This is a genomic window from Thiolinea disciformis DSM 14473 (assembly GCF_000371925.1).
Classification (GTDB): Bacteria; Pseudomonadota; Gammaproteobacteria; order Thiotrichales; family Thiotrichaceae; genus Thiolinea; species Thiolinea disciformis.
Genome location: NZ_AQVE01000005.1, coordinates 115,343 through 173,013 on the forward strand (window position 1 = coordinate 115,343; position 57,671 = coordinate 173,013).

Genomic DNA, 57,671 nt, shown 5'->3' on the forward strand with positions numbered 1-57,671 from the left:
AATAAAGTACAGATTATGCGTATGCAAGTACCGCATGATACTGATCTGAATCATTATTTTGAAATAATGAATAATCGCGGCGAGCAGCTAGAAAAACATGAAGTACTCAAATCGAACTTGCTAGAAATCCTCAACAAAATAACCGATCTAACAGAACGACAACAAAGCCAACAATGCTTACATCAGGTATGGGAAGCTTGTGCTAATATGGAAAAGTATGTGCAATATGGCTTTTCGGTAGAACAGAGGGATAATATATTTGGCTATAATAATTGGAGCCAACTACAAGTAAAAAACTTTACCGAGCTAGCTAAAGCCTTTAAAGAAGCACCGTCAAAAACGAGTGTAACTCTCAATGAGATTATTGCAGGTAAAAACAGCTTAAGATCTGACTTAAATCACCCAGATGATAATTCAGCTGAACGGTTTAACTCAATTATTAATTTTCCCAATTTCTTACTACAAGTACTACGCGTTCAGCTAAAGCAAGATATTGCACTCGATGATAAAAACTTACTAAATGCTTTCAAAGAGCACTTAATGAATAGATCTAATGCGATTGAGCAAGTAAAAACTTTTATTTTCAATCTATTAAAAAGTAAATTTTTATTTGACCAATTCATCCTAAAACGAGAGTTTTTAGCTAGCCAAGAACAATGGAGCTTAAAGCGTTTAAAAAAAGGCAATAATACGCTTAGTTATGTAAATTCTTTCGATGATGAGACAAAAAATCAACGAACTTTAATGCTGTTAGCTGCATTTCACGCCTCCACCCCTACTCTTGCTTATAAAAATTGGCTGAATGCTGCTCTATATTACTTGCTTAATGCTGAAACTATTAACGCAGACCACTACTTGCAACATTTAGAATCTACCGCGAAAAGCTTTATACTTGATCGTTTTCTAGCAATTAATAAAAGCAATTACTTTACCATCATTTATACCAATCAATGCAAACCACAAGGTACATTCAACCAAATCCCTGATGAGCAGTTAAGATATAGCTTATCATTTGGCAATATTGAAAATAATTTAATATTTAACTATTTAGATTATTTATTGTGGTGTGAATCAAGTAACACAAGCGACGCAAAAATTAGAAATTATCACTTCACATTTCGCAGCTCAGTCGAGCACTATTACCCACAACATCCATTAGCTGGCTCCAAGATTTTAGCGAGTGCTGATTTAAACTCATTCGGCAATCTATGCTTGATTAGTCATGAAAAGAATTCACGACTCAGCAACTTTATGCCAACCGCCAAAAAAGAATATTATCAAACAAATAGTATTGACAGCATCAAACAGCATTTGATGATGCAAGCACCCACTTGGGATGAGGAAAGTATTGAGCAACATTATCAAAAAATGCTTAGCGTATTGCAGGCAGGCCTAGCACCTTAGATTGTGAGCGCTGCAGTCAACGCTTGGCTAATGGTAAATACTTAAAAAGTACAAGAGCATCGATCTTTTAGGCATGGGTATAGCTTTGAAAAATACCTAGAATGTTTGCATTGTCTTTTAGGAGGAGAACAAAGCTTATGCACCATAGCCTAACTGTTTGGCATCTCAGCTTCAGCGCTTGGAGGATCTAGCATGAGTAAAACCTTAGTGATCGACTGCCACGGACATTACACCACCGCGCCCGATGAACTTGGTGAGTATCGTGAACAGCAAAAAAAAGATGTAAAAACCGATCCACTATTTGAACATGTTAAAGGTGTGATCAATATCAGTGACGACCAGATTCGCGATAGCCTCGAAGGTGCACAACTCAAATTACAGCGCGAGCGCGGTACAGATGTCGCCATCTTCTCGCCGCGTGCCAGTTGGATGGGGCATCACATTGGCAATCAATCCACCAGTAAGTACTGGACTGAGCATTGTAATGATTTGATTTATCGCATTACCCAACTTTATCCACAAAACTTTATGGGTGCTGCACAACTCCCACAATCGCCCAAAGCGGATATGCAAGCGAGTGCTAAAGAATTAGAACGTTGTGTGACAGAGCTAGGCTTTGTTGGTTGCAATCTAAGCCCAGATCCGTCAGGTGGGCATTGGACTGCACCCCGTTTAGATGATCGGTATTGGTATCCGATTTACGAAAAAATGTGTGAGCTGGATGTGCCTGCCATGATTCATGTGAGTGCCTCTTGCCATCACTGTTTTGATACCACAGGTTCGCATTACTTAGGTGCTGACACCACGGCCTTCCAGCATTACATGATGGCGAAAACCCTGTTTAAAGACTTCCCCAATCTCAAATTGATTATTCCACATGGCGGTGGCGCGGTTCCTTATCACTGGGGACGTTTCCGTGGTCTAGCGGATATGCTGAAACTGCCGAACTTGAATGAGATTATTAAAGACCATATCTACTTCGACACCTGTGTTTATCATCAAGAAGGCATTGATCTACTGCTCGATGTTGTCCCCATAGACAATATTCTGTTTGCCTCTGAAATGATTGGTGCAGTACGTGGCATTGATCCGCAAACAGGCCATTATTTTGATGATACTAAGCGCTATATTGATGGTAGTCGTTTAAGTGCAGAAGACAAACGTAGAGTCTTTGAATTAAACACCCGCCGTGTGTTCCCACGTTTAGATGCACGCTTACAAGAGGTCGGTTTGCTATGACAACAAAGCCCTATCATGACATTCCAGGGACTATTATTTTCGACCCTGAAATGGCACAACTTGGTTATCACCTCAATCAATTTGCTAACTCACTCATGCAAGCCGCTAACCGCGAAAAATTTAAGGCGAATGAGCGTGCTTATTTAGATGAGTGGGCGATGAGTGAGGAGCAAAAGCAAGCGGTATTAGCGCGTGATTACAATCAGATGATGCAGCTCGGAGGTAATGTGTATTTTCTTGCCAAAATCTTTTCTACCGATGGCTTAAGCTTCCAACATGCCGCCGCTTCTATGACGGGTATGACACAAGAAGCCTATGCACAAATGATGCTGAATGGTGGACGTAGACCTGAAGGCAACCTCTATAAGGAGCAAAACAATGGCTAGAATCACCGCAGGCGTCGCCACTTCCCATGTTCCTGCCATTGGTGCAGCCATGGATTTAGGTAAGACCGAACAACCTTATTGGCAACCGCTGTTTAAGGGTTATGAATACGTCAGACAGTGGATTAAAGAGCAAAAGCCAGATGTGATTTTTTTAGTGTATAACGATCACGCTAATGCCTTTGATATGAACTTTATTCCCACCTTTGCTATTGGCTGTGCACCCGAATTTAAACCAGCGGATGAAGGTTGGGGCGCGCGCCCAGTGCCTATCGTCAAAGGCCATCCTGCACTGGCGGCACACATCACCCAAAGCCTTATTCAAGATAACTTTGACCTCACCGTTGTGCATAAAATGGATGTGGATCATGGCTTGACCGTGCCCCTGTCCTTAGTGTTTGGTCAAGTCGAAGCATGGCCTTGTTTGATTATTCCCTTTGCGGTGAATGTCGTGCTCTATCCACCACCCTCAGGGCAACGTTGTTACGACTTAGGCAAAGCTTTACGCAAAGCGATTGAAAGCTTCCCCGAAGACCTCAATGTACAAGTCTGGGGCACGGGCGGCATGAGCCATCAACTGCAAGGTCCACGCGCAGGTTTGATTAACCAAGCCTTCGATAATGACTTCCTCGACCGTTTAATTGACGATGCCGAAAACCTAGCGAAAGTGCCACATATCAACTACGTGCGTGAGGCGGGTTCTGAAGGAATTGAGCTGGTCATGTGGCTGATTATGCGCGGCGCACTAAATGACGAGATTGAACTAAAACATCGTTTTTACCATGTACCTGCCTCGAATACAGCTGTGGGGCATTTGGTGGTGGAGAATAAAAAAGCTTAACTTATGATATGTGATTTTGGTTAGGACAATACCTTTCAATGTCCTACCAAGATCGTTTTTGCATGACTAAGCACTTGATTGGAGGCGCAGACCTTAGCTAGTTCAGTTTCGAAGAAAAATTATTTTGTACAATTTTCTAAATGTCCATAGTTCCTCATTATTTTTATTAGCTAATTCATGTGCTCCTGATAATAGTCAATATAAGCTAAAAAAGTATCACTGAAATGTAGAGAAGCCAACTCTTTAGGTGGTGGAGCCTTGCTGGGATTTTCTAGAGGGATAGGGCTAATATAACTGATACCACGTTTTTCTAGCGCGAGTCGCCATTCTTTTTCAACATATTTTGATTTCATCGCTAACTCAGACCAAAACAAATAAAATATATCTTTCTCGGCTATATGTAATAATAACTGTTCCTCCCATTGCTCACCCGCTCTTAGTTTCAATACATCGATGTATATATCTATATCTGGAACAATAGATTTTATACCTTGTATTCGCTTAAAAACTTCAGCTCTATCCTCTGATGAGTAAGATGCAAACGCGCTTCTAGGGGAGAAATTACCTTTTATGGATATAGAGTTTTTACGATACCTGAATGACTTATTATCGAGATTCGAAAAATTAATAAGAAATTTTACATCCGCAATTAAAATCCCATAGCTAGTTACAGTTAAAGTACCAGCAAAAGGATCCACTGTATTCTCTATTTTAGAACTTACTAGAAATTCTAAATTAATAGGTTTATCACGCCAAATAATATTTTTTATATCATCATCATGAATATTGAAGTCAGGTAATTTTAATTTTATGCTAAGCTCAGTATTAGGCTCAATGGGATTACCAGTGCTATAGCCAATTCTTTTTAAGGAAAATAAATACTGCATTTTATAAAGAACTTCTTTTAAATCACTTTCCTTGTGTAGACAAACACTTATAGCAAAAGCTTTTTTTGGTTTGATATCTTGAGGGGCGAACATGGTAACATCTAAACTCTTTGATCTCTTGTAAAACCATAATGAAATATTTTTGAATTTTTCAAATAAATTTATTGAAAATAAGTTTGTGTCAATTGATGTTGAACGTGCACGCTCCTCCGCATATCTTGGACCTTCCACTATGCGCTTACAATGTACACTCTTCGGAAATACTGATGGTATACCAATAGGTTTCGGCTGCCTTGTCAACAGCCGAAACAAATCCTCATATTCCTCCATCAGCCGATAGACCGAAAACGCCTTCAAAGGCAAAGGCACATCATCAAAATCCCCAGCATCAGACAAGACAGGAATAAACTTGGTATTACAATAAAAAGCCTCATACAAGCTCCGTGAAATCACCAACCCCTCAATGGCCCTATGCCTACTGTCCTCTGTTTGGCCACGATAACGCTGTAAATAAGTCGGCGTGCACACCACCAACACAAAATCTGCCTGCTCAATTTCATTTTCCATCCAACGCTGCCAACCTTCTGGAGGCGAGCCATTAATACACTGATCTAACTGACAGTCTAAACCATCAGCCCGCATCTGCTGGGCAAGCTGCAATACAAAAGCACAATGGGCTTCAGAATCATGACTGTAGCTAATAAAAACACGGAGTGTTTGGGGGAGAGTAATCATTATTAACCCTTGCGATGAGTGGGTCATGACAGTATAGGAGAAGATAAACGGTAGATAAATAAAAACAAAAAGTAGTGTGCTTCAAAAACGTGCTCAAGCAACTCTATAAACCTACAGGGCATTTTTACGCTTTGACTATGACTTAAATTTAAGCAAGCCATACGAATAGTTACTGTGTCTTTCTACATAAAGTGAATATAAAGTCGAAGTTTGGCTCATAGCTTGGCGCCAACATCTACCATTGCTAAAACTGCTCTTTTATTTTACGCACAAAAGCCTCAACTCTTGCAGGTGACGCATTTTCACTTTTATAAAATGAGAGCATCTTAAATCGACAATCTTTGGTGCAAGCGCCTAATAAAGCAATTTTTAGTATTCGCTTGACTGGCTGCCAAAGAATAAGTTTATCTACCCACCATGCTGAACCTAAAGTCGTAATAACCTTAACATCCTTCAGATTGTCTAAACACGGGGTAATAGCACCTAAATCCGATGCATGATTATACGCATGTCCTGGAGCCCATACCCTATCAAACCAACCTTTTAAAATCGCAGGGAAACCAAACCACCAGGTGGGAAACACTAACACCAGTGACTCAGCCTCCTTCAATTGGTGGATTTCTTGCTCAAGTAAAGAACTATCAAAAGTAGAGGCATAGTAGCTTTGTCGTTCTTGAGTGGTAAGCACAGGGGAAAATTGCTTGTCATATAAGTCAAGCAGAGTGATTTGATAACCCTTAGACTCAAGATGCTCAATCGTTTTGCCCGTTAAATAGTGGCACAAGCTCTCTTTTAATGGATGCGATACCACTACTAAACATTTCTTCATGTAATTCTCCTTGGATCTTAATTTTTAGTTTAACAGGTGCTAAGGGGGAGTTGAAAACATGGGCACCGTGTAGCGACATCCCAGCAGACATCAGCTTGCAAGTGACGCTCTTATTAGACGCTACAAGGATTGCTTAATAAAGCTTGATATTTTTGCTTTATACTCTTCGGGTCTGTACGAGAGTAGATCCTCATGAGCCGCACCCTTAACCAACCAGAGTTGCTTGCTTTCATTGGCAGCGTGGAACAGACGTTCAGTTTCTTCAGCCTTGGTATGTTCGTCATTTGAACCACTTATAATAAATACAGGAACGTTTACTTTTTTTATAGCTTCGATGGGTTTTAGTTCTGAAAGTGACACATCGATTCTTAATGGTATTTGTAAGTATAAAAAAGGAGCGATGATTTTTCCCATCTTGCCCAGACGCATTTCGAGCCTGTTTTGAACCGCTTCCTCTATGGTTGGATAGACTGACTCCAAAATTAATGCATCAACATGAATGGGACCATTTCCAAGTAAGGCCGACGCGCCACCTAATGACTGGCCTATTGCTACTATTTTGCCACACTCTTTAACTTCCTTTAGGAAACTAACCCCGTTTGCAGCATCAACAGACTCACGAATTCCAAAGGTAATTTCTGAGCCTAGGGTTTCCCCGTGAGCCTGTAAATCTATAAGTAGAGATGATATTCCCATATCCTTCAGGAAAGAGGCTCTACCTATCATGCTCGCTCGATTAGACCTGACACCATGCAGAAGAAGTGCACAAATACTGTTGCTTTCTGATTTTAAAAAAGAACCATGCGTACTATTGAAAACTATTTTCTCAAACTCTACAGGCATTTTTACTAGTTGGTTTACCGGCTTTGAAAGGTAGCTACCTGCAGCCCAAAGTATTAGCCCGAAGAAGAAGACTAGAGCCACTAATAAAGTAAATTTACCTTTCATCTTGTACTTTTCTCACAAAAAACTACCCATTTCCCGCATTCCTAGGACTGCCCCTAGCTTCTAACTACACGATTAGTACAATCAGCGCATCAGAGAGGATGTAAGTCTAGGAGTTGCTATGAAGCTATTAATGATTGGTGAAGGTGCATTTGGCCATAAGCACTTGGATGCTTTAAAAAATATTCCTAATGTGGAGGTAGCCGCTATTGTAGGCGGTGTCGCCGAAAGTACTCAAGCGACTGCTGAGAAATACGGGATCCCATTTTGGACGCTGAATTTAGACGAAGCCCTCGCTCAGCCTGAGATTGAAGCAGCGATTATTACCTCACCGACTCCAATTCATGCTAAACAAGCTTTGCAAGTCATGAATGCAGGCAAGCATGTGATGATTGAAATCCCGATGGCAGACACCTTAGCTGATGCTGAAGCAATCGTGGCAAAACAACAAGAAACAGGTTTGGTGGCAATGGCTGGGCACACACGGCGCTTTAATCCAAGCCATCAATGGGTACACAAAAAGATTGTTGCGGGTGAGCTCAAGATTCAGCAAATGGATGTGCAAACCTATTTCTTCCGCCGCCAAAATCTTAATGCTTTAGGGCAGCCTCGCTCATGGACAGACCACTTACTCTGGCATCATGCTTGTCACACCGTCGATTTATTTGCTTATCAAGCAGGTGAACCGATTGTGCAAGTTCAAGCCATGCAAGGCCCTCAGCATCCAGAACTTGGCATTGCGATGGATATGAGTATTGGTCTTAAAACTCAATCGGGCGCAATTTGTACTTTATCGCTATCCTTCAATAACAACGGCCCTCTAGGCTCTTTCTTCCGTTATATCTGTGACAATGGTACTTATATTGCGCGTTACGATGATCTGGTGGATGGTTATGAAAAGCCCATTGATGTTAGCCAAGTCGATGTATCTATGAATGGAATTGAGCTACAAGATCGTGAATTTATTGCCGCCATACGCGAAAAGCGTGAACCGAATGCCAGTGTGCAACAAGCGTTAGCTGCGATGAAAGTATTAGATTTGTTAGAACAACAACTAGGCAAATAAAAGCCACCTACTAAGCCGTAGTTTAAGACTACGGCTTAGCAAAAGCGCATTGTTTAGGCTTCTACTTTAGCTAACGCATCCACTGGCTCAAATAATTGCGTAAACCCCATATCTTCCAAAATCGCATACGCTGCTGGTAAGACAACTAAGATCAATACGGTGGAAGAGGACATACCAAATACCATACTGGCTACAAGAGGGATCAATACTTGGGCTTGTAGACTGGTTTCCATTAAAAGCGGGGTCATACCTGCAATCGTGGTAACAGACGTTAAGAACACGGCACGAAAACGATCTCGCACGGCCTGTCCCGCTGCCTCGTGCAAACTCATCCCCTCAGCACTACGTTGTTTAACAAACTCGACCAACAAAATCGAATCATTCACCACTACACCCGACAGGGCAACAAACCCAATCATGCTCGGCAGGGTCATATTTAAGCCCATTATATAATGTCCCCAGATGACGCCAATCAAGGCTAGTGGAATATTTAATAGCACGACAATTGGTTCGCGATAATTTTGAAACTGTAAGCTGAGCAGAAAATAAATACCTGCAATACCCAGCACAAAACCCACTAACACCGAGCGGCTGGTTTCTTGACTGTTTTTTGTTTCCCCCTCTAAACCCACGAGGAGGCCGGGATATTTTTCTTGTAACTTCGGCAGCAGACGGGTTTGGGTATCTTTAATAATTTCGCCCGCATTGGCGATAGCTGAATCGACATCGGCACCCACTGTCACCGTGCGTTGGTGATTAATGCGCATAATGCGGGAAAACTCACGTTGTTCTTCTAGCTTTGCAATCGCCTTCAGCGGAATTGGCTTACCTTGCTTGGATAAAATCGTTAATTGCTCAAAGGCTAACAAGGCTTTCTCAGGCGGGCTATCCAATTTGACCGTAATCTCATAAGACTCTATGCCTTGGTAGACCTTACCCAAACTCACACCTTGATAAGCAGCGCGTAATTGGCTCGCTAGTGACTGCGCATCGACTCCTGAATTTAAGGCGCCGGGTAATAAAGTCACGCGAAACTGCGGCTTGCCCGGTCGCAAATCATCTAGCACATTGGAAACACCTTGATAACCTTGTAGCCACGTTTGCAACTCCCATGAGGCTTGCGACAACTGCTGCAAATCAGCACCTTGCAAACGCATCGAAATCGCCTGCCCCCCAGGCCCAAACACTGGCTCTTTAAATTGAATATTGACTGCATCCGCAATAATCGGCGTATTTTCACGCCAGCGTCGTGTTAACTCACGTAGTGAATTAGTACGCAATTCCGCATTCAATAAATCCAAGGCAATCGTAGCAAGGTGGGCGCCAGACTCATTTGCATCTTTATTGGTGTTATAGCTTACCTGAATCGTTTTGACTAAATCGCCCTGTGTTTCTTTAGGCAATTGGGTGAGGGTGGTTTGTAAACTCTCCAATAAAAGACCCACCACTTGTTCAGTACGCTCCAACTGCGTACCTTGCGGCAGCAAAATCCGTGCTTCCAAGCGATTACCTTCAATATCTGGAAAACCTTTAAATTTGACGATACCTGTCGTTAATAAACTGATGGAAACTATGAATAAAGCGATTGCTCCACCCACGACCAGATAACGCCAACGAATCGCAAGGTCAGCACACCAACCAACGGCTTGACGTAAACGCTCAAACCATGCTTCAAAAACAATACGCCAGCGCCACTTATGATCTTCCCGATGCTTTTCTAAGGAGTGTTTGAGATGGTGTGGTAATACCAGAAAGGCTTCGATCAAGCTTACGGTTAAGACGGAGAGAAGGACAACCGGCAACACCCCCAGAATTTGCCCAAAATCCCCTTTCATAAATAGCAAACTGCCAAATAAAAAAGCAGAAGTGAGATAGGATGAAAATACACCACTCGCCACCCGTTGCGTACCAATCAAAACGGCTTGTAAGGGTTGTTGCGTTTTGCGAAATTCGCTTTCAATACTTTCGGATAAAACAATCGCATCATCCATCAAAATCCCAATAGCCATCAATAAAGCCACCATGGAGATCATATTGATGGTAATACCAAACAAACTCATGACCACTAAGCCACCCAGAAACGAAATCGGCAAGCCCAAGGTCACCCAAAACGTATAACGCCAATTAAAGAATAGAAACAAGACTAAAGTCGCTAAGACAAAGCCCTGCCAAGCATTGGACAATAATAAATTCAGGCGATCCTCGACAATAGAGGCTGAATCTTGGGTAATGTACAAATGCGTCCCTAGCGGTAATTTTTGATTTTCTGCATCAATAAAGGCTTTAACGGCTTGATAAACTTTCAAGGTATCATCCGTTTTATTTTTACTGACTAATAAGGAAGCTGCTGGTCGACCGTTTAATTCAGTACGCGCTTCCCGCTTCTCAAAGCGCTCTTCAATCGTGGCAATATCGCCTAAGCGCACCTGTGCGCCACGGCTATTGCCAATAATCACTAAATCAGCTAATTCCTCAGGTGTACGGCGCAAATTCTCAAAACGAATTTGATAGCTACGTTCGTGCGTTTCAACAAGGCCAGCAGGGGTATCTAGCGCTTGAGCACGAATTAGATTCGCGACCTCTTGCACACTCAATTTATATTTCTGCAGAATCTCCGGTTTTAGTAGCACGCTATACTCATGCTCTGAAAAACCCAGCACCTCGACAATAGGAACACCCTTAAGCGCTAGTAGTTTAGTGCGATAATCCTCAGCCAAAGCCTTGAGTTCGGACTCCCGTAAATCACTACTAATGGCCACTACTAAAACTGAGTCGACCCGCCCTAATTCACGCACGGTGACATCTTCTACACCACTCGGAAAATCCGTAATGGTATCCACGACAGCTTGGATATCATCCTTAAATTGCTTGATGTCACCGGCTTCTTGCATTTCGGCCGTTAGCGTTCCAACCCCATCACGCGACTCACAGCGCTGTTCTTTTAAGAAACTAATACCATCCGTGGCATCCTCCAAACGGCGACAAATGCCCTCTTCCACTTCAGACGGGCTGGCTCCTGGAAAAGGCACTGAAACACTCACTAAACGTGCTTTTAATTGCGGAAAAGTTTCTTTATTTAAACTGGGTAACACTGCCAAACCTAATAGCACGATACTCATCATAAGAATATTGGCAGCGGTTGGGTGAGCGGCAAAATAGCGTAGTATTTTATCCATTACTGAACGCCCTCAGACTTCAGTGTCAGGGGCTTATCATTCGCGAGTGCCTGACTTACTGCACGCAAAGGCATATTTGGAATGACGGGAATCAGGTCATTTACAATTAATTGTTCACCGCCTTGTAAACCACTCGCAATGACAACGTGATCACCTTCTTGGTTTTGAATCGTGATAGAACGAATTTCCAAACGCTGTTCTGCATTCATTAAATAAACCCGTCCTTGGTGGACTGTCTTACGCGGAATCACAATAGCATCAGCTTGGATGGCGGATAAAATGACCTCTACATACATGCCTTTTAAGAGTGGTAATTCTTGCCCCGCTACTTTTTCATAAGGATGATCAACTACCACCACCACACCTATCGTGCGACTCACCAGATCGACAGCTTCCGCTAAACGATCGACGCGTGCTAGATATTCGGTTTGCTGATCAACGCCGAGGATTCTAACCTTAGCCTTGAGGTTCAAGGTTTGCATGAGTATAGCCATATTGGCGGCACTATAATCAAGGTGTCGCCCATTAAAACTCGCTAACAAAGACTTCAAATGTTGGACTGGCAGTTCAGCTCGAATCTCGACCCCTTGATTATTATCCGCCTCAAATAAGCTTGTTCCTACGGCAACCACACTGCCAACTTCAACATGCACCGCGCTCAAACGACCACTAAACGGCATCGTTATTTTGGTACGTCCCAAATTAGTTTTTTGTCCTTTGACTTGCTGCTCAACACGTTTTACTTGCGCATTAATATTCGCTCGTCGACTCTCGAAGGTTTTGAGCTGCCCTTGTAACTCCGTAACTTGTTGTTGCTGTTGCAAAATAGCTTGTTGCTGCTGGAGCACGCTTTGATCTTGCTTGGCTTCCGATTGATCTTGTTGGCTCAGTTGTTGCTCCATTTGCACAATAGCTTGTTGTTGGTTTACCACCTGCTGTTCCAGTTGCAAAACTTGTTGCTGTTGGCTTTCTGCCTGACTTAAGGCAATCAAACGTTGCTGCGCTAATTTTTGTAAACGGGCTTGCTCCTTTTTCGCTAAGGCCAGATTTTGTTGGGTAATTTGGAGATTTTGCCGTGCTAAGTTCAGATTTTTTTGGATGTAGTCAGTATTCTTGCGCACAGGTTCATCTTGGCGGCGCACATTGCCTAGATTCGCTTGTGCAACCTTGAGATTTTCTTCCGCCACCACCAAAGCTTGGCGTACATTACGTTCTTCTTGATTGAGTTGGGATAATTGCGAATTAGCGGCGGCTAAATCAGCTTGGCTTTGGGTGAGTGAGGTTTGATAATCTTCCGGATCAACCTCAACCACTACTTCCCCTTCGGCAATACTGCCACCCACTTTCAGCTTAGGATGGACAAAACTCACCTTACCGTTTACTTGGCTTTTAGCTTGCAAAGTACTCGCTGGCTCCACATTACCATAAGCAACCACACTAGCCTCAAACGCTTGTTTAGTGACAGTGATCAACTCTACGGGTCGTGCTGTCATTTCGTTCGCTTGGTGTACTAATGGTTGCTTGGTCTTTTTCAAAAACACCATCACCCCCACACCTAGCGCAATCATGAGCGCAAACATCAGAAAATTTTTGAAGAATTTTTTCACTATCGGGCTACCTTTGGGGTGGATTGATGGTGGGAAAGCGCGTCAAGACCCGCAAACATAAAGATCTTAATATGTTCGACCAACACAGCAGTCGGTTGTTGCAAAATAGGTTTAAGCGGGGTATCTAACTCATGACTGACCACCAGTAGCACCATACAAGGCGCCATCACACTCAGCACGCAACGCTGTAGCGCGGGTGAATCCAGTGCCAAGCCACTCACTTCTGCTACTAAGCGATGAATCACCCCAAATTTAGGCAAAGCATAGGTTTGTACAGCAGTCACAGCATAAGCCGATGGTGTCATCAACTCCCGTGCCCACAGTCGTGTATGCCAACTACGGTTTTCTAACAAATCATAAATTAAACTCTCTACAAACTGCGCTAACTTGTCCCTTGCTGGCAAAGCGCTATCTGCCAAAGCATTTAGATAATCAAGGCTTAATAAACGCTGATGCACCTCCTGCAAAACAGCCATGTATAAGCCTTGGTAGCTGCCAAAATGATAATTTACTGCCGCTGTATTGGTCTTTGCTTGTAAGCACACTTGTTTACTGGTGGTATTAGCAAAGCCGCGCTCCGCAAATAATTGCCCCGCCACTTCTAAAATATGCGTGCGCGTCACATCACCATCACGCCGATGACCACGTACTTCGCGTTCACTATCTGATTTAACCATTCGCAATGGCTGCACCTCGCTCATTAATTAAGTGTCACACTAATGAATTGAAATTCAAATTTCAATTAGACTAAGGAGCTATAACCAATCACTACTAGCCAAGCGAGACCGACGCTTTTATACTGTACACCTTGTCTTATTTAAGGCTTTTTCTTTCCCATGTTTAACTTTGCCACTCATTCAGTAAAGAAGTCTAAACGCCGCAGCCTCTGCGGTTCAGGGTAGTTTACGCATTTAACTTTAGACTGACGTATACCAAACCTAGCCGCACAACCTGCGGCTAGGTTTTTTTTTGCCTAGTGAAAAAGGAAATTGCAATGTTTAGTGGATCGTATGTGGCGTTAATTACACCATTTCGTCAGGGTGCATTAGATGAAGCTGCTCTACGCAATATGGTCAATTGGCATATTGAGCAAGGCACGCATGGCTTAGTACCTATGGGTACGACTGGCGAATCACCAACGGTCAGTCAGGCCGAGCATGAGCAAGTGATTAGCATTGTTTTGGAGGAAGCGGCGGGGCGAATTCCAGTGATTGCTGGAGCTGGCTCCAATAATCCTATTGAGTCAGTGCATTACGCACAAATCGCCCAAGATTTAGGGGCTAATGCGATTTTATGTGTGGCCGGTTATTACAATCGTCCTTCACAAGAAGGTTTATACCAGCACTTCAAATATCTACACGACCACTGCAATCTTCCAATTATTATCTACAATATTCCACCGCGCGCTGTCGTGGATATTAAAGCGGATACCATGGCACGCTTAGCCCAATTGCCACGTGTCGTTGGTGTAAAAGATGCGACTGGGGATTTAACTCGCATTAGCCAAGAGCGACAACTGATCAAAAAACCATTTAGCTATTTATCCGGTGATGATATTACTGCCATCGCTTATAACGCTTCTGGCGGTAATGGTTGTATTTCTGTGACTGCGAATATCGCGCCGAAGCTCTGTGCACAATTTCAAACGGCTTGTTTAGCAGGTCATTATGGTGAAGCTTTAGCTATTCATGAAAAACTCGTACCCTTACATCAAGCCCTCTTTCGCGAGCCAAACCCTTCAGGTCCAAAATATGCGGCATCCTTATTAGGCTTATGCAGTGAGGAGGTGCGTGCCCTTAACAACACCTGTGAAAGCCGAAATTCGCCACTGTCTGGAGCGCTTAGACTTACTGTAAGAAAACCTAGTCAATCCAAATAGTAGTGAAGCTTGCTTAAGGGATTGCATCTGCATTCCCTATTGTTAAGTTGGAATTGGTCGATTTTTCTAATAAAAAACGCTTGACAGCACGCACGGGCACAGGTGCTAAGTGCAAGTAATGCACCTGTTAACACATGGCTACTTGCAATGAGACTCACGATAAACAATAAAGACGACGAGATAAGGTTTTATAGCAAAACCTATGCGCCTGATAAGCAACTGTTAATATAAAGGCACTGGGTTAAAACTTGAATGCTCACTACTTTCAAATCCCCTATACTCCCGTGCCATGAATGAACTGCTCTTAATCCTCATCGCTTTTTGTACCTCCAGCCTCACAGCTGTATTTGGCTTGGGAGGTGGAATGATTCTGATTGCGTGTATGCCATTCTTCCTACCCGCAGCCGCCATTATTCCGATTCACGCGGCTACGCAATTAGTTTCGAATGGTAGTCGTGCTTTATTCGCGTGGCGTGAAATTGAATGGCAGTTCACCTTAAGCTTTTTATTGGGTTCGATAGTTGGCGGAGTCTTAGCTGCCAAACTCACTTCACTGATTAATGTGCACTACCTTCCCTTAATCATGGCCGTCTTTATCTTATTCAATGTCTGGGGGGGCGGAATTAAGTTTAATGCCAATCCCAAAGGTGAATTTGTAACCATTGGCTTTATTCAAACTGGCTTAGGCATGTTAGTGGGCGCTACCGGCCCCATGGGACAATCGACCTTGGTGCGTAAAGGCTTAAAACGCGATGCCTTGGTCACTACCTCCGCCGTTTTTATGGTGATCACGCATTTACTAAAATTGGTTTTGTTTGGCTTTCTAGGCTTTAGCTTTAGTCAATACTGGCAACTGAGCTTGGGAATGATCATTGCCACTACCTTAGGCTCGTGGTTTGGCACCAAGATTCGCCATCGCGTACCGGAAACGAATTTCCAGCAGATCGTAAAATGGCTACTAACGTTACTCGCGCTGCATATCATTTACACTACCTTAACTACAAATTAGTAATCACCCCTAAAAATACCAATAACTAAAACTTAAAGTTAAAAATACTTCAACTTCTGGCTTCATTGACTTAACCATATAGCGACCCTACTTTAGCAGTAAGAACGATAGCCCTTAGAACTCATACTAGAACGAGCGCTATCATTGAGGTGCTTGCTTTGATTAGTTTTTCACTAACTAGCAAGTCTGCTTTTAGCGTAGTGGAGTGGTAAATTTATGTCCGCTTTGAACTTTAGAACCGTAGAACATCTGATTACTGGAACACCGACCTCAGATGGCGCAGGCGTCAAACTCACGCGTGTTTTAACGCCAACGTGGCAACAACGTCTTGATCCATTTTTAATGTTGGATGCGTTTCGAAACGAAAACCCTGAAGACTATATCGGGGGATTTCCCAATCATCCACATCGTGGTTTTGAGACCGTGACTTATATGCTAGCGGGGCGGATGCGCCATAAAGATAGTGCTGGGCATGAAGGCTTATTGGGTGCAGGTGGTATGCAATGGATGACCGCAGGCAGTGGCTTAATTCATTCCGAGCTTCCCGAGCAAGAACAAGGGCTCATGGAGGGTTTTCAATTATGGCTAAATTTGCCTGCCAAAAACAAAATGACCACACCTAGTTATAAGGATGTAGCAAATCAAGCCATTCCTGAATGGACTAGCCCAGACGGTATTACCGTGCGTATCTTAGCCGGTAGCGCTCAGGGTTTAGCAGGAGCCGTGCAACGCCCCGATACCGAGCCATTGCTATTGGATGTGCACTTACCGGCGGGCATGACTTATATTCAAGAAATGCCTGCGGCTTACAATGCTTTTACCTATACCTATCGCGGCACAATTGATATTCAGGGACAGGCGGTGCCCGACCGTACCATGGCGATCTTAACCAACCAAGGTGAAGCCCTGAAAGTTAGCGCCAGTCCTCAGTCGGAAACGCGCTTCCTTATCGTGGCAGGAAAACCGCTCGGCGAGCCTATTGTGCAATACGGCCCTTTTGTCATGAATAGCAAAGAGGAGATTTACCAAGCTATGCGCGATTATCAAGCGGGGCAGTTTGAAGCCGCCGCCATTCAAGTGCTGTAGAAGCTCCTTATTGCAACAACTTTAGTGCCGGATAAACGCGCCGGTAATTGGCATAAGCTTGAGCGAAGTCATCGACTAAGTGTTTAGCTGGCTCGAAACTTCGCTCAATGCGTGGCGGACTTAAGACTGGTAGGGGGTCTGCTTGATTAGCGGCAATGAATGCTAAACGCGCTGCTCCAAAGGCCGCGCCAAAATCTCCCTCAGCTGGCAAATCAACCGGCATGTTCAAAACCGTTGCTAGTATTTTCAACCAATAACTTGAACGAGAGCCTCCGCCTACCGCCATGACACGCTCTAATGTTGTGCCCGCTTGGTGTAAGGCTAATAAATTATCTCGAATCGCAAAAGCCACACCCTCCAAGACCGCTTGCGTTAACGTATGACGCTCACTGTGTTGAGATAAACCTAAGAAAGCGCCGCGAATCTTGGCATCATTATGGGGAGTACGTTCACCCGCCAAATAAGGTGCGAATATCACTTGAGTTGGGGCTTTAAGCTCATGGCCTAAGGCTTGAGTCAGCAAAGCCGCTGGTTCTTGGCAGATATTGGCATACCAATTTAACGAGTCAGTAGCAGACAAAATAACGCCCATTTGATGCCACGTTTGAGGTAAGGCATGACAAAAAGTATGCACGGCACTCTCGGGATAAGGTAGGTAGCTTGCAGTAGCGGCAAATAATACACCCGAGGTGCCTAAAGATACGAAAGCAGAACCGGCCTGCACCACGCCCATACCACAGGCCGAAGCAGCATTATCCCCTGCCCCGCCACCCACAATGGGACTATTCGCCATACCCCAGCGCCTGGCCAAATCGGCATGCAATTGCCCACTAACCTCTGTGCCTTCGATCAGCCGTGGCATGTGTTGTCGCGATAAATCGCAAGCTTGTAACAGCTCATCCGACCAAGTACGTTTGCCCACATCCAGCCATGACGTTCCTGCTGCATCTGAGCAATCAGACACATGCTCGCCTGTCAGCCACCAACGTAAATAATCCTTAGGCAATAACACCTTAGCAACGCGATTAAAAATAGTCGGCTCATACTGCTTGACCCAGACTAATTTTGGCGCAGTAAATCCAGCAAAAACAATATTACCGGATAATTTCCTAAACAAAGGATTAGCATCCAACTGCGCGGCTTCTTGGTGGCTTCGGGTATCATTCCACAATATACAAGGACGCAAGACTTGATTAGTGGCATCCAGTAAACAAGCACCATGCATATGCCCTGATAAAGCGATGCCTGTGACGGCGGCTATCGCTTGAGAGTGCTCAGCTTTTAGCTGATCCATGGCCTGTTCCAGTGCCTTAATCCAATCTGCCGGATCTTGTTCTGACCAGCCACTATACGGGCGAGCCACGCTCAAAGCTTGTTGACTACTCGCTAATATGCGCTGCCTTTCATCCATCAGCACCACTTTCAGACTGGATGTGCCTAAATCAATCCCTAAATACATCAGCACTACCTCCTTAATCCTTGACAAAGCTTAGCTTAAGCGAATCTTCACTTGCATACTGCTACGCTATCGCATGATTCTTTGCGCTGCCTGCACCTAAAAGCTTGTTGGGGCGAGTTTCTGGCGTTAATCAGCTAAGCGGGTATTCATAAATCGATAAGAAATATTTATAATAAAAATTACAATTGTAATAAAAAAAACAAACTCATTGATTTAGCTAATAAAAAATAAAAACTCATGACAATGTGTTATTCCTACCAACAAGCTAAGTGTGCTCCTCAAACCCGCTTAGGCGGTTTTACACTCATTGAGCTAATGATTGCCTTAGCGATTGCTTGTGTATTATTAGTCAGCGCATTGCCTTCATTACGCAACTTATATCGTGATCACACCCTCACGCTCCAAGCGAACGAGCTGATTAATCATATTAACTTTGCGCGATCTACCAGCGTTTTACGTAATATCCCCATTACCTTATGTCGCACCACCAGTGAAACAGCGACTAGCTGTGCCACCGGCAGTGCCGCTTGGAATTTTTGGATGATACGCACGAATAGTAATTCAGTTCTTTATCGTGGCCGTTTATCACCCAATAAAAGCTTAAGCCAAACCCTCAATAGTACCAGCAATGTCATCGTGTTTGGCGCCGATGGCTTAGCTCGCATTAATGGTGCTTTAGCAAGTAGCGGCAAATACTTTCAGATTATCGGTACTAACGACAGTGAGGGTAATTCGCGCTGCCTAAAATTTGGCGCAGGAACACGCCTACAGGTTGTGAAAAAAACAGGAGCTTGTAATGGCTAAGTTCCCAACCTATCAACAGGGTATCGGCCTGATTGAAGTATTAATCACTGTCGTCATTTTATCCATCGGTTTACTAAGTGTCGCGTCCCTGCAAGCACGTTCGGTTAAAAATAATACCAGTTCCCTAGAACGCAGCATGGCTATTCTGCTCACTTATAGTATTGCCGACGCCATGCGCGTTGATCGCGCCCATGCATTGGCCGGAAGCTTTGATATTGGCTTAACCGAAACGCCAGTAAGCTCAGCTAATCTAGCAAGTGGCAATATGTTGACCTTCGCACAAAACACCCTCAACCAATGGCGTAGTAGTACAAAAAATCTACTCGGTGAAACAGCGACTAGCTCAGTGGAATGTAATAACACCACAGAAATCTGTCAGGTCATTATCCAATGGGATGATAGTCGTGCCACCTATGGCTCATCGACTCAACAATTAGGGGTCGAAGTAAGATTGTGAAACAGCGCGGATTTAGTTTAATCGAGCTCATGATTTCAGCCCTAATAGGCTTGGTACTGCTTTTAGGCGTAATTAATATTCTGTCGGCCTCACGCCAAGTCTATCGCAGCAATAATGGTCTCGCCCAAATTCAAGAAAGTAGTCGAATTGCTTTTGAGCTCTTAGCGCGCGATATACGCCAAGCACAACTCATCCCTTGTGGGGATAGCGGGAGGGTAGCGAACGTCTTAAACAATGCTAATACCACACCATTGCGTCAATGGCTTGGCTTTCGAGGCTTTGCAGCCGATACCGCAAACATTGTAGGCGTTCCCACAGGCACTGCTGCGACAAATAGAGTAGCAGGTTTCGGCGCTCTATTAGTCCAAGGTACTGAAAATATGGGTTACACCTTGGTGGGACATGACACCAGTAATGCCATTATGACTATCGCCTCGAATACCACGAATCTGGCTACTAACGATATTTTGATGGTTTGTGATATTACCCAAGCGTCTATCTTCCAAGCCACGGATGTAAGTGTCAATGGCAGTGGACAAACCCTAGTGACACATGACAATAACTTTGGCACCACAGGCAACTGTAGTCGTGGTTTAGGGGTTCCGATTATTTGCGGCACCGTACAAGGCAACACCTTCTCCTATAACACCAATGCCACAGTATCACGTTTTTATTCCAGTATCTGGTATCTCGGTAATAATGGACAACAAGCCGAAGGTGGGCGCTCACTGTATCGAGCTCGGCTTGAAAAGAACAATATTGTGTATGAAGAAATTGTCTCTGGCGTTAGTGATCTTGTGTTCCAATATCACACCAATGCGGCCAACCAGTGGCAGGATGCCAGCCTTATTAGTAATTGGGAAGAGGTTGATGCCGTTAGAATTACCCTTGCGGTTCAAACGACTGATACTGACCTATCCACGACGACAAGTGGTAATGGTCGTCTAGAACGACGCGTCTCTCATATTATTGCCCTCAGGAATCGTACACCATGAATAAAAAAAAGCAACGAGGCAATGTGCTGATTTTCGCCTTGGTTTTATTACTGATCATGACCCTGATGAGCTTAACCAGTGTACAAGGCGTGAATCTACAAGAAAGCATGGCAACTAACTTGCAGGATCGCGAAATGGCTTTTCAAGCAGCGGAGGCTGCTTTACGTGCTGCCGAAAAATTACTGGAATCAACCTCATCCAGCAACACGATGATTGATTGCACCCTCATGGCGGTCAATCTCTGCCCACCTGTTCCCGCTAACACTTTCGTGGCTGACGATACCACAGGCTGGGTGAATGTCACTGACTACCCTAATAAGACCATGCTAGGTGGTAATCCCCAGTATTACATTCAATTATTAGGTATCGGCACAAGCCTTGGGGCAACAGGCCAAGGTAATAATTTGAGTAATGCTCAATACGGAGTCAATACCGGTGTTCAGGTTCAACGTTTCTACCGTGTTACTGCCCGCAGTAGCGTTCCTAGCGCAAGCTCTGACCGAGCCATTGTTGTGTTACAAACTACGATTAGTCGAGCAATTTAATAATGAATATAACAAGCATTTTCTATAAAAAATGGCTCTTAGCATTCTGCCTTTTTGCTGTGACACAAGCGAGTCAGGCATCGACAGCCTTATCACAATCCCCCTTGGTGGTTTCGGGGGGGGTTCCTGATAATCTGGTGCTTTTACCTTCTGTTGAATATCCGACCATTAATAGCGTGGCTAATCTGGGCGATTATTCAGCCAATAAAACCTACATAGGCTATTTCGACTCCAAAAAATGCTATGCCTATCAATACGATGCCGATGAGAAAAAACGTCACTTTTATCCTGTTGGCCTCAATACAACCTTAAACTCTTATCCCTACAGCTGCTCCACTTCTCAGCAATACTGGAGTGGTAACTTCCTTAACTGGGCTGCCACCCAAACTATTGATCCGTTCCGTTTGGGTTTAACGGGTGGCTACCGCGTCAAAGATACCGTGAACGAAACCTTTCTCGAAAAAGCATGGCAGGATGATTGGTATTACGATGTCATGTACCCTGATCGTCGCTTACCAGCGTCTGGTGACAACAGCACGCTAGTACGTCAAAGCGTGCCTTTTAATAAAAACTATATTCAAATGAGAATTCATGGCTTAGGTAATCGAATGTACTTTAGCTTGAATAATACCAATGCCAAAACAGCCACCACTATAACGCCCTATGATCCAAGTGTTCAAACAAGAAGCGCTACCAATAGTGGAACGTATGAAGTTAGCATTCGCGTTAAGGTTTGTGTTCCCAATTTGCTCGAAGCAAATTGCGTTGCTTACGGTTCAAATTACAAACCCGAAGGCTTATTACAAAATTACTCAAGTCGTCTCAGATATAGCGTATTTGGCTACACCAATGACAAATCAAATCCCTCTCCCGTGCCGGAAATCAATAAGGACACCCGCGATGGTGCAGTCTTGCGTGCTCGCCAAAAATCCATAGGTCCTTATCTTGCGAATCTGACCAGTGGTGTTGACATTGATAATCCGAACAAGGAATGGGATCCCAATACGGGTATATTGATCCAAAACCCAGATAGTGCAGATGCTAGCGCGACCAATACCATGTTAGGTATTACTAGCATTGCAGACAGTGGAGTCATTAACTACATTAATAAATTCGGGCAAATGATGACAAACGGTCATAAAGCACGTGACCCCGTCAGCGAGATGTATTATATGGCGATTCGCTATTTGCGTAATTTAGGTAATGTCAGTAGTTACACTTCGATCAGTAACACTTTATCCGCAACTGAGAAATATAAATACGCGGATGGTTTCCCCATTATTACCGACTGGACTGATCCTTATCTAGCCCCCTGTCAAGCAACTGCTATTTTAGGCATTGGGGACATTTATACACACCGTGATAAAAACCTCCCAGGCAACACTAATCCTAGCTATCGCTCCTACGAGCCAACGATGCCTCCAGAGGTAGCCAATGACACTGCTATTAATGTCGTTACCTTAACTAACAAGATTGGGATGATGGAGGGTCTTGGTAATATAGGTGAAACAGATAATTTTTCTGGAAACAATAACTCGGCTTTTATGGCAGGCTTGGCTTGGTATGCTAATACACGTGATTTGCGTCCAGAAGCAGCCATGATTGGCAAACAGACCGCATCAACTTATTGGGTGGATGTATTGGAAAATCAATATCAAGCCCCCCCTGATCGTAATGTCTATTGGCTAGCGACTAAATATGGTGGCTTTATCGTACCCCCCGCTGAAACCTATGATCCTGATACTTGGGTCAGCTCTATTCCCATCTCTTGGTATAATACAACAGGGCAAACTATTACCGCAGATGGCAACACCTATAAACGACCTGATAACTATTTCACCGCAGGTGAAGCAACGCTGATGGTTAAAAACCTTAGACAGGCTTTTAACAACTTGACCAGTAATTTCCTGTCCACCGGTGCATCACTTGCCTCTGTATCGTCAAAACTGACCACGGGCAATCGTATTTATCAAACAGCCTATTTTACACGTTCTTGGAATAGTGAAATCTTGGCTTATGATATTGATCCTGCCACAGGCAAATTCGCACTGACACCCACTTGGAAAACCTCCGAAAAATTACCCGCTTGGAATTTGCGTAATATTCGTATGAGTGGAGATAGACGCTTTCAATGGTCTTCCATGAGTATCGCCGAGCAAAGTATTTTTGGCTCAGAGAATTTAATCAATTACCTGCGTGGCGACTCTACCAATGAATTTAAAAATGATGATACCGGCTTATTCCGCAAACGCGTTAGTATGTTAGGGGATATGATCCAATCCCAAGCTGTTGTTGTTGGTGCACCTATCGATACACTTTATGTCGATAAGCAATTCCAAGGAGCATCTTCCTACATCACCTTCGCCGCCACCCGTGCCAATCGGACACCCACACTGTATGTCGGCGGTAACGACGGTATGTTACATGGTTTTAATGCCATCACCGGTGTAGAAACCTATGCCTTTGTACCCAGTACTGTGATGCCCAATATGCCTTTGCTCGCTGAACGTAATTATGAACATCGTTATTTTGTTGATGGTGAAATCACGGCTGCGGATGTTTATCTAGATGGCGCTTGGAAAACTATCTTAGTGGGCTCACTGGGACGTGGTGGAAAAGCCTTATTTGCACTCGATGTTACTGATCCCACTGATGTCAAGTATTTGTGGGAGGTTAACTCCACCACCGTACCTGCTTTAGGCAATACCCTAGGAAAACCGCTTATTGTTCAAACCTCCAATGGCACATGGCAGGTAGTTATGGGTAATGGCCCTAATAGCGCTGACGATAAAGCAAAACTTGTTATGATCGATATTAAAACGGCAGTCGCCACTGTTTTTGATACAGGTGGCAGTACTAATAATGGATTAACTGCTGTCAGTGCTTGGAGCGAACAAACGAATGGCATTGTTAGCGATCTTTATGCAGGCGATTTAAGCGGTAATATATGGCGTTTTAACTTAGCAAGTAATGACTTTACCAAGCTTTTTACCGCTAAAGACGGTTCTGGAAAAAGTCAATATATCACTGCCGCTCCTGCCGTAGGTAAAGACCCCTTGACCAATAAGCGCTGGGTATTCTTTGGTACAGGGCGCTTCTGGACTTCAAGCGATGTTACCGACACGGCACAACAGACTTGGTATGGTATTCAAGATGAAGGGGTGCTAGTGAATCGCAATCAATTAAAGCAACGCCTGATTACTAATACCGGCTCGCTAGGTAACTACGATGTTAGAGTGATAGACACCGGCTCAATTGCGGATTTAACCGGTTATAAAGGTTGGTATATTGATCTAGAAGCGCCTGCCACAAATGCAGCAGACGCTACGCCTAGTGAACGGATTATTGTCCCTAACTTCTTCCAAGGAGATACCTTAATTGGGACAACACGTATTCCTAGCCGAGAAGATGTATGTCGCCCGTCCGGATCCGGTTATATTATGGCTATTAATGCTTTCCCTGGCACCCGCCTAGATCGGGTATTTTTTGATGTGAATGATGATGATAAATTTGATGTACTAGACCAATTAACCATCAACAATGTACCCACCATTATCTCAGGTATTGGTTTTGATAGCAGTCCACACAACCCTATCTTTATTGACAATCTCATGGAGGTTGTTAATGAAAACGGCAGTATTACCACTATTCTGACCCAAGGTGCTCATGGTGTACCCTCTCGTACTTCGTGGCGCGAAGTCATCAACCAATAATGATAAGAATTTATGAAAAACCAAAAACTAGCTGGATTTACGTTAATAGAATTGATGGTAACTGTAGCCATTATTGGAGTATTAGCTGCAATAGCCTATCCCTCCTATATGGCGCATGTCCTTAAGTCTTATCGTGCAACGGCAAAAGCCTGCATGTTAGAGCATGTAAGCTATATGGAACGCTTTTATGCCACTAACTTTGCTTACAATAAAACCAGCGCTGGGACGGCGATAAGCATTCCGGCTCTTAACTGTAAAACAGACAGCAAACTCAATACACGCTATACGATTACCGTCGACACCTTGGCTTCAAAAACCTTTCGGGTGGTTGCCACACCGATTGGCGTGCAATTAGCGAAAGATACGGAGTGTGGCACGCTAACAGTGAACCAAACAGGTCAACGTACTGCCAGTGGTAGCGGTGGACTTAACGCTTGTTGGTAGGTTTTGAGCTATCATACTAGGCTTAATATAGCAGGAGTCTAGTATGTCAGCTCAACAAACACTTGATTTGATTCATCGTTATTACGCCAGCTTTAATGCTGGCGATATGGATACTTTTCTTAGCTTACTCACGGATGATGTCATTCACGACATTAATCAGGCGGGACGTGAAATAGGCCTAGACGCTTTTCGCACTTTTATGCAAAAGATGAATCGCAGTTATCGCGAGCGCTTAGTAGATATTGCCATTATGGTTAGCCAAGATGGGCAGCGTGCGGCGGCTGAGTTTGTCGTGCTAGGTGAATATCTTGCAACAGATGAGGGCTTGCCAGAAGCACATGGTCAAACGTATCGCTTAGCTGCTGGAGCATTTTTTGCAATACGTGATGGCAAAGTGGCACGTATTAGCAACTACTACAACCTGCAAGACTGGTTAACGCAAGTGGGAGCTTAGTGGGGTTATGGCTATAACGCTACAAACCGTTACAGGTAATAATCTTGCCCGATATATCCAAGACCTAGCACGCTTACGGATGGAGGTGTTTCGCGCCTTCCCTTATTTGTATGACGGCTCGCTGGAATATGAAGCGCATTACCTCGAAACTTATTTACGCTGCCCAGACGCGGCCATGATTTTAGTATTCGATCAAGATCAAGTGGTCGGTGCTTCGTCTTGTATTCCCCTGCGGGCCGAAGATGAGGCCTTTCAAAAACCATTACGTGCTGCAGGCTTTGCGCTGGATACAATTTTTTACTGTGGGGAATCCGTTTTAGCGCAAGCTTATCGAGGGCAAGGTTTAGGCGTAGCTTTTTTTCGTGAGCGTGAAGCTCATGCCGCACGCTTAGGGGGTTTTACCCATTCCTGTTTTTGTGCGGTGGATCGTCCGCTTAATCACCCGCTACGTCCTATGGATTACGTACCCTTGGATCAGTTTTGGACAAAACGTGGCTATGTGAAGCAATCGCATTTAGTGGCACGCTTAAGTTGGCAAGATATTGACCAGCCTCTTCCCACCGAAAAAACACTGACTTATTGGATGAAAACCTTAGTATGAGCATCGTCCGCATCGCCGCTGCACAATATGAGATTAGCTATTTTCCAAGCTTTCCCGCCTTTGAGCAAAAACTTGAGCGCTGGATAAAAGAAGCGGTTACACAAGGCGCTCAATTACTCTTATTCCCCGAATATGCTGCATTAGAATTGTGTTCTTTATTAGACAAGCCCCTACAAAGTGATTTACAAGCTCAATTACAAGCCTTACAAGTTTATCTTCCTGACTTTCTCGCAACGCATCAACGCTTAGCTAAGGACTATCAAGTCACTGTAGTCGCTGGTAGTTTCCCTGTAAAAACGCAGCTTGAAGCGAAAACTGTGTTTGTTAATCGTAGTTATGTGATTCATCCCACTGGCAAAGTGGATTTTCAAGACAAACAAATCATGACCCGTTTTGAAAGTGAAGAATGGCTTATTGATGCTGGCACCGAAATCAAAGTAATTGAAACCGCCGTGGGCAAGATCGGCATTAGTATTTGTTACGACTCAGAATTTCCATTAATCGCTCGACGCCAAATCGAATGGGGTGCTGACTTTATTTTGGTTCCTAGTGTCACTGAAACGTTGCATGGTTATCATCGAGTAAAAATTGGTAGCCAAGCGCGTGCCTTAGAAAATCAATGCTATGTGGTTCATGCGCCCTTGGTCGGTGAGGCGGCATGGTCGCCTGCGGTGGATATAAGTCGAGGCTGTGCAGGCGTTTATACCCCTGTCGATCAGGGTTTCCCTGAAAATGGGGTCTTGGTACAAGGTGAACTTGATAAACCTATGTGGATTTTTGCGGATTTAGATCTAGCTAAAACCCGCGCTATTCGTAGCCAAGGCCATGTCTTAAATTATCGTGATTGGGACAAACAACAAGAGCGGCTTTGATACCGCTCTTTAATTATTTTTAACCATGCACCTAGGCGGCCAAACTCTTACTCACGATCTCGAACACGTCTGGTGATAAACCTTCATGTGCTTTAATACGCTCTAACTGCTCGCGCATAAAAGCCGCTGGCTTTGACTCATAATGCCGCCAATTCATTAAAGGCCGCACCATACGCGAAGCAATTTGTGGATTCAGCGCATTCAATTCCAATACACACTCCGTCAGAAACTGATAACCACTGCCATCAGGTGCATGAAAATGCAAAGGATTACGCTGGGTAAAACTACCAATTAACGCACGTACTTTATTAGGATTACGCATATCAAACAGATGATGCTGCATCAATTGCTTAACATGCTCTAACGTATTGGGTAGGCTGGAGGTCGCTTGCAAACTAAACCATTTATCCATAACCAAGGTATCATTCTGCCAACGATCATGGAAATGCTGCAAAGCTTTCGTACGCTCAGGACAATCAATATCGACTAATACGCTGAGCGCCGCCAAGGAATCAGTCATATTATTAGCATCGGCATATTGTTTAACGCATAAGCTATTGATACTGCTCTCACGCAAACGACCTAAATACGCTAAGCAAATATTTCTCAAGCGGCGTCTGCCCATACTTACCGCATCAATTTGATAAGTGCCGTGATCTTGCAAGCTTGCATAGCACGCCTCGAAATCTAAGCGTAACGTTTTGGCGAGCGTGGTATGCACAAATTCGCGTACCGTATGAATCGCACTTGGATCAGCCGGACGATTCACTTCTGCAATATCAGCCTCGGAGGGTAAGGTCAAAGCTTCTGCACGCAAGGCAACATCCAAGCTCTCGTCCGTTAGAACTGCTTGCCACGCACTAACAAACTCATGCTCCAAGCCCAAAGGCTCATCACTGGATAAATCGCTCAATAAACGCTTAAAAGTTAACATCGCTAAGCGCTGACCCGCATCCCAGCGATTAAAAGCGTCTTGATCGTGCCGCATTAAGAAAATCAGCTCAGCCTCCGTATAATCAAAATGCAAACGCACCGGCGCTGAAAAATTGCGTAGTAAGGAAGGCACAGGCTTTTCTGGGACATGATTAAAGCTAAACACCTGATGGGCTTGCTCTAAACGCAAGACCATAGCATTAGCAGCCGGTGCAGTAGAACCTTGTAATTGCAAAGGTATTTCACGCCCATCGGAAGCTAATAGACCTAGCTCAATCGGGATTAAAAACGCTTGTTTTGTGGAAGCTTCTGGGGTGGGTGGACAAGTCTGACTCAAATGCAAGGTACACGTTTGCGTGGCCGCATCATAGTCTAAACTCACCGTCACCTCTGGCGTACCTGCTTGATCATACCAGTGCTGCAATTGGCTCAAATTAACCTGATTCGCATCCGCCATGGCTGCTAAGAAATCTTCCGTTGTCACCGCCTGACCATCATGGCGCTGGAAATATAAATCCATACCCTTACGGAAACCCTCACGCCCTAATAAGGTTTGATAAAGGCGTACTACTTCTGCGCCTTTCTCATAGACCGTCATGGTATAGAAGTTATTGATCTCCATATATGAGCTAGGCCGAATCGGATGGGCCATCGGGCTAGCATCTTCCGCAAACTGCGAAGTGCGCAAGGTTCGCACGGACTCAATGCGCTCTACCGGACGCGAATGTAAATCCGCTGTAAATTCTTGATCACGAAAAACGGTTAAACCTTCCTTGAGTGATAGTTGAAACCAATCACGACAAGTGACACGATTACCTGTCCAGTTATGAAAATACTCGTGCCCAATTACTGATTCAATACTGATATAATCAAAATCTGTCGCTGTTTCAGGACTAGCAAATACTAATTTGGAATTAAAAACATTTAAGCCCTTATTTTCCATAGCCCCCATGTTAAAATCATCTACGGCTACGATCATATAAATATCAAGGTCGTATTCCAAACCAAAGCGCTGCTCATCCCAATACATAGCACGTTTAAGCGACTGCATGGCATGATCACATTTATCAATATTATGTGGCTCAGTATAAATACGTAATACCACTACACGACCAGATGTCGTCGTATAATGATCCTCGACATGCAATAAATTACCCGCTACCAGCGCAAATAAATACGAGGGCTTAGGAAAAGGATCAAGCCAACGCGCCCAATGACGACCATCGGCCAAAGTACCTTGCTCGACTAAATTACCATTCGATAATAATACCGGATATTTCACTTTATCCGCTGTAATACGTGTGGTAAATACAGTCATCACATCGGGACGATCGGGATAATAGGTAATTTTACGAAAACCTTGTGCCTCACATTGGGTACAGAAATTACCACTTGATTGATATAAACCTTCTAAGGAGGTGTTTTTCTGCGGGTAAATCTCAGTGACTATTGTAAGCTTTGCACGCTCAGGGAAATTGAATAAGCTGAGGCCAGTGTCTGAAACTACATATTCATGCGGCGCTAATACACGATCATTGATCGCAATACTAATTAAGACTAATTGCTCACCCATCAATTCGAGCGTGGTAGTCGATGGGTCACGGCGCTGATAAACGGCCTCATTGTTAACCCGCGTATAGTCCTCCCCCAAGTCAAAGCTCAACTCCAGTGACAACACGTCATAAGTGGGGGGTGTATAATCGCGTAGGTAAATGGTGCTCGGCTGGCCTTCTCTCATGAATATTCCCAAAATGTTCAATTAACTAAAGCGACAATAAAGTGTTTGGCGTATTACCTCGACATCAGGATAACGCGCGGTGATGTAACCTTGTCTTAGTAGGAGGTCAATATTGACTAAATTACAATTGTCTTTGAAATCCGTGGTGGTCTCGGTTAGCTGCGCCAATTCTGCTAAGGATAGCAAATAAAAATCACTGACTTCACCATCATTATTTTTAGGCACAAAATCCTCCGGCAGCCACAGATCATAACTAAAAATAGTCGAATTTTCTAAGCCACGTGGGGTCGTTTGCTGGTAATGCAGTTGACTGACCAACTTGGCTTGCTGCGCTAGATCGCGAGGAATATTAGCTTCTTCCTGAGCTTCTTTAACAACATTATCCAAGAGACTTAAGCCAAATGGCTGACCACCCGCGACTAATTGATCCAATTTACCCGGCCAGAAAGGCTTAGCTAAGCTACGCCGCCCCACCCAAACATAAATGCCATCCGGCTTGCGTACTAAACCATTGACATGCACACCAAAGGTTTTTACACCAAAATATAAAGTTGCCGCACGTTCCATTTCACATTGTGCAGGCTGATCAAAACCTAATGTCACCGGATAAGTTTCACCGACCCAAGTATCAATGACAGCCTCCTGATGCAATTGTTGCAAAATGGGCTTTAAAATTTCCGTGCGTTCTTGACAAGTTTGTAAGTTAGGACAGAAATGCATACCCTGCCGGCTAAACTGAAAAACTGTCGGCCAGCGCTGCAAACGTTCGCTAAAGCTTGGTAAGAGATAGCCATACACCTGCCCTGCGATATACCACGCTAGATATTGTGAAAGATCTGCTTGATGGCAAGCTGCAATACGATCTAAATAGCTCATCGAGTCCGTTGCAAAGGTGTACTAAAATTATCCTTCATACTAACAACACTATTCACCCCCGTATAGGCAAGCATTAACAAACCCATAATCAACAGTACCCAAACGATACGCCAAGCATTACGCCCCAAGCCTTGGGTCTGTTCATGACGGCGCATATTTTGATAGATATCACGCTCGGGAAAAGAGTGTTGCTCATTGAAGCCTGTAAAATCAATCGTGAAAGTATCGCCCTCTGAACGGTTTTTCAGTGACTCAACCAAAGGTTCTTCACGTGAATAAATAGCATTAATCTTTTCAATCAAGCCCTTCGCGTCTAATTCAACAATTCCACTCACTTTACGAGGCATCCCTTTCTCATCAGACAATAACCACACTGCTGAGCCTTTACAGGGCGATATTTCTTTGAAGGTCATGGATTCGATGGTGTAGGTCTTTTTCATTATTATATTTATCAGTTAGAACAGTTATTAAACCGAGCATACCATACAAACACCAAGCAGCCTCAACTTAGCTGGATAGAGTGCTTAAGGCTTGTACCTGCATTTCCTTATCATTGGTGGCTCTCTAGCGAGGCTGCTGTGTAGCGCGTAAAATCCCCCGTTTTCCACTCACTTGAGAATGGGCTTATGTCGCTAAAAATTGCCATATCACTTTTATTGATCACTAGCTTAACTGCTTGTACTACCAACACCCCTACTGCACCGAAAGACCCTGTTGATCCGGCCTTAGGTGAGTTTGTTATGAATGTTCCTAATCAACCACACACCCATGTAGTGCGCCTGCCCGGCTGCTCCGATAAAGATCAATATATCACCCATATTCACCCTGATTATCAATCCCATACCCGCCTACATGTGCATAAGGGTTGTTTACAGTGCCCAAACCCAAATGGCATCCAACGCATTCATTAATCTGCTATGCTATTGGCAATTAAAACAACACAAAGGAAGGATGTAGCCTATGAAATTTTTTATTGATACGGGTGATATTAAAGAAATTCGCGAAGCCTGTGAAACCGGTCTTGTCGATGGTGTTACGACTAACCCTTCATTAGTGGCTAGTTCAGGCCGTGATTTTAAATCCTTAATCAAGGAAATCTGTGAAATCAGTTCAGGCCCCGTAAGCGCTGAAGTCTTAGCTACTGATACAGAAGGCATGTTGAAAGAAGCTAAAGTACTCAGTGCTATAGCACCCAATGTCTGCATTAAACTACCCCTCACCGTGGATGGTCTCAAAGCTTGCAAAAAGCTTTCAGATGACGGTATTGCAACCAATGTCACTTTATGCTTTAGCGCCTTACAAGCCTTATTAGCTGCAAAAGCAGGCGCAACTTATGTGTCGCCTTTCGTAGGACGCTTAGATGATATTGGTGAGTCTGGCTCAGCCTTAATTAGTGACATTGTCACCATTTATGACAATTACCCTAATTTAAAAACCCAAGTACTGGCCGCATCGATTCGTGGCCCCAAGCATATGCTAGATGTAGCTTTTGCAGGCGCTCACGTAGCAACGTTGCCACCAAAAATCTTAAAGCAAATGTACCAACATCCTTTAACCGATAAAGGTTTGGCGGCTTTTATGGAAGATTGGAAAAAAACAGGCCAGTCTTTAGTGTAAATTAGAGCAGTAAATCATCGCGTATCGGTATATAACGCGTGGCGGACTGAATCAGGGCATTCGAGGTTAATAAAGGTACACCGTAGACTTCAGTTTCTAGGGTGTATCGTTGGTGAATACGTTGCAACAATAAATCAAAGTCGCCATCCCCTGAGGCCAATACAATAATATCCGTTTTGGGAGCAGCTTCCATTACATCCAGTGTAATGCCGACATCCCAATCGCCTTTAGATGAGCCATCACGTCGTTGAATATAAGGCTTCAACTTCACATCAAAACCAATACTGCGCAGAATATTTTGGAACTGTTGCTGTTTGTGATCGCCACGATCAATCGCATAGGCGCAAGCGCATACCACTTCTCGATGACTGGTTGCCAAGTCCCAGAAGCGGTTATAGTTAAAATTCCTTGTGTAGGCGTGGCGCGTAGTGTAATAAATGTTCTGTACATCCACGAACAAACTAACTCTCTTCATGTCTCCATAATACAACAGTAGTACGAATAACGCTGCGTTTTTACGAATCCGACTGCAAATTATTCTGCCTTATTAGCTCTGGGATTACACAGCAACCAATATTAGCAAAATCAACGATTTAAACCTATAAACCTCACGAAAATAACTGATCTTAACACCCCTAAAACCAAGCTATGTTAGTATTACTCTCACCTGCTAAAAAACTACGCTACGACCTAAACTATCCACTGGTTGAAACCAGCCAGCCGGTCTTTCTCAATAAAGCTCACTACTTAGTAGAGAGGTTACGTTGTTACTCGCCCCAACAATTAGCTCAACTGATGCAAATGAGTGACGATTTAGCGCAGCTTAATCTGGAACGCTATCAAGCATGGCATATTCCCTTTACCCTTACTAATGCTAAACCAGCCTTATTCGTATTTGCAGGAGAGGTGTATGAACATTTACAAGCCCACCAACTCAGTGCCAGCGCTCTAGACCACGCACGCAAGCATTTACGTATTTTATCTGGCCTCTATGGTTTATTAAGTCCCTTTGATTTGATGCAGGCTTATCGTTTGGAAATGGGCACGCGCTTTCAACAAGAGGCGATCAAAGATTTGTATAGCTTTTGGGGCGATTCCATCACGGAGCATCTCAATCACGAACTAGCAACCAGAGAGCAAAAACAAATCATTAATCTTGCTTCGCAAGAGTATTTTAAAGTCATTAAACCCAAGAAACTCCAAGCCTCAGTGATCACACCTGTTTTTAAAGAAGCACAACAAGGCAAGTATCGTATAATTAGCTTTTTTGCCAAACGCGCGCGCGGATTGATGACTCGTTATATACTTGAACAGCAAATATCGGACGAGGCTGACTTACTAAACTTTCAGGCTAACGGTTATAGGTATCGTCCAGACTTAAGCCAAAAACCCCATGAGCCCGTTTTTGCGCGTGATAAAATCGAATAGAATCAGATACTTTTACCTGAGGACAGCAGATATGAGATACCCTTCTAGCAAGATAGTTTTAAGTATTATCTTCACTTTTTTATTGAGTCCAGCGGCTTTTGCACATACTGGTGTAGGTTTAGCGGGTGGTTTTGCCAGTGGTTTTATGCACCCCCTCATGGGATTAGATCATGTGAGTGCTATGGTTGCGGTAGGGATTTTGGGTGCTTTTATGGGCCGCCCCGCGATTTGGGTGCTACCGATTGTATTTCCTCTAGTCATGGCTTTCGGAGGGGTTTTAGGCTTAGCTGGACTCCCTATTCCAGGAATAGAAATAGGTATTGCACTTTCCTCCGTAGTATTGGGCATCATGATTGTATTACCCACAAAACCCTCACTGTGGATAGCGTCCATCGTGGTCGCTATTTTTGCGATTTTCCATGGCTATGCCCATGGCGCTGAATTACCGAGTGCCGCCAATCCTTTAGCCTATAGCTTAGGCTTTGTGGTCTCCACAGGCTTATTACACCTCACTGGTATTGCGATTGGGGAACTGATTCGTTGGCCAGTGGGTAAAATGGTGGCTCGCGCAGCAGGTGGCGTCATCGCCTTAGCCGGTGTCGGCTTTTTAACAGGAATCCTATGACTTCATGAGCGCATGGTTTTGGAACGGCTTGTTGCATCCTTTGTGGGCAACTAGTCATGTCATGTGTCTCATCACACTAGCGCTTTTGAGCGTGCAATGCGGTAGGCTAGGGATGCGTGCTTTGTGGTTCGCACTGACACCTAGCCTAATCCTAGGCTTACTATTAACGCGACTTATTAGCCTGCCACAAAGTGATTATTATCTTTTAGCTGCTAGTGTTTTTATAGGCTCCATAATCGCGCTGCGCCCACCCCGACTGCCCTTAAGCATTCTCATCTTTGCAGCTTTACTGGTAGGCCTATTTATTGGTTTGGCATCTACAGCCCCTAGCCTACCGGGAATGAAAACACACCAGATGGCAGAACACCTGGTCGCTGTGGCACTTGGCAGTGGACTCATGTTAGTTAGTGCTCAAGTCATAGCTTATTTCCTCAATAAACCGTGGCAAGGATTGGCAGTCAGAATATTGGGGGCATGGATCACCGCTGGCGCAAGCATGGTACTAGCCTTAATGCTACTCGTCCCTTTATCCCCCCTTAAACCTTAATGGCTCGTTTGAGCATAGGAGTATGACTATCATGAAATCGTTATTCTATCGCTTTAGCTTAGCTGGCCTAGGTCTAGTTTTCAGTGTACTCGTGCAAGCAGGTGGCGTGCACTATCAAATTGACATAGCAAATCAATTCAAAGCGAATGACAGCGGGGAATTAAGTGCTGTCGAAATGACCTGGACCTATGATCCTGAAGTTTCCAGCTTTATTTTGGATGGCGATGATTTATCACCAGCTATGCGCTTGGCGACCTTGCAGAAACGCTCAGAGGATATTTTACGCGATTTGGTTGCTTTAAATTATTATGCCGAGCCAAAGCTGGATGGCAAAAGCCTTGGGTGGGGCAAATACACCAATCTTGGTATGGATTACACCAATAAACAGCTCAAGCTTAAATTCAGTGTTGCACTCCAATCACCCGTAACTGTAGCCGGTCATGAATTTAGTTTGCGCATGGCCGATCAAGATGGCTCAGCCAATTTAAACTATCCCAATCTTGAGCAAGTTAAGGTCGATGCCACTTTAGCAAAGAGCTGCAAAAAAATTACTCTATCCAAAGAAACGGTAAAACTCCCTGAAGATCATACCTCGGTATTTCAAACCCTTACATTAGATTGCCGTCACTAATCACCCGCGAAAAAGTTCTCATCTTCTGTGCTTTTGCTCGGCGTGCTACTATCTGCGCCCTCTGATTATCAGGAGGCGCTATGACCGCCGCACTAGAACTTCAAGCATTACGCAAAACTTATAGCAATGGGCACGAAGCACTTAAAGGCATTGATTTACGCGTTGAGCAAGGCGATTTTTATGCTTTATTGGGTGCGAATGGGGCAGGTAAATCCACTACGATTGGGATCGTTAGCTCCTTAGTTAACAAAACCTCAGGCACCGTCAAAATCTTCGACTACGATCTGGATACCCAGCGCGAACAAGCCAAAGCACAAATTGGCTTAGTCCCACAGGAATTCAATTTCAATGTCTTCGAACCAGTCGGCGAAATTCTCATCAATCAGGGTGGCTATTATGGCATTACACGCCCACAAGCCACGCAACGTGCCGAAACCTTATTAAACCAATTAGGCTTATGGGAAAAGCGCAAAGAGCAAGCACGAACCTTATCTGGTGGCATGAAGCGGCGTCTCATGATTGCACGTGCCTTGATCCATGAGCCACGCTTATTAATTTTGGATGAACCTACTGCGGGTGTTGATATAGAGATTCGTCGCTCCATGTGGGAATTTCTCACCGAACTCAATCAACAAGGCACGACGATTATTCTCACCACGCATTATTTAGAAGAAGCGGAAAGTTTATGTCGCCATATTGGGATTATTGCTAAAGGTGAACTAATCGAAAACACCAGTATGAAAGAATTGCTAAGCCGTATGGATAGCGAACATTATGTATTTGACCTCGCTAAACCCTTAGAAACGATTGATAGCCCCGAATGCTGTCGTTTTTCCTTACGCGATCCGCAAACCCTTGATGTGTCGTTTTTACGCAGTACTTCCTCACTGAATGAGGTATTTCAAGTACTAAATGAACGACAGATTGAAGTCATTAGTATGCGTAATCGTACCAATCGTTTAGAACAATTATTCATTGATATGGTGGGAGAAAAACAATGAATACCCAACAAAAATGGACAGCCTATACCACTCTCTTGATACGTGAAGTATTACGCTTCTCGCGCATTTGGATTCAAACCATTTTGCCACCTGTCATTACTACAGCTTTATATTTCATTATTTTTGGCAATCTCATAGGCCCTAAGATTGGGCAAATGGAAGGCCATAATTATATCGATTTTATCGTTCCTGGCTTAATCATGATGACCGTGATTACCAATTCTTATGCGAACGTCGTTTCCTCGTTTTATGGCAGCAAATTTCAAGGCAATATTGCGGAAATGCTGGTTTCACCGACCCCGAATTGGATTATTTTAGCGGGCTTTATCAGTGGCGGTGTCGCACGGGGGATGGCTGTCGGGACTGCAGTTACCTTGGTTTCATTGTTTTTCAGCAATCTATCCATTCAGCACCTCTTCGTCATGATCAGCATTGGCCTACTCACCTCCATGCTATTCTCACTGGCTGGCTTGATTAATGGCGTTTATGCTCGCAGTTTCGATGATATTTCCATCGTCCCCACCTTCGTATTAACCCCCCTTACCTATTTAGGCGGCGTTTTCTACTCCATCTCCATGCTGCCACTATTTTGGCAAAAAGTTTCTTTATTGAACCCAGTGTTATACATGGTGAATGGTTTCCGTTATGGCATTTTGGGTTTTGCCGACATTCCTTTATGGGTTAGCTACCTCATTATTATTACCTTCATTCTAATATTGGGCAGCTTTAGCTTGTCCTTGCTCAATCGAGGTGTTGGTATTCGTAGTTAATAAGAGTATTTAGCTAAATTCATATTTTTTACACGATTAGGGAGTTTTTTTTGCGCAATGTGGTCGTAAGTTATAAGGCATCCGAGGGCTTGGATGCTTTTCACACCGAAACACGCAACGAATTAATTCATTCTAAGGAGCAAATCATGCGCAAATTAATTGCAGTCACAGCGATTGCTGTTGGTATGTTAATGGCAAATAACGCGGCCTTTGCCGGTTCTAATGAACATGGTAAACGCCCCGCAGCGTCTTGTGCGATAAAAAAGCAAGCACCCACTCGTGCTGCTTATATGAAAAAGCTACGTCACTCACCATACTTATCTGCCAATAATCGTTGTGTGCGTGTTGACGGACGTGTCACACAACGGGAGCGCAACTGCCTTGCAGCTAGCCATTATCGTGCACAGCGTCCTAGCCGTTATGATGATCACCCTCGTGTGTCACACTACAACGGGCGCGTTACACATGTAAGTTATGCCAGATAACTAAAACATCTTAGGATTGGGCATTTAAGGCAGTCTGATACAGCACTGCCTTTTTGATGAGAACCACTGGAGCATTCTATCTACTCCAGTGGTTCAATGGATTTGAGCTAAGCAGCGGATTTCAAATCATATAGGGCTGGCTCTAAGGCATTTTCAATCGCATCTTCCACCCGCTCCATGAAAATGAACTGCAATTGCTTACGCGCATTTTCCGGAATATCTTCAAGATCACTGTAATTACGTTTTGGCAATAACACCGTTTTAATCCCAGCACGTAATGCCGCTAAGCATTTTTCTTTCACGCCACCAATCGGCAACACCAAACCACGTAGGCTGATTTCGCCGGTCATAGAGACATCACTACGCACACAACGGTTGGTAAAAAGCGAGACTAAAGCCGTGTAAATAGCCGCACCAGCGCTTGGACCATCTTTAGGAATAGCACCCGCTGGAAAGTGAATATGCAGATCGTTCTTTTCAAACAAGTCTGAATCAATGCCCAAAGAGGCTGCTCGTGATTTAACCAAGCTCACGGCGGCTTGCGCACTTTCCTTCATCACTTCGCCTAGCTTACCGGTGGTAATTAAACGGCCATGCCCCGGCATTTTAGTGGCTTCGATAAACATAATATCGCCACCTACCGGTGTCCAAGCCATGCCCGTAACCACCCCTGGAACACTGGTACGCATCGCAACTTCACTTTCAAACCGCTTCGCACCCAAAATTTTGGGGACATCCGCAGCATCAATGATAATTGGCGTCACCTCACCTTCGCTGACACGCATTGCCACGCGCCGCATGACTGCGCTCATTTTTTGATCCAGATTTCTGACACCAGCTTCACGGGTATAATCACCAATAATACTATGCAAGGCCGCATCCGTGACCTGTACTTGCCCTTCTTGTAAACCGTTATTATCGCGTTGGCGTTTTACAAGATAGCGTTTAGCTATCTCCACCTTTTCTTCTTCGGTATAACCCAATAACTCGATCACTTCCATCCGATCGCGTAATGGCCCTGGAATTGCGTCCAAAACATTTGCCGTGGCAATAAAAATCGCCTTACTTAAATCAAACGGCAGCGCCAGATAATTATCGCGGAAAGTACCATTTTGCTCGGGGTCTAAGACCTCAAGAAAGGCCGAAGCCGGATCACCATGAAACCCACCGGCGCCCAACTTATCGATCTCATCTAGCATAAATACCGGATTACGGGTACCTGCTTTACGCATACCTTGGATAATATTCCCCGGCAAAGCGCCCATATAAGTACGACGATGGCCACGAATCTCGGCTTCATCATGCACCCCACCTAAACTAATCCGTACAAACTCTAAACCCATCGCTCGTGCAATACTTTGGCCTAAGGAGGTCTTACCCACCCCAGGAGGCCCAACAAAGCACAAAATGGGACTACGCCCATTCGGGTTCAATTTACGAACCGCCAAGTACTCTAAAATACGCTGTTTGATTTTCTCTAAACCGAAATGGTCAGCATCCAAAATCGCGCGCGCTTTAGCCACATCAATAGTTTCAGTGTCAAGCCGACTCCACGGCAAATTGACTAACCAATCCAGATAAGTGCGCGTAATCGTATATTCACCAGATGATTCCTGCATTTGCTCTAAACGGCGTAATTCTTTACGTGCCTGTTCATCTGCCTCGGCAGGCAAAGCTGCCGCATCTAAGGCCATACGAATTTCTTCAATTTCGGCACTATTCGTGTCTTCATCGCCGAGTTGTTTACGAATCGCTTTTAATTGTTCACGCAACATATATTCACGTTGCCGCTCACTCATGGAGGCACGCGCATTTTTATCAATCTCTTGCGTAATTTTCAGTACTTCTAATTGATGACGTACCAATTCCGCGACCTTGTCTAAACGCGCGCGTAAATCAATAAGCTCCAATAAAGCTTGCTTCTCAGCAGGTGGCATATCAATCAGATTTGCAATCATGTCTGCCAATTGGCCGGGCGAATTGATATTCCGCAGTGCTTGCACGGCTTCCGCAGATATTTGCGGTAATAACTCGGCAACTTCCAAGGCTTTAGCTTGCAAATGGCGCATCCGCGCTTCAATTGCAGTATCGTCGGTCGGCGCGTCTATAAGCTCTTCTACCACCGCGACCAAGGGCACACTATTAGGCACAAACTCTAGCGCACGAAAACGTCCTTCACCCTGCACAACTAGATGATGCGTACCATCCGGCGTAGTAACATAGCGCAAGATATTGACCACTATGCCCATCTGATAAAGATCGGCGGCACTAGGATCGTCGATTTCAGGATTTTGTTGTAATAACAAACCCAAACGACGATTTTGACGCATCGCTTCTTGTGCTGCCTCAATACTCGCGGAGCGCCCCAAAGTTAATGGCGAAATGACGCCAGGGAATAGCACCACATTGCGCGTTGGCAGGATAATTAATTGATCTGCGTGACCAACACCCGCAGGCGACCCTTCTACCACTAGTGTTTGATATTCATTCATGGCATAACCTCAAAGTTTGCGTAAATTCAGTTGGAGGCAACCCAAATGCAATTGATGGGTGGCTAGCTCATAATGACCTGATGGTAAAGCTATACGTCGCTCAAAACGCCCATAAGGCAGTTCCATGCGGTGAATCAAGGCTTGTTGCGCCAAACGCGGCGTGGGGCGCATTCCACTAATAGTAACGGCACCACCACTTACATAAACTTCCATGCGCTCAGCATCAATCCCCGGCAAAGCAACCGTCAGAAACAAGCCATCATCGGTTTCAAACATATCCATCGGCGGCTCCCAAGTAGCAAAACCTGCAGAGGCCAGCGGACGAAAGGCTTGACGCTGTAAACGCTCAGCTTGCGATAATAATTCACAAGCTTCAGCCCACATTTTATGAATATGACGCGATGACATAGTAGTTACTCATAAGCTTAATGGCATAGGGACAGGTAATTATTAGATATATCGCAACATCAGGGCGAGTTGCGATTTTTCAATACTAGCCGAGCTTGGCTAAGAAATGAGGTCAGGACAAAAAGTGCAGGATAGAAGGCAGTAATTTTACCGCCAATGGCTCACACGCCAAAACTTATGCTGGCAATTCAGGCAATAACAACGATTTTCCCGACTATGTACAAACTTCTGCCACCACCCTCTACGAATTCTTACCCACTGATCGCTACCACACTTCGGGCAGTTTTCAGTAGAGGCTGCCTCAAACTCCTTGTTAAACCTAGAAGCATTCCCTTTGCTAGTGACCTGTGACATAACTTTTCCCTCTATATAGTACTTATGTATACAGCGTGATTATTTTATATTCATACTAACCCATCATTAAGTTATAGTTAAGCTTCGTTCTATGGTTTTTATTGATAGGCTATTCAATTTTGATTTTTCTGTTTAGCCTTGGCAAACGCATCCGCAAAAACATTATTACTAGCACGTTCTGATTTTAAAGCAGGCTTAGTTGCTGCAGGTTTATTAGGGGCTTGTTTAGTCATGGGTTGTGGTTCATTGTTTAAACGCATGGTCAAGGCAATCCGTTTACGGGCTTGATCGACCTCTAACACCTTCACTTTCACAATATCGCCTGCCTTCACAACATCATGTGGATCTTTGACGAATGTCTCAGCCAACATGGAAATATGTACTAAGCCATCTTGATGGACACCAATATCCACAAAAGCACCAAAGTTAGTCACATTGGTGACCGTACCCTCTAGCATCATACCGAGCTTTAAATCTGCTAGCGTTTCTACGCCCTCTTTCAAATTTGCAGTTTTGAATTCAGGCCGTGGATCACGCCCCGGTTTATCTAATTCGTTGATAATGTCCGTGATCGTTGGTAAACCAAATTGCTGATCGGTAAACTCAGCAGGTTTAAGCGATTTTAGCAAACGAGTATTCCCTATCAGCTTAGCCAAGGGCGTTGCTGTTTGCTCAGCGATACGTTGAACAACGGCATAAGTTTCAGGATGAACTGCTGAAGCATCTAAGGGATTATCGCCACCTTGAATCCGTAAAAAACCAGCGGCTTGCTCAAAAGCCTTTGGCCCTAAACGCGGCACTTTCAGTAAAGTTTTACGATTCGTGAAACGTCCTTGTTGATTGCGAAACTCGACAATATTGTCGGCAATAGTTTGATTCAAACCGGCAACACGCCGTAATAAAGCCGCTGACGCGGTATTTACCTCGACGCCAACGCTATTGACGCAATCTTCAACTACGGCATCGAGATTCTTTGCCAATTGGGTTTGACTAACATCGTGTTGATATTGACCTACACCAATTGCCTTGGGATCGATTTTAACCAATTCTGCCAAAGGATCTTGTAAGCGCCGCGCAATCGATACCGCACCACGTAGAGTTACATCCAGATCAGGAAACTCTTTCGCAGCGGTCTCCGAGGCGGAATACACGGAAGCCCCCGCTTCATTGACTATGACTTTTTGTACTAAAAGATCAGGATGTTGCTTGATTAAGTCAGCACATAACTTATCTGTCTCACGCGACGCTGTCCCATTGCCAATCGCAATTAAAGCCACTTTATGCTTTGCCACTAACTGTGCTAAAGACTTCAAAGACTCCTGCCATTGATTACGCGGCGGATGTGGATAAATCGTCGTGTGGTCAACTAACTGTCCAGTAGCATCAATCACGGCCACCTTAACACCAGTACGAATACCAGGATCTAAACCCATGGTGACCCGTGCGCCTGCAGGTGCTGCTAGCAATAAATCCTTGAGATTATGCGCAAACACCCGAATCGCTTCCGCTTCAGCGCGCTCACGCAACTCAGACAACAATTCTGTCTCCAGTTTAAGGTGTAATTTCACCTTCCACGTCCACCGCACGACCTCAGCTAACCAAGCATCGGCTGCACGCTTGCGATTCTCAATACCAAATTGACGCGCAATCATCACCTCACTGGGATGAAGTGTGTCCTCAGCGTGTGGAATATCGAGTTTTAAATTTAAAAAACCTTCATTTCGGCCTCGAAACATCGCCAATGCACGATGTGAGGGAATTTTGCTTAAGGCATCCATATTGTCAAAATAATCGCGGTATTTCGCACCTTCTTCTGCTTTTTCCACGACGACTGAAGAGCTTAATTTGCCTTGTTCTTGCATGGTATCCCGCAACTTCCCGACCAACTCAGCATCTTCGGCAAAACGCTCCATTAAAATATATTTTGCCCCTTCTAAAACCCCTTTCTCATCGCTAAAGGCTGCTTTAAATACTTCATCAGGATTAATATAGTTTTTAGCTTCTTGCTCAGGTGAGAGGCTCGGATTGGCTAACAGCGCATTAGCCAAAGGCTCAATGCCAGCCTCTATGGCAATCTGGCCTTTGGTACGCCGCTTTTGCTTAAACGGTTGATATAAATCTTCAAGACGGGTTTTGGTATCAGCTGCTTGCAGGGCTTGCGCGAGCTCAGGTGTTAATTTGCCTTGCTCTTCAATGCTTTTCAAAATAGCGCTGCGGCGATCCGCTAATTCACGTAGATAAGTCAAGCGCTCGGACAAATTACGCAATTGCCCATCATCCAAACCACCCGTAACTTCTTTACGATAACGCGCCACAAAGGGCACGGTAGCACCCTCATCTAATAGTTGAATAGCAGCGCTAACTTGACGCTCGGCAACGGATAATTCTTGGGCAATTTGTTGAGCAATAGGAGTCATAGTGGCTTTAAGACTTATTAAAAAAGATGCTGCATTATCAGCAAAAGAAAAACGAGAACAAGTGCTTTATCTTGCACAAATAAAACTTCTGCGGGAAACTCGCGCCAACTTTTATGTGGATTAGAGTGTATGAGTGTTACAGGAAGCAATCCGATAGCAGGCTTCAGCGCTGGACCTAACTATATTCTGCGCGGCGCTAAGCTTTTGAATCAAGCGGGCATTCGCCCCTTTGTGATTATCCCTTTATTAATCAACATTGTGCTTTTTTCAGGGGGCATTTGGCTATTAAGCAATCAATTGCATGTATGGTTAGAGCAACTATTACCCACCTATCTTGAGTGGTTAGAATGGTTAGTGATGCCAATTTTTATTGTACTGGTAGCTTTTGTCGTGTTTTATACCTTCACCTTATTGGCAAATCTTATCGCTGCACCCTTTAATAGCATTTTGGCAGAACGTATTGAGCAGCACTTAAAAGGTTTACCGGTAGCAGAGTTTCAAGGCTTAAAAAGTGTTCCCAGTTTAATAGTGCGTACCTTTCGGAGTGAACTCAGTAAACTCTGGTATATCGTCAAATGGCTAATCCCCCTAGTCATGCTTACCCTCATCTCACTTTTTATTCCGCTACTGGCACCCATTGCCCCGTTTGCTTGGGCAGTCTTTGGCGCGTGGATGATGGCTGTGGAATATGTGGATTATCCGATGGGGAATCACGAACTCTACTTCAAAGAAGAATTAGCCACTTTGAAACAATATCGCGCCCAAGCGCTAGGTTTTGGTTCGGTTTTATCCTTAATGACAACTATTCCGTTTTTAAACTTCTTAGCCATGCCTGTCGGTGTCGCCGGAGCCACTGCTTTATGGGTCAATGTACTCTCTCAACCCCATCGCCAATAAAGTTTTTATGCTAACAAGCTTGGCGCTCTGCCAAGCCTGTTTAAGCCGCAACAGCAACGAGCTCATCAAAACTCGTGGCTATAAGAAATTCCTAAACTATCCTGTTTCATTTTCAAATTATAACCATCCATGCGTGAGCTATTATTGCCTTTGACCTCATTTTCAAACGCATGGACGTAACTGGCATTGAGTTTAGATTTTGGGGATAGTGTCCATTGCGCACCCAAAGTGAGATGTTTCTCTACTACCCCTGGCGCAAGTACATTGAGTGTGGTTTGTGCCGAATCAATGGGCTGTTTGCCATAATTGAATCCTGCCATCAACGCCATTTTTTCATTTACTTGTTGCTTTAAACCAACTTTATAAACGGTCATGTCATCCCAGCCAAAACCTGGACCACCATTCGCGCCAAACGGTTTTTGGATTAAAGCACTATTACTAATCGCCTCTGAATCCTTGTAATAAATGTGCTGCACATCAGCGGCCACGGTAGTGCTTGGTGTGACTTGCCATGAAGCCCCCACACTCACCGCACCCGGTACATTAAACTCACCCCCATTCGCAAATAAACCTGAATAAGCGTCTAACTCGCCCATTTTCACTTTGCTACGATAGGCTGCACCCACGATAAGATTAGGGGCGACCTTGCCCTGCCAGCCCACCGCAAAACCAATACCGGTACTGGAATCATAACCATTATTCGTTATGTGACCGGGACTCGCGGTGGTCATTGCATTATCAAAGCCTTGCAAACCAGAAGCTTTGAAACGGTGATAAACCATATTGGCAGAAATACCCACTGCGTGTTGGGGATTGAGCTGGAAAGCCGCTGTTGGGGAAACAAAGAGTTGCTGATAATCAACCCCAGCCTCGCCTTGACCAAAGCCCGGATTGATGGCGTATTCAGTGTTCATCCCACCGTTGCCATAGGCTGCAACGCCCAGACTTACGCCACCTTTCAGATTGCGTTTATACGATGCCTCTGGAATCAGGAAGCTCTTTTTACCATTACCATCAAAGACTTGATCAGCGGGCATACCAAAGGCTTTGCCATTGAAAGTCGCTTCACGATCGGGTCGAAACAGTTCAGCACCCACATCAAAACCATCCTTCACCCAAGCGGCGGCGGCTGGATTACTAGCCATACTGGAGCTGTTGGCAGGATACCCAGCTCCTACACCCCCCATCGCACGGTGTTCAGTACCTAAGCCAATTGGTGCAATACCATTGGTAGCGAATACGGAAGAACTATAACAGCTAGCAAAAACGATGAGCGCTAGCATAGGGCTAGCCTTAGCAGTGTATGACATTGTCTCTCCTCTCCAGCGACAAAGCAGGTTTAAATGGTAGCGGCAAAGGTAGCTTTGCCCATTACCACTTTTGATCATGGCAAAGCGTTGTTTCTACTGTCAATTAAAAAGCCGTGTTGTATCTCTTTAGCAGTAGGCGCAAATGACAAACGCATCGTTCTAACGGTTAAGAGGTGAGATAGCGCCTAGATACTGTTTCCACAATAAATCAGCCCAAGCTTATTTATTGTGATTCGACCTCAGGTTCAAAGACCAATAGATCTCCGGGCTGGCAGTCTAATACTTGACAAATTTTTTCCAAAGTCTCAAAGCGAATACCCTTCACTTTGCCTGATTTCAGCAGGGAGATATTTTGTTCTGTAATATCAATACGTTCTGCCAACTCTTTCGAGCGCATTTTGCGTTTGGCTAACATGACATCAAGATTAACAATAATCGGCATAGTACTCACACAATCTGACGGTTTTCTTCCGCAACCAAAGCCGCCTGTTGGAGAGCGTAGCCCAACATCACTAACAAAATACCCACCAATACCACGACGATATCGGTTGAAGCGAAGGAAATAATCAAGAAGTGTTGCCCTTGAGGATTATCCAGCGTGATTGCTAAGGCCAGCAAGGTACGCATAAAGGGACTTAGCATACCAAAGAGCAGCAAGGTCTTGCCAAAGCGCTGCACATATTTACCAATATCAGGATGCAAGTTATCCCCTTGAGCAAAACGCTCAAACACCGTTGCCATCGCCCAAAAGCCAAGTGTCAACAAACCTAGCTGAAATGTAGAAATAAGCCAGCCCAATACCAGCGCTCGGGTTGTGAGTTTAATAGGTTCTGTGTGTAGGTTAGTGATATTGCGCGCGATGATCTCTGCCGCTTCAGGAATAAACCAACCCAGCATATTGGCTAACAAACAAATGCTGATTAGAACCTTAGTCACGAAGGACAAACCATGCGCTAGACGAGGATTAATGGTGGTCACTTTACACCTTTCGTTAAATTTGCATTTTAAAATATTATTGTAATACAATAATTTTTACAAACAAGACAGTATTAAAAGACAGCCATGAAACAATGGATTTATGCCCTAACGCCTTGCCTAGCTTTTCACTTAGTGTTTAGTGGGCTACTCATAGTAAGTTTGAATGGCTGTACCTACGGCACGCATCGTATAAAACCCACCATACTAATCAACCATCATGTACTGGCTTATACTTATCTACCCAGCACCTCGCACACCACCAAACCTACCGTGGTGTTCCAATCGGGCTTAGGGGATGATCAAACGGTCTGGCAAGCTGTTATAAAAGGCTTAGGAGATAAGGTGGCTAGCTTGCGGTATGATCGTGCTGGTTATGGAGCAAGTGCTGCTGCCTCTGCGCCACGCACACCTTGTCAGATTGCCAGCGAACAACACGAACTGTTACAAACATTAGGTATCAGCCCCCCTTATATTTTAGTAGGGCACTCCTTAGGTGGTTTATATGAATATGTATATGCCAATCTGTACCCGCATGAAGTCGCAGGTCTTGTGCTACTAGATCCTACCCACCCGCAGCATTGGCAACGTATTCAAGCGGAATTACCTGCAATAGCTACGCTACTTTCGACTAGCCGCCTAGTGTTTGGCTCAACAGCCTGTCAAGAGTTTGATGCACAACAAACATGTCTTGAACAATTGACTGCTAAACTACCCAACTCAATATCAACGCGTTTATTAGTCAGCACTCAACGCACAGCACTTGAACAAGGGGCTTTTGAGCAGATGTTAAAAGAATTAGCCCTTGATTGGCAACGGAAAACAAACGCTCCAATCATTCAAACGATTAACTCAGGTCACTACATTCAAAGCGAGCAACCTGAAGCAGTCATTATGGCAATCCACGAAATCTTAAGGTTTAAAGCGAAATCACCATGAAAAAACTCATCTTACTGACCCTCAGCAGCTTATTAGTCAGTGCTTGCACCGCTATCCCAGTAAAAACCTTGTATAAATTGGCAACAACCGACCCGCTCACCCTTGATCCTGTTGTGATGCGTGTTGCAGCGCGTATGCCGGATTGGATTGAACCACGCCCCGATGGCGCTAAACTAGAAATAACAACACAACTAGACGGAAAGACGGATACTAAAGAAACCTTTATCTTGCAATCTATCCCTCTTGCTTTGGCACAAACGGCGTTAGCGAAAGAAACCAAAGCAGGCTTTCAGTTGTATACTTATCGCATTAATCCTAATGATATTCCACGCCTTTTAGCTTTACGTGAGACAGTTAAGGCTAGAAAAGCAGCTGGGATAAAAGAACATGGCACCATGGGGATTAGTGTTGCAGCGTGCCGCAAGGGTGAGTTACGAGAAGGCGCAATTCCCATTAGCAATTATCTAAGCCTGAATCCTGAAGAAGGCTATTTGCCAGTTTTGGTTGATTATGACCTGCGTAAACCCGTGAAGGGGCAAAATCTGGCAGAACAACTACCAGCTTGCTAACAAAATTTTCACAGTCCAAGGACAAGTCACTATCTGCTGCTCTTAAAGTTCAAACGTAAAATATTGCACAGGTTGAGGAATTTTATAATTGTCCAACCATGCTTTTAAAGAACGTAATTCTTGCATGGCCTGTACATCAAGCTGTAACTGATCAACTTGCCGTTTAAAATTAGCAAGCTCACGTTTCATTAACAGAGGAACCTGCTGCGGGGTTATTCCCATGGGTATACCAAGATTGACTAATTGAGCAGCTTGTTGCTCATAGTGAAATATTTCCTGCTCTAACTCATCCAATTGATCTTTCAGGATTTTATTAAAATACTTTAAACGCTCTTCCGCTAAATTATTCAGGTGCTCTTGGTCAATTTGTTCTAGTGCTAATTGTAACTCTAATAGTTTTAATAAATCCTTATTCTCATAAGCTACGGTTACTTGTTGCATTAACCCTGTCTTGCGCACCCGCTCCTGTTCATCCGGCTCACGATCGGGGTGTAAAACCGTTACTAGCTGGCGATAAATCGTTTGTATCGATTTACCCAGCTCTTCTGACTCTTTTTGCTCACGTTCTTCTTTTGCTAGTTGCTTTGCACTTTTCTTACGCTTAGCCCGCCGTGCCTCTTCTGCTGCCTGTTCCTGCTCTAACTTTTCAAACAGACGCTCACGTATACCAGCCATGCCCTCAGGAGTAAATTCCGCATCCTCCATTTCAACACCAAAATCTTGTTTCATGGCTGCTTTCAGATTAGAGAAATACTCCGCCTTAGCCTCTTCTGCATCCCGATCATAATCGGTATTTGCATAAAAATTATAAAGCGGCTTTAAATCCTCGCGCTGATAAACTTCAATCAAATGCCCACAAATCCGACCAATCAAATCACAAATTTTTTCTTTTTGATTATTAGTTAACTTTTCATTTTTATAAGCATTATCCAAAGCAAGTACTATTTGCTCTTGCCCTTGAGTAAAGGTCCGTTCTAAGGGTGACATCATAGCCTGATAGTCTTGTCGATAACGTGGTAAAAGTTCTTTCCACGCTTCCAGCGCTTGTTTTTGCTTATTAATGCGCTTCATGGTGGTGTTAAACTTTTTTTGCGCTGGTGTGGGTTTATCAGCATTTGCCGTTTTAATTAAAATTGGACTATTTTTGACCATGCTCAAACCTATCTCGCATAAAATTGGGTTGAATTTAAAAAGTATAACAACTGATTATGATCCTTGACGTGATAAAAACTAGCCACACCAACAAGAAAGATGACATTCATAGCCAGTAATTCGCCGCTCTCACTTAGTGGCTGAGCTGACAAAGCAGTAAGGAGCATTGTTAATTCACCATCCCTTTATCGACCAGTAGGCACACACTAGCATCTAATGTATACACGACTAAAAGTACCAAAATCTTTGAAATCCAAACCATGCAGCCGTTATGATGCGAAACTTTCAGGCTAATCATGGAATAGTTGCATGTCGCATTTGCAGTTTACCCTGCTCAAAACCCAAGGCTTAGCACGGCGCGGCCAATTAAGCTTTCCACGCGGCACGGTGCAAACCCCTGCCTTTATGCCGGTCGGTACTTATGGCACGGTGAAAGCCATGACGCCAGAAGAGTTAAAGGGATTAGGTGCGGAAATTATTCTGGGCAATACCTTCCATCTGATGTTGCGCCCCGGAACTGATATTGTGCGCTTGCATGGTGATTTGCATGAGTTTATGCACTGGGATAAACCGATTTTGACCGATTCTGGCGGCTTCCAAGTGTTTTCCTTGGCCAAAATGCGCAAAATTACTGAAGAAGGTGTGCGTTTCCAATCGCCGGTGGATGGTAGCAAAATCCTGATGACCCCCGAATCATCCATGCAAGTGCAACGCGAATTGGGTTCAGATATTGTGATGATTTTCGATGAGTGTACGCCCTATCCTGCCACCCATGATGAAGCCAAACAGTCCATGGAATTATCTTTACGCTGGGCGGCACGCAGTAAAGCGGCACACGAAGGAAATCCTTCAGCGCTCTTTGGCATTGTGCAAGGTGGCGTGTATGAGGATTTACGCCAGATTTCCGCTGAAGCCTTAGTCAACATTGGCTTTGATGGCTATGCGGTGGGTGGTTTGGCCGTCGGTGAACCGAAAGAAGATCGTGACCGCATTTTGGAAACTATCGTTCCACATTTACCCGCCGACAAACCGCATTATTTGATGGGCGTTGGCAAGCCTGAAGATATTGTAGAAGGGGTACGCCGTGGCATTGACATGTTTGACTGTGTTATTCCCACGCGGAACGCACGCAATGCCTTTTTATTCACGCGCTACGGACAATTAAAACTGCGCAATAGCCGCTACCAGCATGATACGCGTCCGATTGATGAGCAATGCGGCTGTTATACTTGCCAACACTATTCTCGCGCTTACCTGCGTCATTTAGACAAATGTGGCGAGATTTTGGGAGCACGTCTCAATACCATTCACAATTTATATTATTACCAAGAATTAATGCAAAGTATCCGCAAAGCCTTGGACGAAGATCGTTTTGAAACCTTCATCCAAGATTTTTATGCGTTGCGTGCGGGTGATACCGACTAGCATTAAATCAGTATACTAGACCTCCTGCGAAAGTTGGGGGTTAATTTTACTAACTCATTGATTTATCGATCAAGAAAGTCACTTTCACAAAAGATCTACTATTGACTTTCTCATTTCTATATCTAATTAATAGCTAAAGATTAATTAATAGTGTGTACGGTAACTTTATATTGTTTACACACTGATAGAAAACCTTCTGATTGAATTTGATCGGTGAATAATGCGGTAAGCTGCGCGACATGCCCTACTCTCACAGGCGCTGTCCGTTCCAATTTAGTTTGATCAGTCACTAAAAACCGTTCGCGCGCATTATTTAAAATCGCTTGAGTGACGCGCACTTCTCGATAATCGAAATCTAATAAAGTACCCTCCTCATCTAAAGCTGATGCTCCAATCACGGCATAATCTAATTTAAACTGCTTCACAAAATCCACGGTCGCTTCACCAATAATGCCACGATCAGTATGGCGCAATACACCACCCGCAATAATCACTTCAAAATCGGTTTTTTGAATTAATATGTTCGCTACATTCAAATTATTGGTCACCACCATTAAATTACGATGCTCCAATAAAGCCTGTGCCACTGCTTCGGGTGTTGTACCAATATTAATAAATAAGGAACTATTATTCGGAATCTGTGCCGCACACAATTGCCCAATTAAACGCTTTTCTTCCGACGCCATATTGCGACGCTGTTCGTAACCTACATTTGCCACGCCTGATGCTAATAAAGCCCCACCATGCACACGCGCTAGCAAACCTGCCTCACACAGTTCATTTAGGTCTTTGCGTATCGTTTGCGGGGTAACATCAAACGCTGCTACCAGTTCGTCCACCAAAACATGCTCAGCACTACGCGCTAAGGCCATAATTTGTTGTTGTCGCAATGAAAGCTGCATTATCTTCTCCGCCCTGAACAGGCACTTATAAGAATAGCTAAATAACGAAAATAATTCTTGTAAAAACGAAAATTCGCGAAGATACTTTACTGAGTAATCATCGCACTATAAAACAAGCATAGGATAGTATCGATGTTAAATTTACCTAGTACTGAAGTTTATGACCTAGCTGTGATTGGTGGCGGTATTAATGGCTGTGGCATCGCCCGTGACGCGGCGGGTCGTGGCTTGAAGGTTCTGCTCGCCGAACAAGGTGATTTAGCCCAAGGTACCTCGTCCGCAAGCACCAAGTTAATCCATGGGGGTCTTCGTTATCTAGAGTATTATGAGTTTCGTTTAGTACGTGAAGCCCTTTCAGAACGCGAAGTCCTATTAAAAAATGCACCCCACATTATTTGGCCGATGCGCTTTATATTACCAAATAATAAAGCAGTCCGTCCTGCATGGTTGGTGCGCCTCGGTTTATTTCTTTATGATCATATTGGCGGGCGTAAACTATTGCCTGCCACTCAAACCTTTAAGCTGCACAACAATCCTGAACTGGGTGATCCCATTAAGGATGACTTCGACGTCGCTTTCGAATACTCTGATTGCTGGGTAGATGATGCCCGCTTAGTCGTCTTAAATGCCTTAGATGCCGCCAAGCGTGGCGCGGATATTCGTGTTCAAACGCGCTGTACTCATGCCAAACGCAGCAATGGAGTATGGCACATCACGCTAGAAAACCAAGAAACGAAACAAAGCGAAACTATTCAAGCGCGAATGCTTGTGAATGCCACAGGTCCTTGGATTGACCATTTGCTCCATGACGTTAAAGCATTACCCGAAGCTAAGCACAATGTACGTTTGGTACGTGGTAGTCATGTGGTTGTGCCTAAACTGTATCAACATGATCGTGCCTATTTTTTCCAAAATACCGATGGGCGTATTATGTTCGCAATCCCTTACGAGCAAGATTTTACGCTATTGGGTACCACGGATGCCGATCATAAAGGCGATTTAACTCACGTCCAGATCACGGAAGAAGAAACACAATATCTGTGTGATTCGGCTAGTTTGTACTTTAAACATCCGATTAAACGCGAATCCGTCGTTTGGACTTATGCGGGGGTACGTCCACTTTATGACGACGGTGCGAGTAAAGCCCAAGCAGCAACCCGCGAATATGTGTTGCGCGTGGAAGATGAAAACGGCCAAGCGCCTTTATTAAATGTATTCGGCGGCAAGATCACCACTTATCGGCGTTTGGCCGAAGATGCTTTAAGCAAATTACAGCCTTGGATGCTTACTGCTAGTGGGGAGTGGACTAAAGAGGCGGCATTGCCCGGTGGTGAATTTCTCTTAGAAGATCGTCCCAAACTGGTTCAACAATTACAGCGGGACTATCCGTTTGTCGATCAGGCTTGGGCAGAAAGTCTCATGCGTCGCTATGGCAAACGTGCTTGGGAAGTCTTGGGCGATGCTAAAAATTTAGGCGATCTAGGGCAAGCATTTGGTGCTACTTTAACAGAACGTGAGGCGCATTTTTTGCGTGCCAATGAATGGGCAAAGGATGCAGAGGCGATTCTGTGGCGACGAACTAAGTTTGGTTTACATATAACACCCGAACAGCGCGACGCATTCAAGGCGTGGCTGCACTAGCCACGATTCCACGTAGGAGGAGGGAGACAATTCATGAGTTTGACACTGGAGCAAGTGTCCAAGGTAGTCGGACGGGATACGCATATTTATCCTACATCCTTACACCTCGAAGCGGGCAGCTTGAACGTGTTGCTAGGGCCTACTTTATCTGGCAAAACCAGCCTAATGCGCCTAATGGCCGGCTTGGATGTACCCAGTAGCGGCCAAATATTATGGAAAAACCAAGATGTAACGGGGCAGCCCGTCCAAAAACGCAATATAGCCATGGTCTATCAACAGTTTATTAATTATCCGGCGATGACTGTGTATGAAAATATTGCCTCTCCTTTACGCATTCGTGGTTTGAATAAAAAAGGCATCGATAAGCGTGTGCAAGAAGCCGCCGATTTACTCAAACTCACCCCAATGCTCAAGCGCAAACCCCTCGAATTATCAGGCGGTCAACAACAACGTTGCGCCTTAGCACGTGCCTTAGTGAAAGATGCCGATTTAGTTTTACTCGACGAGCCTTTAGCAAATCTCGATTACAAGCTGCGTGAGGAGCTGCGCGCAGAACTCCCCAAAATCTTTACCGCTTCTGGTGCGGTATTCGTCTACGCTACGACCGAGCCGACGGAAGCTTTATTACTAGGCGGCAATACCGCAACGCTTTGGGAAGGCCGCATTACTCAATTTGCCCCGACTTTAGCGGTGTATCGCAGCCCGAACACTATGACCACAGCACGGGTTTTTTCTGATCCGCCCATGAATTTTCTGCAACTCATTAAGCAAGCTCAGCAGCTGACCTTCGATAAGGGACAAACCCTGCCTGCTAGTGGTGTGTTTGCCAATTTGCCCACTGCTCATTATAGCCTTGGTTTCCGACCTAATCATTTAAGTTTAGAGCGCAGCAGCGCTGACGCTTTAAGCTTTCAAGTTGCCGTCACAGTGGTGGAAATCAGTGGCTCAGAAAGTTTTGTGCATGTCAAGCATGGCGAGCAACGCTGGGTCGCTTTGTTGTCGGGGATTCATGAACTGGCACCCGATACTGTACTAACTATGTATGTGGAGCCTAAGCATATTTATGTGTTTGGTGCCGACGGTACGTTAGTGAGTAATTCAGCATTGGCGTCGGTGGCCTAAGGAGCAAGTATGGCAGAAATTTACCTGAAAAAACTGGCACATAGCTACCTCCCCAACCCCCAAAAGCCAGAAGACTATGCACTGAAAGAAATCGACCAAGTTTGGGAAGATGGTAAAGCTTATGCCTTACTTGGCTCCTCAGGCTGCGGCAAGTCCACCCTCTTAAACATTATTTCCGGACTCATTACCCCTAGCCAAGGTGAAGTACTGTTTGACGGTAAAGATGTTTCGCATTTGCCGACCGAGCAACGTCAAATTGCACAAGTGTTTCAGTTTCCCGTGGTCTACGACACGATGACGGTATACGACAACCTCGCCTTTCCCTTGCGCAATCGCAAACAGGACGAGGCTAGTATTAAAGCACGTGTGACTGAAATCGCCGAGATGCTGGAACTCAGTGCTGACTTAAAGAAAAAAGCCCGTGGTTTAACCGCCGATGCGAAACAAAAAATTTCCTTAGGCCGAGGCTTAGTCCGCCAAGATGTAGCAGCAATCTTATTCGACGAACCCCTTACCGTGATTGATCCGCATTTAAAATGGCTATTGCGAATGCAGCTGAAAGCCCTACATCAGCGCTTAAATCGCACCATGATTTACGTGACCCACGATCAAACGGAAGCTCTCACTTTTGCGGATCAAGTAGTGGTGATGTATGACGGTTATGTCGTGCAAATGGGGACGCCGCAGCAACTTTTTGAGCAGCCCGAACATACATTTGTGGGGTATTTTATCGGTAGTCCGGGAATGAATTTATTACCAGTGCAAGTGGATGGTAATACTGCACATTTGAACGGCCAAAGTATTCCGCTAAATACGCATTACGCGCCGCAACAGGGTGCTAAGCTGGAATTAGGAATTCGTCCCGAATTCACACAGTTAAGCCCAAGCCCGACTGCTAATAGCCTCCCTGTGACCATCAAACGCATTGAAGATATTGGTCGCCACAAAATCGTGCGCGCCGATTATCAAGGTCAGGAAGTGAATATTCTGGTGCCGGAAGATCAGCCGGTTTCAACTGATTACCACTATTTGAATCTCGATCCCAAGCATATCCATTTATACGCCAATGGCCGGCGACTCAAACGGGAGAGCGCAGCATGAATAAGACTTGGAATAATAAAGCGTGGTGGATGGTTTTACCCGTCGTTCTATTAGTCGCCTTCAGTGCGGTGATTCCGTTAATGACGGTCGTGAATTATTCAGTTCAAGATACCTTCGGCAATAATCAATTCTTCTGGGCAGGTTTGCAGTGGTTTGAAGAAATTGTTAATTCCGAACGATTTCATGACGCATTAGCACGGCAGTTTTTATTCAGTGGTTTAATTCTTTTAATTGAAATTCCACTCGGGATTTTCATTGCCATGAATATGCCCACGAGAGGCTGGGCGCTTTCTGTCTGCTTAGTCTTAATGTCTCTGCCCTTATTAATTCCATGGAATGTGGTCGGTACAATTTGGCAAATCTTCGGGCGGGTGGATATCGGTTTATTGGGTGCTACAGCCGCAAAACTGGGGATTGATTATAACTACACACGTGACATTGGGGATGCGTGGTTCACGGTGGTCATCATGGATGTGTGGCATTGGACCTCACTGGTCGCCCTGCTTTGCTATGCGGGTTTACAATCAATTCCGCAAGCTTATTACCAAGCCGCTCGGATTGATGGTGCGAGTAAATGGGCGATTTTCCGTTATATCCAATTGCCTAAAATGCGCGGAGTCTTATTAATAGCAGTGCTATTGCGTTTTATGGATAGCTTTATGATTTACACCGAGCCATTCGTAGTAACCGGTGGAGGCCCTGGCAATGCGACTACGTTCTTGTCGATTGACTTAGTGAAAATGGCCATCGGGCAATTTGACTTAGGCCCTGCGGCAGCTTTCTCACTGGTCTACTTCTTAATTATTTTATTATTAAGTTGGATCTTCTATACAGTGATGACTAACCTTGATAAGCAGGGGCGTTAAGATGAGCACTAAGCAAACTACCAAAAGCTCACGCATTACCCGTCAAGGGGTAGTGATGACGCTGTATTTAATCTTCTTATTATTGCCGATTTATTGGTTGCTCAATATGAGTTTAAAAACCAATGAAGAAATCTTATCGACTTTTAGTTTGTGGCCGCATGATTTAACCTTTCAAAATTATATGACCATCTTTACCGACCCCAGTTGGTATTCTGGTTATATTAATTCGATTACTTATGTACTCATCAATACTGTCATTTCGATTACAGTCGCTTTACCTGCTGCTTATGCTTTTTCGCGCTATCGGTTCTTGGGTGACAAGCATTTATTCTTTTGGCTACTCACTAATCGAATGGCCCCACCTGCGGTATTCGCCCTACCCTTTTTCCAGTTATATAGCTCAGTGGGCTTATTCGATACGCATATTGGTGTGGCGTTAGCGCATTGTTTATTTAATGTACCCTTAGCAGTCTGGATTTTAGAAGGGTTTATGTCCGGTGTGCCGAAAGAGATTGATGAGACAGCTTATATTGATGGTTATAGCTTTGGGCGCTTTTTCACACGCATCTTTATGCCTTTAATTGCCTCAGGTATTGGTGTGACAGCGTTTTTCTGCTTCATGTTTTCATGGGTCGAATTATTACTCGCACGCACCCTAACCTCGGTTGCTGCCAAACCGATTGCAGCTACCATGACCCGCACGGTATCAGCGTCAGGTATGGATTGGGGAGTATTAGCGGCGGCGGGCATACTAACCATTATTCCGGGGGCGTTGGTGATTTGGTTTGTGCGTAATTATATCGCCAAGGGCTTTGCCTTGGGTCGGGTTTAAAGGAGGTCAAGATGGATCTGAGTTGGATGGCATGGACTTGGCAAACCGCTTTGTTTTTTAGCCTCATTGTGTTGACCTTGATTGGGATGGGAATTTGGAGTGTAAAGTCGCCGCAAGCACCACGCCTTGGGATTTTACACATCGAAACCACACCGGGCGATCGGCTATTTATTTCACTCCTAGGCAGT

56 protein-coding genes (2 of these 56 running past the window's edge) are annotated in these 57,671 nt (G+C 44.4%); 37 read left to right on the forward strand and 19 right to left on the reverse strand.

Going from position 1 to position 57,671, the window contains the following annotated elements:
• From A3IE_RS0105610 to A3IE_RS0105625, 4 genes are all read left to right on the forward strand, one after another.
• Positions 1–1,404, forward strand: the 3' portion of a protein-coding gene (locus A3IE_RS0105610) for a DUF262 domain-containing protein (RefSeq protein WP_020394620.1). 531 nt of this gene lie to the left of the window's left edge; only the last 1,404 of its 1,935 coding nucleotides appear in the window; its start codon lies off the left edge, out of view; its stop codon occupies positions 1,402–1,404.
• 192 nt (positions 1,405–1,596) lie between these two features.
• Entirely contained in the window at positions 1,597–2,643 is a 1,047-nt protein-coding gene (locus tag A3IE_RS0105615) for an amidohydrolase family protein (RefSeq protein WP_020394621.1), read from the forward strand.
• The gene (gene ligA / locus A3IE_RS0105620) at positions 2,640–3,029 is read left to right on the forward strand and encodes a protocatechuate 4,5-dioxygenase subunit alpha (protein WP_020394622.1); all 390 of its coding nucleotides are present in this window, start codon (positions 2,640–2,642) and stop codon (positions 3,027–3,029) included. Before A3IE_RS0105615 ends, ligA begins: the two co-directional genes overlap by 4 nt.
• On the forward strand, positions 3,022–3,867 hold the full coding sequence (locus A3IE_RS0105625; RefSeq protein ID WP_020394623.1) for a class III extradiol dioxygenase subunit beta: 846 nt from the start codon (positions 3,022–3,024) through the stop codon (positions 3,865–3,867). The genes ligA and A3IE_RS0105625 overlap by 8 nt, the downstream gene beginning before the upstream one ends.
• Before the next feature lie 170 nt (positions 3,868–4,037).
• Here A3IE_RS0105625 and A3IE_RS0105630 read toward each other — a convergent pair whose 3' ends face one another.
• The 3 genes from A3IE_RS0105630 to A3IE_RS0105640 form a co-directional block, all read right to left on the reverse strand.
• Positions 4,038–5,489, reverse strand: a complete 1,452-nt coding sequence (locus tag A3IE_RS0105630) for a toll/interleukin-1 receptor domain-containing protein (RefSeq protein WP_020394624.1) — start codon at positions 5,487–5,489, stop codon at positions 4,038–4,040.
• A gap of 244 nt (positions 5,490–5,733) precedes the next feature.
• A complete protein-coding gene (locus A3IE_RS0105635) occupies positions 5,734–6,318 on the reverse strand; it encodes an NAD(P)H-dependent oxidoreductase (protein WP_020394625.1) in 585 nt (194 codons plus the stop codon).
• A gap of 120 nt (positions 6,319–6,438) precedes the next feature.
• Entirely contained in the window at positions 6,439–7,266 is an 828-nt protein-coding gene (locus A3IE_RS0105640) for an alpha/beta hydrolase (RefSeq protein ID WP_020394626.1), read from the reverse strand.
• Between the two features lie 118 nt (positions 7,267–7,384).
• Between A3IE_RS0105640 and A3IE_RS0105645 the strand changes: the two genes are divergently transcribed.
• Positions 7,385–8,329 carry a Gfo/Idh/MocA family oxidoreductase gene (locus A3IE_RS0105645; RefSeq protein WP_020394627.1) on the forward strand — a complete coding sequence of 315 codons (945 nt, stop codon included), beginning with the start codon at positions 7,385–7,387 and terminating at the stop codon, positions 8,327–8,329.
• Between the two features lie 53 nt (positions 8,330–8,382).
• Here the strand turns inward: A3IE_RS0105645 and A3IE_RS0105650 are convergent, their stop codons facing one another.
• Genes A3IE_RS0105650 through A3IE_RS0105660 form a run of 3 tightly spaced genes read right to left on the reverse strand, consistent with a single transcriptional unit; the run spans position 8,383 to position 13,789 of the window.
• The gene (locus A3IE_RS0105650; protein WP_020394628.1) at positions 8,383–11,505 is read right to left on the reverse strand and encodes an efflux RND transporter permease subunit; all 3,123 of its coding nucleotides are present in this window, start codon (positions 11,503–11,505) and stop codon (positions 8,383–8,385) included.
• Positions 11,505–13,112, reverse strand: coding sequence for an efflux RND transporter periplasmic adaptor subunit (locus A3IE_RS0105655; RefSeq protein ID WP_020394629.1), 1,608 nt, complete (start codon positions 13,110–13,112; stop codon positions 11,505–11,507). The genes A3IE_RS0105650 and A3IE_RS0105655 overlap by 1 nt, the downstream gene beginning before the upstream one ends.
• Entirely contained in the window at positions 13,112–13,789 is a 678-nt protein-coding gene (locus A3IE_RS0105660; protein WP_020394630.1) for a TetR/AcrR family transcriptional regulator, read from the reverse strand. The genes A3IE_RS0105655 and A3IE_RS0105660 overlap by 1 nt, the downstream gene beginning before the upstream one ends.
• Positions 13,790–14,106: 317 nt before the next feature.
• Here A3IE_RS0105660 and dapA point away from each other — a divergent pair, with 317 nt between their 5' ends.
• The 3 genes from dapA (at position 14,107) to A3IE_RS0105675 (ending at position 17,086) form a co-directional block, all read left to right on the forward strand.
• Positions 14,107–14,991 (forward strand): 4-hydroxy-tetrahydrodipicolinate synthase, encoded by an 885-nt coding sequence (gene dapA, locus A3IE_RS21615; protein ID WP_110721370.1) that lies wholly within the window; start codon positions 14,107–14,109, stop codon positions 14,989–14,991.
• Positions 14,992–15,280: 289 nt separating this feature from the next.
• Positions 15,281–16,000, forward strand: coding sequence for a sulfite exporter TauE/SafE family protein (locus tag A3IE_RS0105670; protein WP_026154802.1), 720 nt, complete (start codon positions 15,281–15,283; stop codon positions 15,998–16,000).
• Between the two features lie 216 nt (positions 16,001–16,216).
• Positions 16,217–17,086 (forward strand): pirin family protein, encoded by an 870-nt coding sequence (locus tag A3IE_RS0105675; protein WP_020394632.1) that lies wholly within the window; start codon positions 16,217–16,219, stop codon positions 17,084–17,086.
• 7 nt (positions 17,087–17,093) lie between these two features.
• Here A3IE_RS0105675 and xylB read toward each other — a convergent pair whose 3' ends face one another.
• Complete coding sequence (gene xylB, locus A3IE_RS0105680) at positions 17,094–18,545, reverse strand: xylulokinase (RefSeq protein ID WP_020394633.1); 1,452 nt, start codon at positions 18,543–18,545, stop codon at positions 17,094–17,096.
• A 237-nt stretch (positions 18,546–18,782) separates the two neighbouring features.
• Here xylB and A3IE_RS0105685 point away from each other — a divergent pair, with 237 nt between their 5' ends.
• The 9 genes from A3IE_RS0105685 to A3IE_RS0105725 are packed head-to-tail and all read left to right on the forward strand — an operon-like array spanning position 18,783 to position 27,430.
• Positions 18,783–19,349, forward strand: coding sequence for a GspH/FimT family pseudopilin (locus A3IE_RS0105685; protein WP_083900586.1), 567 nt, complete (start codon positions 18,783–18,785; stop codon positions 19,347–19,349).
• Positions 19,342–19,806 carry a type IV pilus modification protein PilV gene (gene pilV / locus A3IE_RS0105690; protein WP_020394635.1) on the forward strand — a complete coding sequence of 155 codons (465 nt, stop codon included), beginning with the start codon at positions 19,342–19,344 and terminating at the stop codon, positions 19,804–19,806. The genes A3IE_RS0105685 and pilV overlap by 8 nt, the downstream gene beginning before the upstream one ends.
• Complete coding sequence (locus A3IE_RS0105695) at positions 19,803–20,801, forward strand: PilW family protein (protein ID WP_020394636.1); 999 nt, start codon at positions 19,803–19,805, stop codon at positions 20,799–20,801. The genes pilV and A3IE_RS0105695 overlap by 4 nt, the downstream gene beginning before the upstream one ends.
• Positions 20,798–21,346, forward strand: a complete 549-nt coding sequence (locus A3IE_RS0105700) for a pilus assembly PilX family protein (protein WP_020394637.1) — start codon at positions 20,798–20,800, stop codon at positions 21,344–21,346. The genes A3IE_RS0105695 and A3IE_RS0105700 overlap by 4 nt, the downstream gene beginning before the upstream one ends.
• Before the next feature lie 2 nt (positions 21,347–21,348).
• The gene (locus A3IE_RS0105705) at positions 21,349–25,059 is read left to right on the forward strand and encodes a pilus assembly protein (protein ID WP_020394638.1); all 3,711 of its coding nucleotides are present in this window, start codon (positions 21,349–21,351) and stop codon (positions 25,057–25,059) included.
• A gap of 12 nt (positions 25,060–25,071) precedes the next feature.
• Positions 25,072–25,503 (forward strand): type IV pilin protein, encoded by a 432-nt coding sequence (locus tag A3IE_RS0105710; RefSeq protein ID WP_020394639.1) that lies wholly within the window; start codon positions 25,072–25,074, stop codon positions 25,501–25,503.
• 43 nt (positions 25,504–25,546) lie between these two features.
• Entirely contained in the window at positions 25,547–25,957 is a 411-nt protein-coding gene (locus tag A3IE_RS0105715; RefSeq protein WP_020394640.1) for a ketosteroid isomerase-related protein, read from the forward strand.
• A gap of 7 nt (positions 25,958–25,964) precedes the next feature.
• The gene (locus A3IE_RS0105720) at positions 25,965–26,558 is read left to right on the forward strand and encodes a GNAT family N-acetyltransferase (RefSeq protein WP_020394641.1); all 594 of its coding nucleotides are present in this window, start codon (positions 25,965–25,967) and stop codon (positions 26,556–26,558) included.
• On the forward strand, positions 26,555–27,430 hold the full coding sequence (locus A3IE_RS0105725; protein WP_020394642.1) for a carbon-nitrogen hydrolase family protein: 876 nt from the start codon (positions 26,555–26,557) through the stop codon (positions 27,428–27,430). Before A3IE_RS0105720 ends, A3IE_RS0105725 begins: the two co-directional genes overlap by 4 nt.
• Before the next feature lie 31 nt (positions 27,431–27,461).
• Here A3IE_RS0105725 and pepN read toward each other — a convergent pair whose 3' ends face one another.
• Genes pepN through A3IE_RS0105740 form a run of 3 tightly spaced genes read right to left on the reverse strand, consistent with a single transcriptional unit; the run spans position 27,462 to position 31,417 of the window.
• Positions 27,462–30,101, reverse strand: a complete 2,640-nt coding sequence (gene pepN, locus A3IE_RS0105730; RefSeq protein ID WP_020394643.1) for an aminopeptidase N — start codon at positions 30,099–30,101, stop codon at positions 27,462–27,464.
• A 21-nt stretch (positions 30,102–30,122) separates the two neighbouring features.
• A complete protein-coding gene (locus tag A3IE_RS0105735; protein ID WP_020394644.1) occupies positions 30,123–30,977 on the reverse strand; it encodes an NUDIX hydrolase in 855 nt (284 codons plus the stop codon).
• A complete protein-coding gene (locus tag A3IE_RS0105740; RefSeq protein WP_157832841.1) occupies positions 30,974–31,417 on the reverse strand; it encodes a hypothetical protein in 444 nt (147 codons plus the stop codon). Before A3IE_RS0105740 ends, A3IE_RS0105735 begins: the two co-directional genes overlap by 4 nt.
• 186 nt (positions 31,418–31,603) lie before the next feature.
• Here A3IE_RS0105740 and A3IE_RS0105745 point away from each other — a divergent pair, with 186 nt between their 5' ends.
• Entirely contained in the window at positions 31,604–31,888 is a 285-nt protein-coding gene (locus tag A3IE_RS0105745) for a hypothetical protein (RefSeq protein WP_020394646.1), read from the forward strand.
• 49 nt (positions 31,889–31,937) lie between these two features.
• On the forward strand, positions 31,938–32,594 hold the full coding sequence (gene fsa / locus A3IE_RS0105750) for a fructose-6-phosphate aldolase (RefSeq protein ID WP_020394647.1): 657 nt from the start codon (positions 31,938–31,940) through the stop codon (positions 32,592–32,594).
• Between the two features lies 1 nt (position 32,595).
• Here fsa and A3IE_RS0105755 read toward each other — a convergent pair whose 3' ends face one another.
• The gene (locus tag A3IE_RS0105755) at positions 32,596–33,069 is read right to left on the reverse strand and encodes a LabA-like NYN domain-containing protein (RefSeq protein ID WP_026154804.1); all 474 of its coding nucleotides are present in this window, start codon (positions 33,067–33,069) and stop codon (positions 32,596–32,598) included.
• Between the two features lie 173 nt (positions 33,070–33,242).
• On the opposite strand from A3IE_RS0105755, the gene yaaA reads away from it, so the two are divergent.
• From yaaA to A3IE_RS0105790, 7 genes are all read left to right on the forward strand, one after another.
• Positions 33,243–34,022 carry a peroxide stress protein YaaA gene (gene yaaA / locus A3IE_RS0105760; protein ID WP_020394649.1) on the forward strand — a complete coding sequence of 260 codons (780 nt, stop codon included), beginning with the start codon at positions 33,243–33,245 and terminating at the stop codon, positions 34,020–34,022.
• Positions 34,023–34,053: 31 nt separating this feature from the next.
• On the forward strand, positions 34,054–34,647 hold the full coding sequence (locus tag A3IE_RS0105765) for a HupE/UreJ family protein (protein ID WP_020394650.1): 594 nt from the start codon (positions 34,054–34,056) through the stop codon (positions 34,645–34,647).
• Between the two features lie 4 nt (positions 34,648–34,651).
• Positions 34,652–35,194 (forward strand): HupE/UreJ family protein, encoded by a 543-nt coding sequence (locus tag A3IE_RS0105770; RefSeq protein WP_020394651.1) that lies wholly within the window; start codon positions 34,652–34,654, stop codon positions 35,192–35,194.
• A 31-nt stretch (positions 35,195–35,225) separates the two neighbouring features.
• Entirely contained in the window at positions 35,226–35,825 is a 600-nt protein-coding gene (locus A3IE_RS0105775; RefSeq protein WP_020394652.1) for a DUF1007 family protein, read from the forward strand.
• Positions 35,826–35,905: 80 nt separating this feature from the next.
• Positions 35,906–36,826: an ABC transporter ATP-binding protein gene (locus A3IE_RS0105780; RefSeq protein WP_020394653.1), complete on the forward strand. Its 921-nt coding sequence runs from the start codon at positions 35,906–35,908 to the stop codon at positions 36,824–36,826.
• Positions 36,823–37,596, forward strand: coding sequence for an ABC transporter permease (locus A3IE_RS0105785; protein ID WP_020394654.1), 774 nt, complete (start codon positions 36,823–36,825; stop codon positions 37,594–37,596). Before A3IE_RS0105780 ends, A3IE_RS0105785 begins: the two co-directional genes overlap by 4 nt.
• A gap of 146 nt (positions 37,597–37,742) precedes the next feature.
• Positions 37,743–38,081, forward strand: a complete 339-nt coding sequence (locus A3IE_RS0105790) for a hypothetical protein (protein ID WP_157832842.1) — start codon at positions 37,743–37,745, stop codon at positions 38,079–38,081.
• Positions 38,082–38,188: 107 nt separating this feature from the next.
• Here A3IE_RS0105790 and lon read toward each other — a convergent pair whose 3' ends face one another.
• The 3 genes from lon to A3IE_RS0105805 all read right to left on the reverse strand — a co-directional run bounded on the left by lon (position 38,189) and on the right by A3IE_RS0105805 (position 43,752).
• A complete protein-coding gene (gene lon / locus A3IE_RS0105795) occupies positions 38,189–40,573 on the reverse strand; it encodes an endopeptidase La (RefSeq protein WP_020394656.1) in 2,385 nt (794 codons plus the stop codon).
• 9 nt (positions 40,574–40,582) lie between these two features.
• Positions 40,583–40,981, reverse strand: a complete 399-nt coding sequence (locus tag A3IE_RS0105800) for an Hsp20/alpha crystallin family protein (protein WP_020394657.1) — start codon at positions 40,979–40,981, stop codon at positions 40,583–40,585.
• A gap of 467 nt (positions 40,982–41,448) precedes the next feature.
• Positions 41,449–43,752, reverse strand: coding sequence for a Tex family protein (locus tag A3IE_RS0105805; protein WP_020394658.1), 2,304 nt, complete (start codon positions 43,750–43,752; stop codon positions 41,449–41,451).
• Position 43,753: 1 nt separating this feature from the next.
• Between A3IE_RS0105805 and A3IE_RS23260 the strand changes: the two genes are divergently transcribed.
• Entirely contained in the window at positions 43,754–43,876 is a 123-nt protein-coding gene (locus A3IE_RS23260; RefSeq protein WP_020394659.1) for a hypothetical protein, read from the forward strand.
• Between the two features lie 5 nt (positions 43,877–43,881).
• Positions 43,882–44,649, forward strand: coding sequence for a sulfate transporter CysZ (gene cysZ / locus A3IE_RS0105815; protein WP_020394660.1), 768 nt, complete (start codon positions 43,882–43,884; stop codon positions 44,647–44,649).
• A 65-nt stretch (positions 44,650–44,714) separates the two neighbouring features.
• On the opposite strand, the gene A3IE_RS0105820 is transcribed toward cysZ, so the two are convergent.
• The 3 genes from A3IE_RS0105820 to A3IE_RS21920 form a co-directional block, all read right to left on the reverse strand.
• Positions 44,715–45,959: an OmpP1/FadL family transporter gene (locus A3IE_RS0105820; RefSeq protein ID WP_020394661.1), complete on the reverse strand. Its 1,245-nt coding sequence runs from the start codon at positions 45,957–45,959 to the stop codon at positions 44,715–44,717.
• A 223-nt stretch (positions 45,960–46,182) separates the two neighbouring features.
• Positions 46,183–46,401, reverse strand: coding sequence for a helix-turn-helix domain-containing protein (locus A3IE_RS0105830; protein ID WP_026154805.1), 219 nt, complete (start codon positions 46,399–46,401; stop codon positions 46,183–46,185).
• A 5-nt stretch (positions 46,402–46,406) separates the two neighbouring features.
• On the reverse strand, positions 46,407–46,937 hold the full coding sequence (locus A3IE_RS21920) for a hypothetical protein (RefSeq protein WP_020394664.1): 531 nt from the start codon (positions 46,935–46,937) through the stop codon (positions 46,407–46,409).
• 84 nt (positions 46,938–47,021) lie between these two features.
• Here A3IE_RS21920 and A3IE_RS21925 point away from each other — a divergent pair, with 84 nt between their 5' ends.
• Both A3IE_RS21925 and A3IE_RS0105845 read left to right on the forward strand, forming a co-directional pair.
• Positions 47,022–47,873, forward strand: a complete 852-nt coding sequence (locus tag A3IE_RS21925) for an alpha/beta fold hydrolase (RefSeq protein ID WP_020394665.1) — start codon at positions 47,022–47,024, stop codon at positions 47,871–47,873.
• Positions 47,870–48,442: a hypothetical protein gene (locus tag A3IE_RS0105845; protein ID WP_020394666.1), complete on the forward strand. Its 573-nt coding sequence runs from the start codon at positions 47,870–47,872 to the stop codon at positions 48,440–48,442. Before A3IE_RS21925 ends, A3IE_RS0105845 begins: the two co-directional genes overlap by 4 nt.
• Positions 48,443–48,484: 42 nt before the next feature.
• On the opposite strand, the gene A3IE_RS0105850 is transcribed toward A3IE_RS0105845, so the two are convergent.
• Positions 48,485–49,594 (reverse strand): hypothetical protein, encoded by a 1,110-nt coding sequence (locus tag A3IE_RS0105850; protein WP_020394667.1) that lies wholly within the window; start codon positions 49,592–49,594, stop codon positions 48,485–48,487.
• Between the two features lie 318 nt (positions 49,595–49,912).
• Between A3IE_RS0105850 and tgt the strand changes: the two genes are divergently transcribed.
• A complete protein-coding gene (gene tgt / locus A3IE_RS0105855; protein WP_026154806.1) occupies positions 49,913–51,019 on the forward strand; it encodes a tRNA guanosine(34) transglycosylase Tgt in 1,107 nt (368 codons plus the stop codon).
• Between the two features lie 140 nt (positions 51,020–51,159).
• Here tgt and A3IE_RS0105860 read toward each other — a convergent pair whose 3' ends face one another.
• Positions 51,160–51,921 (reverse strand): DeoR/GlpR family DNA-binding transcription regulator, encoded by a 762-nt coding sequence (locus A3IE_RS0105860; RefSeq protein WP_020394669.1) that lies wholly within the window; start codon positions 51,919–51,921, stop codon positions 51,160–51,162.
• A gap of 132 nt (positions 51,922–52,053) precedes the next feature.
• On the opposite strand from A3IE_RS0105860, the gene glpD reads away from it, so the two are divergent.
• The 6 genes in view from glpD to A3IE_RS0105890 are tightly spaced (at most 33 nt apart) and all read left to right on the forward strand, a layout consistent with a single transcriptional unit that may run on beyond the window.
• On the forward strand, positions 52,054–53,562 hold the full coding sequence (glpD, locus tag A3IE_RS0105865) for a glycerol-3-phosphate dehydrogenase (protein ID WP_020394670.1): 1,509 nt from the start codon (positions 52,054–52,056) through the stop codon (positions 53,560–53,562).
• A 33-nt stretch (positions 53,563–53,595) separates the two neighbouring features.
• Positions 53,596–54,684 (forward strand): ABC transporter ATP-binding protein, encoded by a 1,089-nt coding sequence (locus tag A3IE_RS0105870; RefSeq protein WP_020394671.1) that lies wholly within the window; start codon positions 53,596–53,598, stop codon positions 54,682–54,684.
• Between the two features lie 9 nt (positions 54,685–54,693).
• Positions 54,694–55,785, forward strand: a complete 1,092-nt coding sequence (locus tag A3IE_RS0105875) for an ABC transporter ATP-binding protein (protein WP_020394672.1) — start codon at positions 54,694–54,696, stop codon at positions 55,783–55,785.
• Positions 55,782–56,651, forward strand: a complete 870-nt coding sequence (locus tag A3IE_RS0105880; protein ID WP_020394673.1) for a carbohydrate ABC transporter permease — start codon at positions 55,782–55,784, stop codon at positions 56,649–56,651. The genes A3IE_RS0105875 and A3IE_RS0105880 overlap by 4 nt, the downstream gene beginning before the upstream one ends.
• A 1-nt stretch (position 56,652) precedes the next feature.
• Positions 56,653–57,483 (forward strand): carbohydrate ABC transporter permease, encoded by an 831-nt coding sequence (locus A3IE_RS0105885; RefSeq protein ID WP_020394674.1) that lies wholly within the window; start codon positions 56,653–56,655, stop codon positions 57,481–57,483.
• Positions 57,484–57,494: 11 nt separating this feature from the next.
• Positions 57,495–57,671 carry the 5' portion of a DUF2160 domain-containing protein gene (locus tag A3IE_RS0105890; RefSeq protein ID WP_020394675.1) on the forward strand. Its footprint extends 102 nt past the window's final position, so the window shows 177 of its 279 coding nt (coding positions 1–177); it begins with the start codon at positions 57,495–57,497; its stop codon lies off the right edge, out of view.

What these genes read in the sequence shown, in the direction of transcription:
- A3IE_RS0105880 (WP_020394673.1), top strand. Translation starts at nt 55,782, where the DNA reads ATGAATAAGACTTGGAATAATAAAGCGTGGTGGATGGTTTTACCCGTC.
- cysZ (WP_020394660.1), top strand. Translation starts at nt 43,882, where the DNA reads ATGAGTGTTACAGGAAGCAATCCGATAGCAGGCTTCAGCGCTGGACCT.
- A3IE_RS0105640 (WP_020394626.1), bottom strand. Translation starts at nt 7,266, where the DNA reads ATGAAAGGTAAATTTACTTTATTAGTGGCTCTAGTCTTCTTCTTCGGG.
- A3IE_RS0105770 (WP_020394651.1), top strand. Translation starts at nt 34,652, where the DNA reads ATGAGCGCATGGTTTTGGAACGGCTTGTTGCATCCTTTGTGGGCAACT.
- lon (WP_020394656.1), bottom strand. Translation starts at nt 40,573, where the DNA reads ATGAATGAATATCAAACACTAGTGGTAGAAGGGTCGCCTGCGGGTGTT.
- A3IE_RS0105790 (WP_157832842.1), top strand. Translation starts at nt 37,743, where the DNA reads ATGCGCAAATTAATTGCAGTCACAGCGATTGCTGTTGGTATGTTAATG.
- A3IE_RS0105660 (WP_020394630.1), bottom strand. Translation starts at nt 13,789, where the DNA reads ATGGTTAAATCAGATAGTGAACGCGAAGTACGTGGTCATCGGCGTGAT.
- A3IE_RS0105650 (WP_020394628.1), bottom strand. Translation starts at nt 11,505, where the DNA reads ATGGATAAAATACTACGCTATTTTGCCGCTCACCCAACCGCTGCCAAT.
- A3IE_RS0105625 (WP_020394623.1), top strand. Translation starts at nt 3,022, where the DNA reads ATGGCTAGAATCACCGCAGGCGTCGCCACTTCCCATGTTCCTGCCATT.
- A3IE_RS0105725 (WP_020394642.1), top strand. Translation starts at nt 26,555, where the DNA reads ATGAGCATCGTCCGCATCGCCGCTGCACAATATGAGATTAGCTATTTT.
- dapA (WP_110721370.1), top strand. Translation starts at nt 14,107, where the DNA reads ATGTTTAGTGGATCGTATGTGGCGTTAATTACACCATTTCGTCAGGGT.
- A3IE_RS0105870 (WP_020394671.1), top strand. Translation starts at nt 53,596, where the DNA reads ATGAGTTTGACACTGGAGCAAGTGTCCAAGGTAGTCGGACGGGATACG.
- pilV (WP_020394635.1), top strand. Translation starts at nt 19,342, where the DNA reads ATGGCTAAGTTCCCAACCTATCAACAGGGTATCGGCCTGATTGAAGTA.
- A3IE_RS0105700 (WP_020394637.1), top strand. Translation starts at nt 20,798, where the DNA reads ATGAATAAAAAAAAGCAACGAGGCAATGTGCTGATTTTCGCCTTGGTT.
- A3IE_RS0105745 (WP_020394646.1), top strand. Translation starts at nt 31,604, where the DNA reads ATGTCGCTAAAAATTGCCATATCACTTTTATTGATCACTAGCTTAACT.
- xylB (WP_020394633.1), bottom strand. Translation starts at nt 18,545, where the DNA reads ATGTATTTAGGGATTGATTTAGGCACATCCAGTCTGAAAGTGGTGCTG.
- A3IE_RS0105850 (WP_020394667.1), bottom strand. Translation starts at nt 49,594, where the DNA reads ATGGTCAAAAATAGTCCAATTTTAATTAAAACGGCAAATGCTGATAAA.
- A3IE_RS0105775 (WP_020394652.1), top strand. Translation starts at nt 35,226, where the DNA reads ATGAAATCGTTATTCTATCGCTTTAGCTTAGCTGGCCTAGGTCTAGTT.
- A3IE_RS0105720 (WP_020394641.1), top strand. Translation starts at nt 25,965, where the DNA reads ATGGCTATAACGCTACAAACCGTTACAGGTAATAATCTTGCCCGATAT.
- pepN (WP_020394643.1), bottom strand. Translation starts at nt 30,101, where the DNA reads ATGAGAGAAGGCCAGCCGAGCACCATTTACCTACGCGATTATACACCC.
- A3IE_RS0105635 (WP_020394625.1), bottom strand. Translation starts at nt 6,318, where the DNA reads ATGAAGAAATGTTTAGTAGTGGTATCGCATCCATTAAAAGAGAGCTTG.
- A3IE_RS0105740 (WP_157832841.1), bottom strand. Translation starts at nt 31,417, where the DNA reads ATGAAAAAGACCTACACCATCGAATCCATGACCTTCAAAGAAATATCG.
- A3IE_RS0105780 (WP_020394653.1), top strand. Translation starts at nt 35,906, where the DNA reads ATGACCGCCGCACTAGAACTTCAAGCATTACGCAAAACTTATAGCAAT.
- A3IE_RS0105675 (WP_020394632.1), top strand. Translation starts at nt 16,217, where the DNA reads ATGTCCGCTTTGAACTTTAGAACCGTAGAACATCTGATTACTGGAACA.
- yaaA (WP_020394649.1), top strand. Translation starts at nt 33,243, where the DNA reads ATGTTAGTATTACTCTCACCTGCTAAAAAACTACGCTACGACCTAAAC.
- A3IE_RS0105875 (WP_020394672.1), top strand. Translation starts at nt 54,694, where the DNA reads ATGGCAGAAATTTACCTGAAAAAACTGGCACATAGCTACCTCCCCAAC.
- A3IE_RS0105860 (WP_020394669.1), bottom strand. Translation starts at nt 51,921, where the DNA reads ATGCAGCTTTCATTGCGACAACAACAAATTATGGCCTTAGCGCGTAGT.
- A3IE_RS0105830 (WP_026154805.1), bottom strand. Translation starts at nt 46,401, where the DNA reads ATGCCGATTATTGTTAATCTTGATGTCATGTTAGCCAAACGCAAAATG.
- A3IE_RS21925 (WP_020394665.1), top strand. Translation starts at nt 47,022, where the DNA reads ATGAAACAATGGATTTATGCCCTAACGCCTTGCCTAGCTTTTCACTTA.
- A3IE_RS0105705 (WP_020394638.1), top strand. Translation starts at nt 21,349, where the DNA reads ATGAATATAACAAGCATTTTCTATAAAAAATGGCTCTTAGCATTCTGC.
- ligA (WP_020394622.1), top strand. Translation starts at nt 2,640, where the DNA reads ATGACAACAAAGCCCTATCATGACATTCCAGGGACTATTATTTTCGAC.
- A3IE_RS0105710 (WP_020394639.1), top strand. Translation starts at nt 25,072, where the DNA reads ATGAAAAACCAAAAACTAGCTGGATTTACGTTAATAGAATTGATGGTA.
- fsa (WP_020394647.1), top strand. Translation starts at nt 31,938, where the DNA reads ATGAAATTTTTTATTGATACGGGTGATATTAAAGAAATTCGCGAAGCC.
- glpD (WP_020394670.1), top strand. Translation starts at nt 52,054, where the DNA reads ATGTTAAATTTACCTAGTACTGAAGTTTATGACCTAGCTGTGATTGGT.
- A3IE_RS0105785 (WP_020394654.1), top strand. Translation starts at nt 36,823, where the DNA reads ATGAATACCCAACAAAAATGGACAGCCTATACCACTCTCTTGATACGT.
- A3IE_RS0105765 (WP_020394650.1), top strand. Translation starts at nt 34,054, where the DNA reads ATGAGATACCCTTCTAGCAAGATAGTTTTAAGTATTATCTTCACTTTT.
- A3IE_RS0105630 (WP_020394624.1), bottom strand. Translation starts at nt 5,489, where the DNA reads ATGATTACTCTCCCCCAAACACTCCGTGTTTTTATTAGCTACAGTCAT.
- A3IE_RS0105670 (WP_026154802.1), top strand. Translation starts at nt 15,281, where the DNA reads ATGAATGAACTGCTCTTAATCCTCATCGCTTTTTGTACCTCCAGCCTC.
- A3IE_RS0105805 (WP_020394658.1), bottom strand. Translation starts at nt 43,752, where the DNA reads ATGACTCCTATTGCTCAACAAATTGCCCAAGAATTATCCGTTGCCGAG.
- A3IE_RS0105645 (WP_020394627.1), top strand. Translation starts at nt 7,385, where the DNA reads ATGAAGCTATTAATGATTGGTGAAGGTGCATTTGGCCATAAGCACTTG.
- A3IE_RS0105820 (WP_020394661.1), bottom strand. Translation starts at nt 45,959, where the DNA reads ATGTCATACACTGCTAAGGCTAGCCCTATGCTAGCGCTCATCGTTTTT.
- A3IE_RS0105735 (WP_020394644.1), bottom strand. Translation starts at nt 30,977, where the DNA reads ATGAGCTATTTAGATCGTATTGCAGCTTGCCATCAAGCAGATCTTTCA.
- A3IE_RS0105615 (WP_020394621.1), top strand. Translation starts at nt 1,597, where the DNA reads ATGAGTAAAACCTTAGTGATCGACTGCCACGGACATTACACCACCGCG.
- A3IE_RS0105715 (WP_020394640.1), top strand. Translation starts at nt 25,547, where the DNA reads ATGTCAGCTCAACAAACACTTGATTTGATTCATCGTTATTACGCCAGC.
- A3IE_RS0105800 (WP_020394657.1), bottom strand. Translation starts at nt 40,981, where the DNA reads ATGTCATCGCGTCATATTCATAAAATGTGGGCTGAAGCTTGTGAATTA.
- A3IE_RS0105685 (WP_083900586.1), top strand. Translation starts at nt 18,783, where the DNA reads ATGACAATGTGTTATTCCTACCAACAAGCTAAGTGTGCTCCTCAAACC.
- A3IE_RS0105845 (WP_020394666.1), top strand. Translation starts at nt 47,870, where the DNA reads ATGAAAAAACTCATCTTACTGACCCTCAGCAGCTTATTAGTCAGTGCT.
- A3IE_RS0105755 (WP_026154804.1), bottom strand. Translation starts at nt 33,069, where the DNA reads ATGAAGAGAGTTAGTTTGTTCGTGGATGTACAGAACATTTATTACACT.
- A3IE_RS0105885 (WP_020394674.1), top strand. Translation starts at nt 56,653, where the DNA reads ATGAGCACTAAGCAAACTACCAAAAGCTCACGCATTACCCGTCAAGGG.